We start from the raw sequence: 57,671 nt of genomic DNA, 5'->3' as shown, positions 1-57,671 counted from the left end.
CAGAAATATATTTTGAGTAAGGCAGTTGTTGCTCCTTTATACCAGGGAGCGTCAAGTTATTTGATAAACCCAAAGGTTAAAGGAATCGTTACTCACAACTTAGGTACTCCATTAGAGATTACCCATGCTTATATTGTTAAATAATATACCAATTAATTTTAGATTATCAGGTAAAGTCTATTTTAAAAATAGACTTTACCTAACTTTAGAAATATGAAATAACAACAAAAAGAAAGGTGCAGATAAATATGAGTAATTTTTTCAGATTTATTTTAAAAAGGGTAGTTTATATGCTGATAACACTTTTTCTTATTAGTTCGTGTACGTTTTTGCTGATGAATTTTTTGCCGGGAACTCCCTATAACAATGAAGCAAAGTTAACAAATAAGCAACGGGAAATTATGAATAAAAGATATGGATTAAATAAACCTTTGGTGAAACGTTATATAATTTATATGTCCGGTGCGGTTCGAGGAGATTTTGGCATTTCGCTACAGTTTGGCGACCAACCGGTCAAGTCCATATTGGCTAAACGCATTGGTCCGTCACTTCAATTAGGGGCACAAGCCATGATTTTGGGAACTACCGTAGGAATTATTTTAGGGACGGTTGCAGCTATGTTTCAAAACAGCTTTATAGATGGGATTGCATCTTTGTCGGCTATTATCGGACGATCTGTTCCCAATTTTGTATTTGCGGTTCTTCTGCAGCTTTTGTTTGCCGTATATTTAAAGTGGTTTCCCATTGCTTTATGGAACGAAGGATTTTTATCAACGGTTCTGCCGACTGTTGCTTTGTCCATTTCACCGATGGCAGATTCTGCTCGTTTTATTCGTACTGAAATGATTGAAGTATTGAATAGTGATTATATTGAGTTGGCAAGGGCGAAAGGGATGAGTGAATGGAGAGTTGCCTTCAAACATGGGTTAAGAAATGCCTTAATTCCATTGATTACAATATTGGGACCTATGTCTGTAAGTTTGATGACCGGGTCGTTGGTAGTTGAAAATATTTTTGCTATTCCGGGCATCGGAGAACAGTTTGTTAAGTCCATTATGACCAATGATTATTCTACAATTATGGCAGTAACCATGCTTTATTCCACATTGCTTGTTACTATAATTTTATTGGTGGATATTCTGTATGGAATTGTTGATCCTCGAATCAGAGTAGGAGGGGGAGAATACTAATGGATGAACTAATAGATAAAAAAGATGAAAATAAAAATTTATATTCCGAAATTCCGTCATCATATTTTACGCCGTTAGATGAAACTTATCACTTTGACAATGAGCGTATAGCTGCACCATCCTTGTCGTTTTATCAGGACGGATGGCGACGTCTGAGAAAAAATAAAGCGGCTGTGGTTTCAATGGTTATTTTATTGCTGATTATATCAATTGAAATTGTTTCTATATGGTATACCCCTCATGATCCCAATTTACAAAATGTTCCTCATGCTAATTTACCTCCCCGTATTCCTCACGTTAATATTAACGGGTTTAACGGGAAGGCCAAGATATCGGGAGAATGGGTTGATAAATATGAACTTGCCCATGTTCCTCATGATGTCAATTATTATTTCGGAACAGATGCTTTTGGCAGAGATTTATTATCCCGGGTATTGGCAGGAACACGGATTTCATTGCTTATCGCTTTAGCTGCGGCTTTTTTTGATTTGTTAATAGGAATAACATATGGATTGGTTTCGGGATGGAAAGGCGGCAGTGTGGATATAATCATGCAGCGTATTTTGGAAATAATCTCCGGAATTCCCACGTTGGTCGTGGTGATACTGATGCTTTTATTTATTAGACCGGGAGTGACTTCCATTATTGTTGCCATGGGTTTAACAGGCTGGATTACAATGGCTCGAGTTGTCCGTGCCGAAACATTGAAATTAAAAGATCAGGAGTTTGTGCTTGCTGCCAGGACCCTCGGGGAATCGTCTTTAAATATTGCAGTCAGTCATATTTTGCCGAATTTGAGTGGCATTATTATAGTTCAGACAATGTTTACTATTCCCAGTGCAATTTTTTTTGAAGCTTTTCTGAGCTTTATTGGGGTTGGAATGCGTGCTCCCAATGCATCATTGGGAACATTGCTAAATGAAGGATATAAGACATTTAGATTTTTGCCTCATCTTATGTGGTTTCCTGCTGCTGCTATTTGCATAATTATGATTACATTTAATTTGTTGGCGGACGGGCTCCGTGATGCATTTGATCCGAAGATGAAAGATTAGGAGGGTTAAGATGAGTGAAAAAATATTAGAAATCAATAATTTGCATGTTTCGTTTCAAACATATGCAGGGAAAGTACAGGCCGTAAGAGGGGTATCTTTAACATTGAATAAAGGAGAAACTTTGGCTCTTGTGGGAGAATCCGGTTCGGGAAAATCCGTGACATGCAGAAGCATTATGGGATTGCTTTCAAAAAATGGCAGTATTGATTGCGGGCAAATAATTTTTGACGGAAAGGATTTATTATCAAAGACCAATAGAGAGATGCAGAATATTCGCGGAAAAGAAATAGCAATGGTTTTTCAAGATCCGATGACTTCCTTAAATCCAACTATGACTGTTGGTAAACAGGTAGCAGAGCCTGTTATTTTACATCAAAAATTGAGTAAATCGGAAGCTATGAAAAAAGCATTGGAATTGTTTCGGTTAGTAGATATTCCTGAACCCGAAAAGCGTTTAAAATATTATCCTCATCAGTTCTCCGGAGGGCAACGACAACGTATTGTAATTGCTATCGCATTAGCTTGCAATCCTAAGATATTAATCGCAGATGAACCGACCACTGCTCTGGATGTGACTATTCAGGCTGAGATTTTAGACTTGATGAAGAGTATTCAAAAGAAAGTAGCGACTTCAATAATATTTGTTACTCATGATTTAGGGGTAGTTGCTAATATTGCAGACAGAGTTGCCGTAATGTATGGAGGTAAGATTGTGGAAATAGGAACTGTTGATGAAATATTTTATAACCCTCAACATCCGTATACTTGGGGATTGCTGCGTTCAATGCCGACATTGGATAACGAGGAGGATAGCTTGTATGCTATTCCCGGAAGTCCGCCGGATCTGCTGGATCCTCCCCAAGGAGATATTTTTGCGCAGCGAAATCAGTATGCTTTAACCGTTGATGAGTATTATGAACCGCCGATGTTTAAAATATCTCAAACTCATTATGCTTCAACGTGGCTTTTGGATTCACGGGCTCCTGAAATAAAGATTCCTCAATCTATTGTAGCTCGTCAGCAGTATTTTAAATTTAAAAAACAAAGTTTTAAAGATAAGAGGGGTTAACAAAATGAATACTAACAATGAAATTTTACGAGTTGAAAAATTGAAAGAGTATTTCAGGTCCAATGGTAATAATATTGTAAAAGCAGTGGATAATATTAGTTTTAATATATTTGAAGGTGAGACTTTTGGTTTAGTCGGGGAATCAGGGTGTGGAAAATCAACAACAGGCAGAACTATTATACAATTATATAGACCGACCTCCGGTAAGATTTATTTTAACGGTGTTGATCTTTCTACAATCCATAGCAAGAAAGATTGGCTTCAGTTTCGACGTGATGTACAAATGATATATCAGGACCCTTACGCATCTCTCAATCCACGAAAGAAGGTAAGGGATATTATTGCTGAAGGAATTAAAGTCCATGGATTATCAAAGAATAAAGATGACTGCGATGAACAAGTCAATGAATTACTTATGACTGTTGGCTTAAATTCTGATCATGCAAATAGATATCCTCATGAATTGTCGGGAGGACAACGACAGAGAATAGGAATTGCCAGAGCATTATCGGTACGGCCTAAATTTATTATATGTGACGAACCTATATCGGCTTTGGATGTATCAATACAGGCACAAATCGTAAATCTGCTGAAAAAATTGCAGAAAGAAAAACACTTGACTTATTTGTTTATAGCTCATGATTTATCTATGGTAAAATATATCAGTAATCGTATAGGTGTTATGTATCAAGGTAAACTTGTAGAGCTTGGAAATGCAAAGGAGATCTATCAATTTCCATTGCATCCGTATACGGAAAGCCTTCTGTCGGCTATACCGCTGCCGGATCCGGATTATGAACGGCAACGAAATCGTATTGTTTTTAACAATTTGGTACAAACAGAAACGAGCCAACTTCGTGAAATAATTCCCGGGCATTATGTCTATTGTGATATTGCTGATATCCCTGCTTATCAAAAAAAATACCAACTGTTGTTATCTGATTCAACTAAAGAGGGATAGTTGGAAGAGTCGCCAAAACTAAATGTTTTGACGACTTCCTATGGTTATTTTCTTCTGTTGTTAAGCAACTTCCCTTTTTCATAGTATCCCTTCATTATATTATCCGGAACAAGGCTTCCTCCCGTTGCCCAACATATATGAGTAGAGTTTTTCAGATATTCTTCTCCATATTCTTTTGATATAAGAGCAGGTCCCGGGAATCCGGCCAGGGCAGAAGGTTCCAGATATATTTTTTCTTCTTCTGCCAATGCTGCCAAAAATCTATATAATTGGTTGTCTTCAACGGTAAACTCACCGTCTAATATGGGATCCATTATCTTCCCTACAAGGCCTGAAGGTCTCCCTACAGCTAATCCGTCGGCTTCCGTTTTATTATCCAATCCGAAATCTTTAACGGAGATTTGGTTATGAAGTCCGGTAATAAGTCCTAAAAGCATTGCCGGAGAATGGGTTGGTTCTGCAAAGAAGAGATGAGCATTGTCCTTGTATATGAGCTTTAATCCGTAAGCTATTCCTCCCGGGCCCCCGCCTACGCCGCAAGGGAGATATACAAATAAAGGGTGATCTCTATCCACTGGAATATTCATCTTTTTTAGTTGTTCTCTTAGTCTGAAGGCTCCTACAGCATATCCTAAGAAAAGGTCCTTAGAATTTTCATCATCGATGAACATGCTTTTGGGATCTTCATTAGAAAGTTTTCTTCCTTCTTCTACGGCTTTTGAATAGTCGGAAGAATATTCCACTACATTTACTCCTTTGCTTCTCAATAATTCTTTTTTCCATTGTTTTGCATCGGCAGACATATGAACTTTTACCTTAAATCCTAATTGAGCACTCATTATGCCTATACTTAGGCCTAGATTTCCCGTACTTCCCACCTGTATGGTGTAGTCGGAAAAGAAATTTTTGAATTCATCGCTATAGAATTTGGAATAGTCATCATCTTTTTTTATTAACCCGTTTTTTAATGCCAAATCTTCTGCCCTTTTAAGTACTTCGTATATCCCGCCCCTTGCTTTTATGGAACCTGCGATGGGAAGCTGGTTGTCACATTTTATATACAATTTTCCGTATATTTTTTCTTTTATATCCTCTTTCGCTCTGCTTTTCATTTTAGGGATCTCAATTAATGGGGATTCAATGATTCCATTAGTTGATTTAGTTTCCGGAAATGCCTTAATTAAATAAGGAGCAAACCTTTTTAATCTTTCTTCCGCATCTTTTATTTCTTCCTCTTTTATCTCTAAAGCATCTGATATCTCACTGAAATTTTTTTTATGAGAATTGATCCAAAGTACCTTCTTAAGAGTTTTTATATTTTTAACGGTTTCCAGGTATTCCTTTGGAATCTCAATACTGTTTTCCATCACTACCACCCTTTCTTATCTATATAATTATATAATACCACAAAAATTATATAAATAATTGTATATCGGATTCCAAAGCATTTTTTAAATATTCTTCGGCAGTGATTATTTTTACCTCCTTCAAGAGTTCATCTTCCTTAAAGCCCATTATCTCTAAGGAAAGTTTACAACCGTATAGTTTGACACCCTTTTTTATGGCTCCATTTAAAAAATCGACGATAGAAGGTGTATCATTTTCTTCCATCATCTCCAACAACATTTTTTTCCCCACTCCGGCAAAATTCATCTTTGATAAAGGAGATTCTTCTATTCCTTTGGGAGTAAGATTGGCAAACATCTTTTCATAGGCACTTTTATCTTCATCGCTTATTTTTTTAGGATCTCTGACAAGGCATAAACCCCAGAATGTAAAAAACATGGTTACATCTATTCCCATTTGTTTTCCTGAGTTGGCAAGAATAAGAGCTGCTAATGCCTTATCATATTCACCACTGAACATAAGGATATTCATTTTTTTGTTCATAAAAAAGCCTCCTTTTTACTATTTTTAGTAATAAAGGAGGTTTTTATACTTGCCCTTGTAGTATTGTATATTAGAACTTATTTCAGTTAAAAAATCTATAAGAATATCTACTTCTTCATAAGTATTGTATAACCCAAAACTTATTCTTACTATTCCAGGTCGGGAAATATAGGAATTCGGTAAAATATTAAGAAGTCTTTGCACATAAGGTTGAGCACAAAAGCAGCCGTTTCTTACTGATATTCCCCTTTCTTCCGATAAAATTCTCGCAAGGATTTCATGAGGTATTCCTTCTATGTTAAATGGTATTATGGAAATTTTATTATTAAAATCTAAGTCACAATAAAGGATTATATGAGGAATATTTTTCATTTTCGTAATACAGTAGTAAGTAAGGTTTAATTCATAATTATCGATATTCTCCATTCCTAAAGATTCAAGGGTTTTTATACTGTTTGACAAGGCTACTGCTCCCATTACATTTGGAGTGCCTGCTTCTTCTTTTTCTGGAGGCTCTGTCCAGAATACAGAATCATCTGATACAAAAGAAATTGTTCCTCCCCCGGGGTATTCCGGACTGCCTTTTTCAAACAATTTTTTCGGACCAATAAGTACTCCTGTTCCAAAAGGAGCATACATTTTGTGGGCAGAAAAGGTCAGATAGTCAATGTGTTCTAAGGAATCAGAACTTTTCATGTCTATAGGGTGATGAGGCACAAGCTGTGCTCCGTCAACCAATATTTTTCCTCCTTGATCATGTACTAATCTTGCAATTTCATGGATAGGATTTGTATACCCTGTGACATTAGATGCTCCCGTTATTGCCATTAATTTTATTTTGCCCCTGTATCTTTTGAGCTTTTCATTTAAATCATATATGGAGAGTCTTCCGCATTTATCTGTTTCTACATATTCGGTAGGGTATTTTAACCTCCAAGGGAGAAGATTTGAATGATGTTCCATACGTGTTGTTAAGACTATTCCGCCTTCTATTTCTTCCTTAATTCTATAAGATAATTTGTTTATACATTCAGTAGTATTTTTTAAAAATATAACTGTATCATTATCCTTATCCCCATTAACAAAATTCAGCACATCATTTCTTGCTTGATCATAATATTCAGAAGAAATTTCGGATTTGTATCCCGTACCTCGATGAATTGAAGAATACCAAGGAGAAAAGCTATTGATTTCTTTCATCACAGAACGGAAAGGGGGAGTAGTGGCGGCATTGTCAAAATTGATGGGAGTAGTATAGATGTCATTATTTAAAGGAATTTTTACATTTAGCCCATGAACCAAATTTCTATACACAATATCACCTTCTTTTCTCTGTAATATTATATTTAATATAATATTAATTGTGATAAGGATAGAGTAAAATTATTTCTGTATATGTATAGAAATATTGAATATTTATGATAAAATAATATATATAAGGTTTACTTGGAGGAAAATATATGGAGAAAGTTAATAAAAAAAGTTTGTATGCGGATATTTCAATGATAGTTGTAGCACTAATCTGGGGAAGCAGTTTTGTAGTAACCAAAAATGTATTGGATCATATAACTCCTTTGTATATGCTTGCTTTTAGATTTATAATTGCCTCTGCTTTATTAATTTTAATTTTTTTCAAGAAAGTTAAAAAAACTAAGAGGGATGATTTAACGGCAGGATTTATAATAGGAATATTTCTTTTTTTGGCTTTTTTGGCTCAAACTGTCGGAATTGAATATACTACGGCAGGAAAAAATGCTTTCATTACTGCAAGCAATGTGGTAATAGTTCCATTTTTGTACTGGCTGACAAGCAGAAAGAAACCTAATATTTATGAAGTTATAGGAGCAATATTATGCTTTGTAGGCATAGGGGTACTGAGTCTCGATGCGAATTTAACTATGGGCTTGGGAGATTTGCTTACACTGATAGGTGGTTTTTTTTATGCCTGCCATATTGTATCGGTAGGATATTATTCTAAAAAACATGACCCTATACTTCTTACAATATTTCAATTTTCAGTTACGGCAATTTTATCTTTAATTTTTGCATTAATTTTTGAGCCGAAGGTTTCGTCGGTTACAGGAGAAATGATTTTTCCGATAGTTTATTTAGCATTATTTAGTACATTAATAGGTTTTTTGATTCAAAATGTGGCTCAGAAATATACGTCTTCTACTCATGCCGCTATTATACTTAGTATGGAATCGGTATTCGGAAATATATTCTCCATTATATTTTTAAAGGAAGCACTTTCTGTAAGACTTTTTATAGGATGTTTATTAATATTGATTTCCGTTATTACAACGGAAACTAAATGGAGTTTCTTGAGAAAAGAAATTGCGGAAAAATAGTGGCATTGCCACTATTTTTCTGTATTTTTACGATAATTTGCCATTATTTCCGCGAATATTTCGCCACAGGATGGTGGAGTATAGGTAATTGCATTGGCTCCGGCTTCTATGGTTTCTAAAATCGATTCTTCCGTCGGACCTCCCGTAGCAATTATGGGGAGTTCTCTTGAATAGTCATTTCTGATCTTTTTAACAATTTTAGCTGTTTCAGCACCGCCGGAAACATTTAATATTCTTGCTCCGGCTTCAATTTTTCTTTTATAATCATCATATTCCGATACTATGGTACATATTATTGGGATATCTATTGTATTGAACATCGCACTTATTACTTCAATACTTGTAGGAGCATTTACTACTACACCATAGGCACCCATCAGCTCTGCCTGCCATGCTATAGCAATGGATCTTTTTCCTGTGGTAATTCCACCTCCTACACCTACGAACACAGGTACCGGAGCAACCTCTAATAATGCCTGAGTGATAGAAAGCTGAGGAGTAAATGGATATACTGCTATTATGGAATTAGCATTGGTATTTTTGATTATAGCAATATCTGTTGAGAATAAAAGAGACTTTATTCTTGTGCCTAATACTTTAATTCCACTTGCCTTGTATATTACCGGAGGAACTTCAATAATTTTACTTCTAAGTTTTGATTTTACTTCTGGGATGAATTTTTCCATTTCTATACCTCCCATCTAAATGAATAAGTAAGTTTATCTAATTATAAATACCCTAAATTATATTTAGATAAACTTATTTATATATAAATTATTCTTCTGAAATTTTATTAAGTTCATAGGAATATCCTATTTCATCTTAATTATTTTCAATATAAAATGAGTTTTGAAAATGGCTTTCTTGATTTGTGCTGAAATAGCATAATCGAATTGAAATTTTCAAAGGAATATAATATTATATGATTATGAGGATATAACAAACAGACGGTTTATTTTAATTTATAAATGTAAGGGGTGATGAATTGGATTCATTTTATTTAAAAACTATTGCTATTATAACTATGCTTATTGATCACATAGGGGCAGTGCTTTTTCCCGATGTGATATGGCTTAGGATGGTAGGAAGATTAGCTTTTCCTATATTTGCTTATCTCATTTCAGAAGGCTATTTTAAGACGAAAGATGTGAAAAAATACATGTTGAGGCTTTTTATATTTGCACTTATTTCTCAGATTCCGTTTTATTTTGCTTTCAGAGAAGGATTTTATTTGAATGTTTTTTTCACTTTATTTTTAGGACTGTATGCTATTTACAAATATGATCAGACCAAAAATTACTGGGTAGTATTTGGAGTAGGAATGTTGGCTTATTTTTTAAATACTGATTATAATATATACGGAATAATCATGATTTTTTTGTTTTATAAGTTCCACGATAATTTTAAAAGGATGGCTGTCAGCCAGGTCTGGTTAAACCTTCTTTATTTAGGGATTCCTATTTTAGTGATGTTTTTAAGAGGCGGGAAGATGACACCTTCAATGATTGGATATCAGCTTATACAGGGATTATGTTTAATTTCCTTGATCTTTATAAATTATTATAATGGAGAAAAGGGATATAGTTTGAAATATGTGTTTTATTCATTTTACCCGGTACATTTAGGAGTGCTGGCATTGATAAGTTATTTAAAATAAGATAGATAAAAGATATTCTAAATAATATTTTGTAAATATAAAAAGAAATAAAGCATGTTTGTCGAAATATATAAGGGATAAAAATTTTTATGTTTAAATGCCCGGGGGTGAAGGTGTGACAAAAGATGAGCTGGAGTATATAATCCCTTTTAAAAATTTAGATGATTTGTTCAATTGTTACAGCAATATATTTAAAAAATCTTTTTTATTGGTAGATGAATCTGGGAATATATTAGTTAGATCAGGTGTAATCGAAGATTATAAAAAGGCCCTTTTATTTAATCTGAATAAAATAAATGAGGAAAAAGAAAAAAATGTAAGTATCTTGTTTAAGAACAAAGAAGACGCAATAATAGTTTTGCCTCTATTTGAAAATTACAAACATTTTGCCACTCTTATATCAGGAATTTTTGATGTAAAGGATTTAAAGAAGGAAATAAGAGCTCAGCTTAAGGGAAAAGAAAACTATTTTTGTTATGCTGATCATAAAGAAGCATTGTTTGAAAAAGAGAACGATAGGTTATTACTATGTATATTGGATAATATGAGTTCTATTATTATAGATATTTATAAGAACAGTACGAAGTTAAAAAAATTAGAAAAAATTGAAGACAAACTTTTTTCTTGGAGTTCAAGACCTAAGAGCTTTACGACTGCTGAAACATATAAAGAGGGAGACAGTTTTGAACTAAAAATTAAAGAAAACCTTGCAGATGCTATAAAAAATGAGGAATTTGTTCTTTTTTATCAGCCGGTAGTTGATATGAAAACAGGAAGAATATCTTCTTTGGAAGCATTAGTCAGATGGAACAGCCCGATCTTCGGATTCATGCCGCCGTTAGAATTTATTCCTATCTGTGAAAAAACAGGATTGATAAAACCTTTAGGGAATTGGATATTGAACCGGGCAATGGAAGATGGGAAAAAGATTTGTGAAAATTTAGAATATCCCATGGATATAGCGGTGAATGTTTCAGCCGTACAGTTTGAAGGTGAGGATTTTGTTTCCGTAGTAAAGAAGAATTTGGAAGAAACGAAATTTGATCCCACTCGTTTGTATATAGAGATAACGGAAAGTTCTCTTATACTTTCCCTGGATAATATATTAAATATCCTTAAGGAATTAAAGAATATGGGAATAAGAATTCTTCTTGATGATTTCGGAACGGGTTATTCATCTTTAAATTATCTTGAGAACTTGCCTATTGACGGAGTAAAAATAGATAAATCTTTTATAAGCAAAATTGAAGAGGTTAATTATAAAAAATCTATTTTAAGTTCAATTATATCCTTAGTTAAAAAGATGAATTTAGATGCCATTGTAGAAGGCGTAGAAGAAGAAAGCCAGCTTCGATATTTGGAAGAGTGCAGCTGTACAAAAGTTCAAGGATATCTATTCAGTAAGCCTATACCTATAACTGAATTGCATACCTTGTTTGATAAAAAAATTATTATATAAAAAATAGCTACCTTTGACATATGAAGTGCACCTTCAAATGTTAGACGAAAATCTAATGTTTGAAGGTGTATTTTTTATAACCCATAGGAAAATATTAAAAAAAATATACTTGAAAAAGTGTACCTATAGTTGTATTATGTATATAGATACAATAATAAAAATCTATATAATGTACCGGTACAGTACTGATAATAAAATGGGGAGATGGATGAGGTGAAGAATGACAGACTTATTTTAATTACAAGGTATGCAGTAATGCTTGCTATTACCGTTGTTATGACTATGATTATACATATTCCTATATTGGGAACCAAAGGATATTTAAATTTGGGAGATATGGTGGTGTTTTTGGCGGCTGTTATGTTTGGAAAAAAGGGAGGATTTGTAGTTGGCGGACTGGGATCGGCTCTCGCCGATATTCTGCTGGGATATAGCTATTATGCTCCTATTACTTTTGTGGTAAAGGGATTGGAGGGATTTTTCTGTGCGGCATTATTGGAAACAAAAACGGGAAAGAAATTACCTTTTCTGCCCATGATCATAGGTGGTGTATGGATGGCATTGGGATACTATATAGCAGAGATATTCATGTATGGAGCGAAAGCTGCTCTCATATCCATGCCTGCCAATTTGATTCAGGGAGTAGTAGGTGCAGTGTTGGCAATAGCACTTAAAACCGCTTTGAAAAAAACGAGGATATTTAATTTATAAAAAGGGCTTCTATCGAAGCAGTATAAATTAAGAAAACCTTTTTTGAAACCCATTTGATGAAAAATGTATACAACAGGATTTTCCTATGAGTTAATAAAGAATCGAGAGCTCAATAAATGCTCTCGATTCTTTATTAATCTTTAATTGCTTATTTCTTTTAGTTTGTTGTAAATATTTCCGTTATGAGTTTTGGAAGCTATTTTAAATCCTAAATTTCCTAATAGTGAAGCAATCCATAGTCCAAGTCTTCTCATACCTGCATCAAAACCGAAATATTTAAAAATCTTAAAAGAAGACGCAAAGGAATAAAAAGATTTTACTGCATGGAAAAATTCATTTTGAAGATCCCAAGGCGACATTTTTTTGGGAACAAAATTAACAACCATCATGTCAAATGATTCCCAGTCGTTATCCAGCATGCGGTTCTCTTTAACTAATTGTTCATATAGTGGAGTCTTAGGGTATGGAGTTAAAATTGCAGGCTGAAGTTGATAGGCATTTATATTTTTACAGAAATTAACGCTTCTTTTGATGTCTTCTTGATTGTCAGTATCAAGGCCTAACACTATACTTGCTATTAATTTAATTTTGTGTTTTAAAAGAGCCGCGGCACATTCTTCAATATCAGAAATCTTTTGTTTTTTGTTTATATAATCCAGAGATTCCTGGTTCAAGGATTCTATACCTACGAGAACTCTGTTTAAATGAGCGCGATGAAGCAAATCCAACAGTTCTTCATCATTTGCCATATCCGTTCTTCCGAAGAAAAATGTTTCTTTAAATACTAAATTGTTTTCAATCATTTTTCTCAATATTTCCTTGGCCCTGTCCTTATCTGCTGTAAAATTGTCGTCTTCAAAATTTACATATTTAAATCCCAGCTTCTTATATAGCCTCAGTTCTTCTATGACATTGTCCGGACTCCTCTTTCTATAGGGATGAAACATTCTCGATGTTGTACAAAATATACAGCTGAAAGGGCACCCTCTGGATGTCATTACGTTGGCAGCACTGCATGGTGTTTTCAAAAGAGTATAATCGGGAAACGGAATTTCGTCTAAATTTTCCACATAGGGAGAATAAACTATTTTGTCTGTTATTTTTCCCTCTGCAATATCGGAGATTACCTTTTCTGCTTCTCCGACCACAACTTGGTCGGCATGTTTAATAGCTTCTTCCGGTACGCCTGATGCGTGCATTCCTCCGATTACAACTTTTTTGTTTTTTGATTTAAAGTAATCGCCTATCTCATAAGCACGGGTAGAATTTGATGTCATTGTATAGAGCATAATAATATCCGCATCTAAAAATTTGTTGAAATCCAATGTGTTATAAAGCTCTTCATAAACTTCAACGTCATGACCTTTATCCTTTAAAATTTTGCCGAGTATTAAAGGGCCGGTAATTGAATTTGAATGTCCGTAAATTAGACTTCCGAATCTGTATATGGGATTTCTCCTTATAGCTGAAGTAGGCACAATAAATATTATTTTCGTATTGATCACTCTTTTCTTAAAATTATTTCTTAAAATGCCCATTCTCCATCCTTAAATATCTCCATGGATTTTCCATCCGAAGTCGTTCCCATTATATTTAAGTCACGGGAACCTATCATGAAATCCTCATGGATTAAAGAATCATTAGCTCCATGTTGTTCAAGTTCTTTCTCACTCATTTTGTCTCCACCTTTAAGACAAGGAGGGTAAGCTTTTCCGAGAGCCAAATGACAGGAGGCATTTTCATCAAATAAAGTATTTAAAAAGGTAATGTTAGACTTTGATATAGGCGAAGAAAATGGAACTAATGCAACTTCCCCTATATATTTTGCTCCATCATCTGTATTTAAAAGTTTTTTAAGAATTTCTTCTCCTTTTCTTGCATGGAAATCTACTACCCTTCCATCTTTGAATGTGAGGTTAAACCCATCAATTACATTTCCACTGTAGTTTAAAGGTTTTGTATTAAATACTATTCCATTTATGCCGGTTTTTAACGGAAGAGTAAATACTTCTTCTGTAGGCATATTCGGAACAAAAAAAGTATTGTCCTTGTTGTAATCACCGCCTCCGCACCACAAGTGATCTTCGTGAAACTCGATAGTTAAATCGGTACCGTTGGAGGAAGTATAATAAAATTTTCGAAGTTTATTTTTGTTCAAGAATTCCATTCTGTTATTTATATTTTTAATATGGTTTTCCCAAGCTTCTATGGGATCTTCTTTATCGACTCTTATCGTTTTAAATATGCTGTCCCATAATTTTTTATATGCTTCTTCCGGAGAGTTGTGAGGAAATACTTTACTTGCCCAGTTTATAGTGGGAATTGAAATTACACACCAAGTAATGAGATCGTTCATTGCATATTCCATATAGGTTTTCATTGCCATGGCGGCGGCTTTATTTCCGGTAGAAATTTTTTCAGGATCTACTCCCTTTAAAAGTTCAGGATCTGAAGAAGATATAGATAGAAATGCAGCTCCTTCTTTTGCTAAGCTTTCCATTGCATCGGCTTTCCATTTGGGAAAGTTTTCAAATACTTCCATAGGAGAATTTATGTATTTCATCCTTGTTAAAAAATCGTCATTCCAATCTACATAAACCTCCTTAGCTTTTTCTTCATAAGCAAATTTGGCTACCTGCCTTACAAAATCTACTCCTTCAATGGGAGCCTTAATAAAAAGGGTTTGTCCATGTTGCAAATTTAATCCTACCTTTACTACAACACGAGCATAATCGCTAAGCATTGTTTCAAAACTTTTCATATTATATTACCCCTCCTTTAACGTATATTTTATATTAAATTACCCTATTTGTAAATGTTTCTACATGTTTTTGGCTTCTGTTAATAAAAAAATATTTTGCGTAGAAAAAATTGAAAAATTAAAGGGAAATAATAAAATAGTGGAGAAATATCTATATAAATATTGCTTAAACAAAGAGCAAAATATAGATAAGATTGGTGAAGTATAAAAATGAAGGAAATAAAATTATCTGTAAGAAACTTAGTTGAGTTTGTATTGAGATCCGGAGATCTGAATTCTACGTTTATAGGCAACAGCAGAGCATTGGAAGGAACTAAAGCCCATAGAACCGTTCAGGGGTCCTATGGTTCGGAATATAATGCTGAAGTTTTTTTGAGATATTCTTTCTCATATAAAGGATTTGCCATAACGTTGGAGGGAAGAGCTGACGGCATATTTGCTGACGGAGAGGTAACGGTTATTGATGAAATAAAGAGTACCCTCAAATCTTTGAAGGATATAGAAGAGGACTATAACCCTCTTCATTGGGCACAGGGCAAGTGTTATGCCTATATGTATGCTATGGAGAATAATATAGATAATATAGATGTAAATCTTACATATTATGAGTTAAGCTCAGGAGAAACAAAGAAATTTAGAAAGAGTTTTACTTTAGAAGAACTAAAAGAGTTTTTTTATAAATTGATTGATGATTATATTATGTGGGCTGAACTAAGTTTGGATGTTGATAGAAGAAGGGACTTTTCGATTAAAAAGTTAGATTTTCCCTTTGGAGAATATAGAAAAGGACAGAGAGAAATGTCTGTAGCAGTATATAATGCCATTGTGGACAGAAAAAATTTGTTTGTTCAGGCCCCCACGGGAATAGGAAAGACCATATCCGTGCTTTTCCCCGGAATAAAAGCTGTTGGAGAGGGTTTGGTTAATAAGATATTTTATCTGACGGCCAAAACTATTACAAGAGAAGCTGCTTTAAATGCCGCAAAGAAAATGAGAAAAAAAGGACTTAATATGAAAACCTTAGTAATAACGGCTAAAGAAAAAATATGTTCTAACGAAGAAATCAAATGTAACCCTGAGGACTGCCCCTATGCAAAAGGTCATTTTAATAGGGTGAATCAAGCTATAATGGAGATTATAAAAAACGAAGACATTATCACCAGGGATATTATAGAGAAATATGCTGAGAAACACATGGTATGTCCTTTTGAATTTTCTTTAGACTTAAGCCTTTTTTGCGATTTAATAATATGTGACTATAATTATGTTTTTGACCCGAGAGTAGCCCTCAAAAGATTTTTTACTGAAATAAAGGAAGATTATTTGTTTCTTGTTGATGAAGCTCATAATCTTGTGGATAGAGGAAGAGAGATGTATTCAACGGAGTTGAAAAAATCTTCCTTTTTAAATCTGAAAAGGCTGTTTAAAGGTAAGGATGAGAAAATTTTCAAGGGGTTCGGTAAACTAAATAGTTTTATGCTGGATTTAAAGAAGCTATGTAATGATAAAGGGTATTATGTTCAGCAAGATGAAATAAGTGATATATATCCTTTAATCAGAGGAGTGATTAAATATCTGGAAAATTGGCTAATTGAAAACAAAGCGGAGGTTTTCTATGAGGAAGTACTTGATATGTATTTTGAGCTTTTAGGATATTTAAGAATAGCGGAATACTATGATGAAAAATTTGTGACCTATGCTGAAAGCAATGAGAAGGATGTGAGCATAAAGATATTTTGTTTGGACCCTTCTCATGTACTGAGTGAGACATTAAAATGGGGAAGAAGTGCCGTATTTTTTTCGGGAACTTTAACTCCTCTAAAATATTTTAAGGAGATTCTCGGAGGAAGAGAAGAGGATTATGCAATGAAGCTTCCTTCACCTTTTGACAGGCAAAACTTATGCTTGGTCATTGCAGGCAATATATCGACGAGATATAAAAACAGAAACAATTCCCTTATTGATATAGTAAAGTATATAGAGGAAGCTACTAAGAGAAAAAGAGGAAATTATTTTATATTTTTTCCTTCCTATGAGTATATGATGATGGTCTATGAGAAATTTATTGAGAGAAACGGTGATATATATGTTTTTATTCAAAAACCTTCTATGAACGAAAAAGAAAGAGAAGAATTTCTACAGGAATTTACTGACGTCGAAGAAACAAAGCTGGCTTTTGCAGTGACGGGAGGAATGTTTTCCGAAGGAATCGATCTGATAGGAAATAAGCTTATAGGAGCTATAAATGTAGGGGTCGGACTTCCTCAGATATGCTTGGAGAGAAATATTATAAAGGATTACTTTCAAGATAAAAATGGCTTGGGATTTGAATATGCATATATGTATCCCGGAATGAATAAGGTTCTTCAAGCGGCAGGAAGGGTTATAAGAACAGAAAAAGACAGAGGAATGGTACTTCTTATTGATGACAGATTCTTAACGCCTGAGTATATGGAGTTATTTCCCCATGAGTGGAAACATTTTAAAAGAGTAAGCAGCAAGGAGAAGTTGAAATTTGTTTTAAACGAGTTCTGGAATTCTGAGAAAATATGATTTATATTTTTCTTGACATGTGATGTGAAAAGTGGTAAAATTTTTTAGTGTTGGATAATAATATTTAAGAAAGGGGAAATGAATCAATGTTGAATTTAATAGATATGGCTTATTTAAGAAAATTTAATGTATTAAATATGATGAATGCCCCTGGGGTTATGTTTATGTAGCTTTTTAAATATTATTTAAAATATATATGTAAAAATGTCACAGTAGAGCTGTGACTTTTTTTGTGCCTAAAAACCGCAGGATTTTTCTGCGGTTTTTTATATATCAAGAAAGGAGGAAAAAAAGTGATAATTCTGAAGAGGATGAACAACATTATTTTTATGTATGGAGGTGTTATTAAATGGAAGTATTTTTTAAATACTTATTAGGAAAGTTAAAATTGGGTAATAAATATTGCCTAAATGAATATTTAAAAATAGAATACAAAAAATATTCAAATATTCCAGCTGAATTTATAAATGAATATTATAGATAGAAGCAAAAAGATTTCCGCATATAATTTTATATTCGGAAATCTTTTTTTAATAATATAATTAATTTTCCAATATAGTATAATATTATTAAAAGTAATAAGGGGATGGTATAATGTTTGAGAAAAAATTGAGAAGCCTGAATATTAGAACTAATGAGCTAAAAGATGATAAGAATTATATCTGTTATAAGTACAATGGAAAAGGGAAAAAGATAAGTGATGAAGAAATAAGGATTACCGGGAGAGAACTAAAGCTCTTATCAGAAATGCGCGGAGAATCAAGAGGAATGATTAAATACAGCAGGGAAATACGATATGATGTAATAGGCGAAGAAAAAATGCATAAGTAATTATAAAAATATACCTTACCCTACTAAAGAAGATAGACAAAGGAGATTTTTTATGTTTGATAAAAACAAATTGTATATAGAAAACAGAAGATATTTGGGGAACAAAAATAAATTGATTCCCTTTATAAATGAAGTTATATATGAAGAATGTGGAAATTTTAATACATTTGCCGATATTTTTGCAGGAACCGGAATAGTAGCTCATTCTTTAAATAAAGCCGATAACAAGATTATTATAAATGATATTCTCTATTCCAATTATCTTGCTTATGTTACCTGGTTGGGGAATGAAGCATATGATAGGAAAAAAATTGAAGGATTAATCAGAGAATTTAATCATATAAAATGCGAGAGAGATAATTATGTATCTCAAAATTTTGGAGGAAATTATTTCTCTGTTGAGGATGCCAAAAAGATAGGTACTATACGTGAAGAAATAGATAATATTTCTTCACGTATAAATTTTAGAGAAAAAGCGATATTGATAACTTCACTTCTGTATGGGATGGACAGGACGGCGAATACCTGCGGACATTATGATACATTCAGAAGGAGTAAATCTATCAATCCTCCGTTATCATTGAAGGTACCTGCTATAAATGATGAAAGAAATAAGAATAATGATATATTTAATATGGATGCAAATTTGTTGGTAAAAAATATAAAGAGCGATATTGTATATGTGGATACACCGTATAATTCCAGACAATATTCGGATACATACCATCTTCTTGAAAACATATCGAAGTGGGACAAGCCAAAGGTTGAAGGTGTGGCCAGAAAAGCTGTAAATAAATTTATGGGAAGAAGCAAATACTGTACTGCAGAAGCGCCGAAAGCTTTCAGAGAGTTAATAAAAGATATTCAAGCAAGATATATCATTGTATCTTATAATAATATGGGGAAGAAAGGTCACAGCAGATCTAATGCAAAAATTTCGGATGAAGAGATACTGGAGATATTAAATGAAAAAGGACAGGTTTCCATCAAAGAAAAGAATTTTAAATATTATACAAGCGGTAAAAGAAGAATAGAAAATCATAAGGAAAGACTTTTTATTGTTAAATGTAAGTGATATCATTTTTATAATGCTGTTAGGATTTCTTCACATGACTGATGACAATGTTTCTGATTTCATAATACCTGATAATAATGCCAAGTGATATGAGGGGGTAAATATTGTGAATTTAATAAAATATAAGGAACAATTACTTTCTTTTTTAGATGTACCAAAAGTAAAACGAATTAGAAAAAGTGAAGAGTTTTATTTTGAGAAGGCAATTGATAAATATAATGAATACATAAATCTTGAAATAAATAAGTCTATTTTGAATATATTAATAAATAAAACAAAAAGTAAACCTTTTTCTTATAAAAAATTATTGAAAGAATATAATATAGATTCAATAGAACACAAAGTATTATTAATAATTGGTGAGTTAATTAGTTATATTGATCAAAATGCTGCTATGAAAAACGAATTAAATCAATACGAGGATAAACGTACAATGGCATTAACCTTTGTTAGGCAAAATGTTTGGGTACAAAATTTATTAAGCCATAAATTGGATAACTCGTTAGAAAATTTACCGGAAATGATAAGAAATGCGTTCAAATATATTCAAAATCCTTTAAGAGAACTGACTACTTTTAAGGAAGCACACAGACAAGCTATTTCTCGAACATTTTTTGACGGTCAATATGAAAGCATTATTGATAGCATGAGAGATATTGGGATAAGGTGCAAGAACTCTATGAATGATGGATTCCTATATTCTGAAATTTTTTATCAAAAAGGCATCAGGGAAATTTGGGATTCAACTATAACTACAGAGAGAACAAGCGGACAAAAAATTTGGTCTTATACTCCTGGTAAAAATGGCTATAAATGGGATGAATTTAGAATACAAGGCATTATGGCTATTGGATGGGATGAAATGGGAGATTTACGAAAATACAAAACAAAAATCGACATTATCGATCAATTAAATAAATTATATGAACCTGATAATAGACCTACAAATGATGGCCTTGCATTATGGCAATTCTGCCATGAAATACAGGTAGGAGATAGGATATTTGCTAAAGCGGGAAGTAAAACGCTTTTAGGTGTTGGAGAAGTAATTTCAGATTATGAATATGATGATCGTGATGAATATAAACATATTAGAAAAGTAAAATGGATAAAAGCTGGGAAATGGATATTAGAAAATGAATTTGCAACCAAGACATTGACAAATATCACTGACTTTGATGATTTTTGTTATGAATTATATGAGATAATAAATGAAGACGGTTCTGTACCAGATGAAACAATCCGGGAATCTTATACAAAACAAGATTTTTTATCGGATGTATTTATTAGTGAAGAAAAATATGAAACAATAAAATCATTACTAATGAGAAAAAAGAATTTAATTTTACAAGGTCCCCCGGGGGTAGGTAAAACATATGCAGCCAAGAGATTAGCCTATTCTTTGATAGGAGAAAAAGATGAATCAAGAATAAAAATACTCCAGTTTCATCAAAGTTATGCATATGAAGATTTTATTATGGGATACAAGCCTAATGGTACAGGATTTGAACTAAAAAAGGGACCGTTCTATCAATTCTGTAAATTGGCATCAGAGAATCCGGATAATGATTATTATTTCATTATTGATGAGATTAACCGTGGTAATATGAGTAAAATTTTTGGAGAATTAATGATGTTAATAGAAAGCGATAAACGTGGAGAGGAGATAATACTCACCTATTCAAATGAGTCTTTTTATGTGCCGGAAAATATATATATTATTGGTACGATGAATACTGCTGATAGAAGCTTAGCAATAATAGATTATGCCTTAAGAAGGAGATTCTGTTTTGTTGAATTAGAACCTGCATTTGAAACAGAAGCATTTAAAAACTGTCTCCTGTCACAAGGAGCTAGTGAAGAATTAATAAATAAAATAAAGATGAGAATGGGAAGTCTTAATTTAGAGATTAAAAAGGATACCAATTTGGGTAAAGATTTTAAAATTGGGCATAGCTATTTCTGTGATTATATAGATACAGATAAATGGTATGAAGAGATAATAAAATATGAAATTGAACCACTTATTAAAGAATATTGGTTTGACGAAGAAGAAAAAACTAAAAACTATGTTAAAGAGCTATTAAGGTGATTGATATGAACGGTAGCCCTAAAATACCAATAAAAAACATATATTATATGCTATGTTATGCATGGAATGTGCTTGAACAATCAGATAATATTTTTTTAGGCAGTGAAAAATTTGATAATATATATAACTTATTTGCAAGAATCTATATTAATGGGACAAGCAGTTTGATTAAGAGAGGATTTAGTCGATACTATATACATGAAAACGAAGTAACATCAACACTTAAAGGGAAGATAAATATATCAGATTCGATAAAAACACATATTTTTTACAATGGAAGTATGATATGTCAGTTTGATGATTTTTCAGAGGATATTAAGTTAAATCAGATTATAAAAGCTACAATTAATATATTAATAAAATCACCCCAGTTAGACGTTAATTTAAGAAAAAAACTATTAAAAACAAGATTACATTTTTCGGATATTCGGGATATTAAACTTTCTAAGGCGCTCTTTTCTTCCCTTAGATATAATAGAAATAATTATCACTACCGAATGTTAATAAATATTAGTGAATTAATCTATTACGGTTTAATTACTAATGAGGATGATAATGAATTTTCATTTTCGGATTTTATAAGGGACAATCAGATGGCAAAACTTTATGAAAGATTTGTATTAAATTTTTATAGGGTTCATTTGGATGGAACAATTTATAATGTTCATTCTCCTAAATTAAAATGGAATTTAGACGAGAAAATTAATGAAAAAGATTTATCACTGCTTCCGGAAATGAGAACTGATATAGTAATTGAAAACAAGTTTAAAAACACCCAGTTAATAATTGATACCAAATATTATTCACAGACACTGGTTTCGAGTAACTGGACAGAGATTGAAAAGGTTCGCACTGCCCATTTGTTTCAAATATTAGCATATGTAAACAATAGCAATTTTACAGGTGATATAAAAGGAATGTTATTATATCCAACCATAGAGAAAGAGATTAATGCAAATTTTCCGATACTGGGAAAAAGGATAGAAATAAGAACACTAAATCTTAATACAGAATGGAAAGATATATCAGATAGATTACTATCGTTGGTATTATAAATTATGAAACTCTTTGCTAAAACAGTAATTTAAGATTTCAATAATTCCTACATAAGCTAATTTTATTATAAAAGGAGGATATCAAAATTATGAATAAGAATCCATATGAACAATTTCCTCATATTGTATCAAATGAAGTTACACTTAGGAAAATTGTCGAGTCTGACCTTGACAACCTTTATGCAATATACAGTAACGAAAAACTGTTTCAATATTCGCCTGTGATGTTGAAAAAGAATAAAAATACGGTTGCAAATATGATAGGGCATTTTGAAAGGGATTTTCTTAAAAGAAAAGCAATATTTCTTGGAATATGCTTAAATAGTAATCTTAATAATATTGTAGGCGTAGCTGAAATATTTGACTACCATCGGGATGTAAATATGATAACAATAGGATATAGATTAAACGATCAATTTTGGGGTAAAGGAATTGCTACAAAAACAGTTAGGGCTATGACTGAGTATCTATTTTCCGATATCGGTATTAACCGGATACAAGCTCTTGTTATGCCAGAAAACATCAAATCCCAAAATGTATTGATAAGAAATAACTATATAAAAGAAGGAACCATTCGGCAGGGTTATATTTGGAAAGGAAAAGGCCTTGTTGATTTAATCTTATTTTCGAGGTTAAGGTCGGACGTCGAAATTGCATAAGTATAATATGTTTGTGGTTATCTAAAATTTATTAATGTTTTAAGATAGGTTTCCGATTAATAATCGTATAAAGTGATTTTATAACTTAAAAATGGAGGAGGGGTTGTATGCTCGATAAAGCAATTTTAGTAGCTTCAACAGCACATCAAGGTCAGATAGATAAGGCAGGTGAACCATATATTTTGCATCCTCTTAGAGTAATGTTTACAAGAAGAACTGAAACAGAAAGAATCTGTGCAGTACTTCATGATGTAATTGAAGATACTAATATTACATTAGATTACTTAAAAAATGAAGGCTTTTCTGAAGATATATTATCTGCTTTGGATGCACTAACAAGGAGAGAGAATGAAACTTATGATGAATTTATTGATAGGATTTTGAGAAATAAGATAGCTTGTTATGTTAAGTTAGCTGATTTGTCCGATAATATGGATTTAACTAGAATTGCAAATCCTACTAAAAAGGATTATAAAAGAATAGAAAAATATCGTAAAGCGGCAGATAGGATACTTGAAACACTTGGATAAGAAGGAAATAATGAGTTTAATAATGTTAGAGAAATTGAAATAAATGGTTGTGTTTCTGTTATATTTTACATTGGCTCCATAAATACCAGCTAAATCTCCACGTTTAGATTGGCCTATATAAAGATTTTCACTTAATTTTAATAATGTCGTTTTGTAGATATTTTTTAAAAGTTTTTCACCCGCTGCAATAGTTATGTATATTGGTAACAGCCTTTTTTAATGTTCTTACTTTGTTATTACCTGAATATCCTTAAAAGACGAGATCTTTTAGTATTTCAGCAGAAAACTCAATAAAAAATATTATTTGATAGTATCAAGAGCTCCACTTATTTTTTTTTTAACTTGATATAAAATTTTTATGATTATATAATAATTTTATGACATAATAGACTTAAATACAGAAGAGTTTTATACTTTGGATGATTTATTTAAACCGGATTCTAATTATAAAGAAAGGCTTACGAAAATTATTAAGATCAGGATTCTACATTATGTTGGATACTTCATACTAAAAAGAATTATTAGAACGGGTGGTAAAGTGAAAAGAAAAAAAGAGATTATAGAAATAAGAATAGATAAAGTTATATTTTCCAATAAAGGAATAGGAAATTATAACGGGAGAAAAGTGATTGTTAAGGGTGGAATAAAAGGTCAGCAGGTAAGAGTACTGGTTAAACGAAAGAGAAAAAGTCATATTGATGGGAATATATTGGGGATAGTTGAAAGATCCCCAATTGAAAAGGAAGCCGAATGCCTTCATTTTAAGGAATGTGGAGGCTGCTACTATCAAACTCTAAGCTATGAGGATGAACTTAAGATAAAGACTGAAGGAGTCAAGGATTTGTTTGATTCTTCCAATATTGAAATGGGAGAATTTCTTGGAATAGAAGAAAGCCCTCAAATAAAGGGATATAAAAACAAAATGGAGTATACCTTTGGCGATGCTTTTAAAGATGGGGATTTGGTTTTGGGCCTCCATAAAAGAGGAAGGTTTTATGAAATATCGGAAGTGGAGAATTGTACTATTGCCGATAAAGATTTCACTACAATTCTTCAAGAAACATCGAAATATTTCAGAGAAATGAATATTCCCCATTATAAGAAGAAAAACCATATTGGAGTATTAAGACATCTTGCAATCAGAAAAGCTCTTTCTACAGGAGAGATATTGGTGAACTTGGTGACCAGTTCTCAACAGGAATTGGAATTGAACGGCTTTGCAGAAAAATTGAAAAATATAAAGCTGGATGGCCATATAGTGGGATTTCTTCACACGACTAATGACCGTGTTTCTGATTCCATAATTCCGGAGAAGGTAGAAATCATATATGGAAGAGATTATATAACAGAAGAACTTTTAGGATATAAATTTAAAATATCTCCTTTTTCTTTTTTTCAGACCAATACTTTTGGTGCAGAAAGGCTTTATACAACGGCAAGAGAATTTGCGGGAGACTTAAGAGATAAGACAATATTTGATCTATATTGTGGAACAGGAACTATTTCCATCATTATGTCTTCTTCAGCAAAAAAGGTTATAGGAATTGAAATAGAAGAAGAATCTGTAGAAATGGCAAAAGAAAATTTGATGCTAAATGAAATAAATAATACGGAATTTATTTGTGGGGACGTATTGAATCAGGTAGATAATCTTAATGAGAGGCCGAATTTAATAATAATAGACCCTCCGAGACAGGGAATACACCCTAAGACTATTAACAAGATAATAGACTTTAATCCCGAAGAATTTATATATATATCCTGTAATCCCGTGACTTTAGTAAGAGATTTGAGGATATTTGAAGACAGGGACTATAGGGTAAAGAAAGTTAAGATTATAGACATGTTCCCGAGAGCAGGGCATGTAGAGACTATAGTTTCGCTACAAAGAAAACATATGTAGAAATCCTTGATTTTAGGCACTTCGTCAACTATTTTGTTTTTACGAGTGAGGGGATAAAATTCGCAATAAACAGTTAAAAAAATATATTAACGTTTTTGTAGTTATTGATATGGAGTGCGGGAACACAAAAGAATAGAATTAGAAAAAAGAGATATTGTAAAAAATATCACTGAAAATCACTTGCCTTTTTATGTAAAAAAACAAGTGATTTTTTGATTTAATATTAGAAATACACTTGTCTATTAATTAACTCAATAAAATAGTAATTTGTTAACATTAAAATGATTGAAATCTACAAACTAATTTGATTGTGGATTTTTTTGTTTTTAGTTAAAAAGTATGCCAATTTAAAGGAAATTATTATAATTTGTAGAATAATGGTATAAGAGGGTGTAATATATAATATAGTTATTATGTTTATAATGTGAAGTCAGTGAACACAGGTAATCAAGTGAGACAGATTATATTAGGTAAAGGGAGTAGGTTATGCTTCCATTCAATTGTGATAAGTTTAAAACTTTATATATCCTATTATGTGGGGGATACAATATGGTGTGCGTTGAAAGTATTGTTGAGGTAAAAGTTATAGGTATAAGGATTGATGAGGATTTTACAATTGATGAAAAGATATATGATGATACTGTAAATTGTAGCAAAGCAACAGAATCATATGGATAATTTATGTGTTAAGAATACGAGCTTTATGGAAGGGAGGAAGATTATAATGGAGAATATTTTTATTCATGACGCGATACCAACATGGAGTGGTTTTATATATCAAGGTGAGATTGCAATATATTTGGCAGTAAAAAAAATTTGTGAATTAAGAGATGCAGATGGATTAGAAATTAATGAGATAGGTTCAAATTATCAAATCGAAGTGGAAAACTGTGAGGATATTGCAATTGTACATACGGATGAGAATGGTAAACGCTACCTTTCAATTCATCAGGTAAAAAACCAAAAGGATACTAGTGTTGGAGCTTATCGAAACCCATTAGTGCAACTTATGCTAGAAAAAGGTTTCCATACTAAGGAACAATTAGGGAATCCGTATGCTTATTTGCATGTCAGTAATAAAATATGTGAAAGAAGTGAGAAGGAGATTAATCAAAGTATTGAGGAATGGAAAGAGAGTATACAAAATTTTTATAATAATCTTAAAAAATTTATTGAAAGAATTGATATAGATGATAAAGAAACAACAATTTTACAAGAAATAAAGAGGGTAGTACATGAAGAGCCAATAAAGTTTAATCGCTCAGAATATAATAAGAAAATGATTAAAAAAATAGAGGAGATTTGTAATAAGGAAAATAGTAATATTGCAGAACTAAAGAAGATACTTCAAAAACTAATTGATTTTTTAGAACAAAAATTAGCCATTAATTTCATTGATAAAGATGTACAAGTGTATAAATATGAGGATGGAAATAAGTTCTGTAATGGAACTGATATTTTTCTGAAAATAGTAAATCAAGTAAAAAAATACAAACGATATGACAATAGTATTACATCAGAGCAATATGAGTATATAGCCGATAAATTGATTCATCACATGAGAGAGTATGTGATTGAAAGACATCAAAAAAGACAAGCTGGAAATACATTTGAGAAGTCGATAGAATTTCGCGAAATAATAAATATTTTAAATGATAAGCTTTCAAATGATGAAAAGAAAGCCAATATTTTAGCATTAAGGAGATTGTATGATGAGTATTTGGTTCAATATTGTGCATTAGAATGTAAAAATACATGTTTAATTCCATTCAATGAAGATAAAGAATGTAAATTGAAACAAGATGAGTACAGAAGAATCAATTTATGCGATGAGGATTTCATAAAATTATGTTATAGTTTTAAGCCAGATTGTTATAATACAATTTTTGATCGAATATGCATAAATAGACTATTAAATGAAGATGGTTTGAATGAGTCTGTCTTCAAGATATTAAAAAAAGTTCCAGAGAAGTTTTTTATGGAAAAAAATGATAAGACAAAATTTGTAATAGATAATCAATCTAATAACGCTTTTTTAACTGCAATTTCAAGTAATAATAGTAATACAGTAGTACAGAATATAGTAAAGGGAATAGAAAACAATGCAGAATTGATTAGTCCTATTTTTGATGCTGACCAGTTGATTACGACTAGATTGGAAAGTGACGAATCTGTTTGGTGTAATAATTATAGTGAAATTCAAGAGAAATATAGAAATAGTAAAACTGAGACAAGCGAAGAAATTAATAAAAATAGTATTTGTATGCCTAAAAAGCCAAAATTTATAAAAGCAGAAGAGATTATTAGTGATTTTTCTAATCTTTAATCTGGAGGTAATGAAATGCGAGAGTTCATAAAATCAATATTTGATAGTGAGAAGCAAATTAAGCTAAATTATCAGGATTATGATACCTTATTTGTAAGAGAAAAGTATAATACATTTTATCTTTTCTTTTTCCTGAACAATGAAAATGAATTGTTGGAATTGAAAGATAACACAGGAGAATTATATCAAACCATAAAAAATAGTAAAGACATATATGAAGTTGATATGGATAAAAATGTAACATGTATATATTGTCTGTGTGTAGAGGATAAAAAATATTATGAAACAGAAACAACAGGTACAATTAGTGAATTGAGCAAAAAGATTTGTCTTGTGGAAGAGGATTTAAATTACTTTAAAAAAAATGTTTTGTTATATACAGATGCTATGAATGAATTTGCAAGAGAGAATATAGGAAAATTTGATTCACTCTGTCAGGAACGAATTACAGAAAATAATTTTCAAGCCTATAAGAAATTTAATAAAGAAAATTATGAATACGATTTTCTCATAAATTTATTTGTTAAACTACCATTTTTAAATTTTGAAAAATATCAAATAAACAGCAGAGAAGAGTATAGGTCAGTTAGTAGTTTAATCTCTGAGGAATGTAATAAAAGTAATATTAATATAGAGCACATAAGTAACGAAATGATTCAGTTGGAAGGAGTACTTGATGACGAAAAGATGTTAAAAGCATGGATAGACGAGTTAATAGAAAAGAAAGCAGATGCTGAAAAACTATCTGATAAGGAGCTAAAAGATGAAGATTAAAAGTCTGGAGGTCAAAAATTTTAAACTTTTTGATAGAAAGTTCGATAAGATAAGTGATATATCAGAAGCAGTTCTTATTTTATTGAATGGACCAAATGGGTATGGTAAGACCAGTATATATGATGCTATAGAGTTTGCATTAACAGGAGAAATAAAACGAATCAATAAGTATAGTGATGAACTTGGTGTAAAAAAAACTGAAGCATATGATAAGAAGATACTAATTGCAGATGAAACGAAGGAAGCTTATATAAAATTATGTTTAGAAGGAGTAAAAGGCAAGATAGAATTGCAACGTATCTATAATCCACAAAAAATAAATAGAAAGAAAGCATCCAAAGAAAATAACCCATATAAAATTTTTGACAAATTTGAAAGAAAGCTAATTGTTGATGATCAGGAAATTGTAGATTCGGATGAAGAGAACAGAAAACTTAAAGAGTATCATTTAGATCAGATAAAAGATTTTTATGATACATGCTGTTTTCTTTCGCAAGATGAACATTTAGGTTTTTTAAAGGAGGCAAATACAGACAAGGCAACATCATTGGAATTTTTATTTGAAATTCCATCTGAACAACAAAAAGAAGCAGACAGGGTGGATAATTTAATTGAACAACTAAAAAATAAAAATACAAAAAAGGATTTGGGTTACATAACAAAATTTGAAAATGAAAAAGTAGAATTAAAAAGTGAAATAGGATCATTAAACGAAGCTGTTGAAAAGGTTACTACATATAAAGAAGCAAAAATGAGCTACCAACATCTTTTTCCTAAAAAATCTGTGTATTGGGATGCTGAGAGCATGATATTAAATGGAAAAAAGTATGATGAAGCAATTGGGGAAATTGAAAAGTTAATGTATTTTTCTGAACATCAAGAAGCGTGTCTAAATTATTTATTTAATAAACCATTTAAAGATATAACAAAACCTTTTAATGGAAGTGAAAATATTAATTATGAAAATAATTTGCTTGAATACTCATATAGATATTATTCATTAGTGAAAGATGAAGAAATAATAGAAGAAAAATATTCGGCACAGCAAAAATATGAAATATTGAAGGGAAATATAAAGAAGAGAGAATTACAGAAAATTAATTGGAAGTTTATTTCTGATGAAAAATTGCTAGATGAAGATATGATTACAATCATAAAAGAAAAGTTAGAACAAGTGGATAGATTAGAAAAAATTCAGGGAGTTGTATCTAAAGTTGTCACTAGTATTACTGAAACAAGAACTACTTTAATGAAATATGTGGATGATGCAGTCAATAAATCAATTATAAATGATAAAATATGTCCACTTTGTGGTGCACCATATTCTGAAAAACAAGAGTTAGATCAAAAAATCAAGGCAGAAACAGATATATTACAATCTTTGTGTGATGATTCATCCAATGAAATTAATAAAATTAAGGATAGCTTATATAAGAAGTATTTTGATGTTTTATTAAAGGATGTTGAGAATAAACTAAAAGATGTGATTTCAGAAAGTGTTTATAAAGAATTACAAAAAGTAAAGAAAAATAAATCTAATATAAATGAAATTAAAAACTTATTGCAGAAATTATCTATTAAATTGCCAGAAAAATATCAAGAAGATATTTCGAAAGTTGATAAAGGATATCAGGATCTAGTTCGAAATATTACTGAAAAACTAAGTAAAGTTCCTAAACAAATTGAATTGCAGTTAATTTCTAAAGATTTTATTCATGAATATGAAAAATATTATGATAAAAAGGAAGAAAAATTTAAAAGCGTTACAAATGAATTACTTTGTTCAAAGAGAAATTATATAAAATCGTCGTTCTATGATTTCAATATGAAATTATTAAGTAAAAAGAATAATGAACTTAAGAAAACAACGGATAGGTTAAACAAATTAACTAGAATTTATAATGAATTATGCAGTTATCAATCTGCTATTCAAGATGGAATTAAGAAATATAAGAGAAAAATAATACATAATATAGAACCACTATTATATGTTTATACTGCAAAGATATTACAGCAAAAATTTAATGGAAAGAGTATTTACATCTCAACTGATAATGATATGAAAAATATCAAATTTATTAACTCTGTAGATGATAATCAGGACATCTTATATAATATGAGTTCAGGACAACTTGCAGCTGTTTCCTTATCGTTTTTACTTTGTATGAATCAAGTATATGCGGAACGAGTTTTACCTATCATGTTGATTGATGACCCGATTCAAACAATAGATGATGTGAATATGGTTGGATTAGTTGATATCTTACGACATGAATTTGATAATAGGCAGATATTTATTTCTACACATGAACAGAAATTGGAATGGTACTTAAAATATAAGTATGAAAAAACAGGGAAAAAAATAAAATCATTTAATATGAAGAATTTATTATTACAAAATAATAAATAATAAATACTTTATTAGAATACGTAATTGGGTGTAGCGCAAATGATAAGGATAGTTGCATACTGGCTTACAAAAGATTGGCTGCTCGCCAGTTTTTTTGTTTACTAATTATTTTAACTTTATATATCCTTTATTGTTGGCGGCAGAAACGGAGGATATATGTCTAAGTTTTTTACTTACGAAGAGAGACTAGATTTACAAAAGTATTTAAAGGAAAGCCCTCATTTAAAGAAATTGCTTGCCGTATGGGAAAAGATCCAGCTACGATTTCAAGAGAAGTTCATAAATACAGTTCTGAAGTAGCAACAGGCCATCCTGGTTTTCCATTTAATGCTTGTAAGAACCGTTTTAACTGTAGAAAGAAAAATATCTGTAGTAATAACTGCTCCAGAAAATCAGCATACTATTGTAAGCTATGTGCTCGATGCAATAACAACTGTAATGATTTTATAGAAGAGATCTGTACTGCTAGATTTCGTGTTCCATATGTTTGTAACGGCTGTGAAAGTATTGGAAACTGCACATTACTTAAGAGTGTTTATGATGCAGAACATGCACATATCAAAGCTTCACAAGCAATATCTGAATCCAGAAGCGGTTTATGTGTTTCTGAAGATGAAATAGCAAGGTTGAATGCAATAATTTCACCACTGGTTAAAAATGGCCAGTCCATTCATCATATATACGTTACGCATGAAGATGAACTTATGTGCAGTAAGAAAACCATTTACAACTATATAGATGCATGTCTGCTGGATATACGCAATATTGATCTTCCCCGAAAAGTTAAATTTCGTGAACGTTATAAAAAACCAGAATTCAAGGTAGACAAAGGATGCCGTGTTGGACGTAATTACGAAGACTTTCAAGTGTTTCTGAACAAAAATCCAGATACATCGGTTGTACAGATGGATTCTGTGATTGGAATCAGGTGTGGAAAATGTATCCTCACTATTCACTTTGTGGAAAGCAGCTTAATGCTGGCATTCCTACGTGATGCAAATACCTCCAAATCCGTGATTGATATATTCAACATGCTTGAAAAAGATCTTGGTGAGGAGCTTTTTCAAAAATTGTTTCCTGTTATTCTTACAGATAACGGGAGTGAGTTTTCCAATCCAAGGGCTATCGAATTCCGTCCTAAGCCACGATTTGGTTTAAGAACTAATGTGTTTTACTGTAATGCAGGAAGTCCGTTCCAAAAAGGAGCTATTGAGGTCAACCATGAATTGATACGGAGGGTTCTTCCAAAAGGAACTAGTTTTAATAACCTGACGCAGAAAGATATCAGTATGATGAACCATATCAATTCATACAAAAGAAAAAAGCTGAACAACCGTAGCCCATACGAAACGTTCAGTTTTTACCACGGAGAAGAAGTTCTGAAAACACTCATGTGTACACCGGTTCCAGCCAGTGACATCATGTTAAAACCAGCTCTTCTGAAAAAATAAAATTATAAAACTGCGCTGCCAACAATCTATATAAAACCCAAATAGTGGTGGATTCTCCGATTACAAAAAAATTGAGAGGGAGTCGACCTCCTTTTGACTTGTAGTTTTCTATCATGATACAGCATAAAAAAGGGAAAATCAAACTGCATTTAGGTTACAAAAACTGCATCTTATTTACAAATGTGGCTTTTCGAGTGCAAAAACTGCATTTCATTTACAAATATTAAGTTGTTGATTACAAATATTGCATTTAATTTTACAAAGTAGCTTCTCGTATTGCTATTGAGGTAAGATGATTTATTATTGTTATATATAAAGAATTTTTCAATATATCCTGATAAATAATCGAACGAACGCAATGATAAATCATTGATTTTTGAATCTTAATATGATATATATAGTTTATATCTAATCATAACCGCCATATTGAAGAGGTGATTGCAATGGTTATTAGCTATAAAAAGCTCTGGAAATTATTGATTGATAAGGATATGAAGAAAAAGGACCTTCAAAGGGTAGCTGGCATCAGTTCTGCTTCTGTAACTAAACTTGGGAAAAACCAGAATGTGAATACAGAGATTTTGCAAAAAATATGTATGGCGCTGGAATGCGATATTAGTGACATTATGGAAATGGTGCCTAGAAGAAATGAGAAATAAAGATTCTAAACAAGACATTTTGAAGTTGTAGTAAACTAAAATAGTTACTTTAGGTCAATGAAAAAATTTAAAGGATAAAGGAATATAAAAATGCGATATTTGGGTTCCAAAGTTAAAGCACTTGAATTCATCAAACATACAGTTAGTAAAACATATGGGGATATTTCTGGATCTACTGTAGCTGATTTATTTTCAGGTACAGTTGTTGTGGCAGAAATGTTTAAATCACTTGGAGCGAAGCTAATTACAAATGATTATATGTCATTTTCATATGCTCTCCAATTAGCAAAAATAAAGTTAAATAAAGAACCTTGTTGCTCAATTAATTACTATGACGCAATTAATAAGCTCAATAATCTGCAAGGTGAGAAAGGGTTTATTTATTACGAGTACTGTTTAGAAGGAACGAAAGGAAAAGAGTTCCAAAGAAATTATTTTTCACCTGAAAATGCAATGAGGATAGATGCAATGAGGAAATGTATTGGGAGTTGGAAAAAAGAAGGAAAGATTAGTTCTGATATGTTTTATCTTTTGTGCTCTGATCTTGTAAATGCTGTGACATGTGTTTCAAATATATCTGGAACATATGGAGCTTTCTTGAAAATTGATGACCAACGGAAGTATAAACCTATTAAACTCATCCCAACAATTTTTATAGATAACGGACTAAATAATGATTGCTTCAATAAAGACATATTTGAAATAATTGACGATGTAAGTGGTGATATATTGTACCTTGATCCGCCTTATAACAGTAGGCAATACCCTCCATATTATCATATTCTTGAAACAATAACTGATTATGATAATCCCGCAATTTATGGTTTAACTGGAAGACGACCATATCAAGACAAGTTGTCTCCATTTTGTATGAAAGATAAAGCATTACCGGCATTACTTAATATAGTTGAGCGTGCAAGGTTTAAGAATATTTACATTAGCTATAATACAGATGGAATTATTAATTATCATGAACTTGGTGATCAACTGAAAAAGATAGCTGATGTAAACTACTTTTTTATGCCATTTCGTAGATACAAGTCAAATTCAAACGGAAATTATAAGGGAAAGCTAAAGGAGATTATTATATATGCAAAAAAAAGAGACTAAGAAAAAAAAACCTGGCGTTAACGGTATAGATATGGGTGAACGAGGTATTTATGATAAGCGTAACAAGCTTAATGATTTAACGGGTAAAGAATGGGTCTATTTTACTAACTCTGTATGGATCACAGGCTATAGCCCTACTGCTAAGGACAATGTGGGTCTTAAGATCAGGAAAATCCATCCATCTCCTAAGCCACCTGGTTTAATCAAAGATATTATTGAGTTCTTTACAAAATCAGATGGAAAAATACTTGATCCATTTGTTGGCGTGGGAGGAACTCTCCTTGGCGCAGCATTGGCTAATGGTAATCGTGTAGGTGTTGGAATTGAACTTGAAAAAAAATATATTGAAGCATATAAAAAAGTTTGTGAAACTGAAAACATGAGGGAAATGACAATTATCCATGATGATGCTCGCAATATGTTTAGTCATCCAGAAATTGAAAGTGATATGTTCGATCTAATTATTGCAGATCCTCCCTATTCGGACATGATGGCACGTGAAAGAACAGGAACTCATAAAAAACTATATAATGACGGTTCTGCTAAGCCATACACTAACAAAGCGACGGATTTAGGAAACGAATCATATGAAGAATTCCTTCCTGATTTGAAAGATATTATGGGAAAAGCATTTTCACGGTTAAAAGATGGTGGATACATGGTTGTTTTCTGCAAAGATTTTCAACCACAACCAGGAGAGCCAAATCTTTTGCATGCCGATATTATATATAAGCTTTGCGAAATCGATAATTGTATTTATCGTGGAATGCGAATTTGGCATGATCAAGCTATGTCACTATATCCATTTGGATATCCGTACTCATTTGTAATGAATCAGATTCATCAATATATATTGATATTTAGAAAGGAGAAGTGATTTTGATGCCTAATACATCAGAAGCTAACCGTTTATATGAAGGAGAAGGCAAATTATTAACCAACTATGGTTGGGTGCAAAATACATCTAACCTTTCTACTGTAAGGGATACTGTAGAACTTGTAGCGGAAGATGGCATGAATCATAATGCACTGATGCGGGCGATTAGAAAACAGCGAATTGAAAATGGCATGTCTTTAAATAAATGGACGTGGGATGCACGGTGTCGTTGTAAAGCTATTTGTGCAACAGGTATGGTTGTGTTGGATCGAAGAAATAATGGATATGTATTAACTGATTTAGGCAAAGAACTTATTTTATCACCAAAATCGGAAAGTATACAAAACGGGAAACGAGAACTTTCAAATGAGGAGATTGAAATCTTTAGAAAAGGAATACTTACCAATCCACCCGTTGTACGTGTATTAGCGCTGCTCAATGAGAATAGAAAAAGTGGTAGAGGGGCGATGACAAAATACGATGTTGGAGCAGAACTCGGATTTGTTGGAGATATTGGTTTTACACATTATGATGCAGAATTTGTTGTGGCCAGTAATAAGAGCTTTAATGATATGGAGGGTGACTCAGATAAATGGGCACGGACAATTATAAGTTGGCTCAAACAAGTTGGTTGGGTAATTGATGGGGAAAAATTTAATTGTTACGGTAAGCAGCTTCGATCATATACAACAAAAACTGATGTTGATAGAGTACTGCAATACACAGTGAAATCTACAATCAAATATATTCCGATTGAAATGCTCTGCTCAGATCACCACCCATTTACTCATCTTATTCAGTGCAGACGTGCAGCTATCCTTGAACAATTAGAAAAAGTACCATATATGAGGAAGTCAGAACTTGTTAGCAATATTGCTTTACAAGGGATTGAAATTGATAAGCAACAAGTTGATTTTGATATAATAAATCTTCAACAAGCTGGTATCGCTATTTTTAAGGAGCAATCATATTATCGGCTTGTTGATAAAATTATTTTGGATAAACCTATTGTGATTGAAGAAAATGAGGCCGAGCGTATTAATGAAATTGAGAAACAGATTGAAGAAAAAGTAACACATTATAATGGTTCAATACCTTCACGTATTGTTGCTGATTTGATTCGTTACGGTTATGATGGTAGAAACTCATCAACTCTGTTTGAAATGACAGTAAATACAATGTTTAAATTCTTGGGATATGAGTCCGAACATCTTGGCGAAGGAAAAGGCCGAGTAGCTGATGTTATTTCCAAATATAGAAGCCATCTTTATGCAAAATCATATGGAATAATTATTGATGCAAAGGCATACGAGAGATATAATTTCCCAGCTGGTGACGTAAGAAAGATGAAAGAGTATATTTCATTGCACGGGGAACAACTTCTTGAAGATAAAATTCCAAGGCATGTTTTTGCCTTCGTTAGTATGGACTTTACAAATGAAGAGTCAGCTTTAAATGAAATCGCAAGGGACACAGCCGTTAATGGTACTTCAATCACCGTTGACACTTTATTAAAACTTGGGGAAATGGTGACAAATCAAGAAGTAAACATAGCAGATATTTATGATTGGTATAACACAAATAAACGATTCACTATTGCATAATATGCTTAATTTATTACTCACATGAAATGCAGTTATTAATATCCCAGAGCAATTGGTTGCTCATGAATTTAAATATTGTATGCCAGCATGACGTATGAAGAGGTAGTTATATGAAAGCAGTCCTATGAGTATTTTTGAAGAGTGAATCTAAGTCCATAAAATAGACACAAAAATCAAATATTTAAGCAGATTTTTGCAGTTATCCTCACATTGTTGAGGGGTAATATATCCCATAGAACCATTTATGCGTATTTCGGTAATATAGTACAATTTAAACTGGTTATTTAGTGGCTGAATATGTTAAATGTAGAAATCGTTAAATTTTCAATTTAATGTTGAATATTATAAATTAGTGATTTATGAGTATGACAACAGTTAGAGAAAATCAGGATAATATAATTTTAGAGGTTGGTCGTAAAGTTTGTGGTAGGAGCATGAATTTTTGCAGTGATAAATTGCAGTGATAAATATGCAGTGATAAAGGGACGGGGGTATTGACACAAATAATTATATATTTTATTAAACTACCGAGGAGGTGATCTTTGTGCCAAGAGTGGCAAGGAGAAAAAGTAAGAGTGGAATATACCATATTATTATGAGGGGAATCAACCGTCAAATTCTGTTTGAAGAGAATGAAGATTGCATTAAGTTTATTCAAACATTGCAAAGATATAGGAATATTTGTAAATATAGATTATACGCTTATTGTTTGATGGGCAATCATCTCCACTTGCTGTTAATGGAAGACACAGAACCTCTAGGAAATGTGATGCGGAGGATATGTAGTAGTTACGTTTTATGGTATAACAAAAAATATGATAGGGCAGGGTATTTGTTTCAGGACCGATTTAAAAGTGAGCCTGTAGAAGATGATGCATATTTTCTAAGCGTACTTAGGTATATACTTCAGAATCCTGTAAAAGCTGGAATAGTAACTAAAATTGAAGATTATACCTGGACTAATTATATTGACTACATTGAAGGAAATAATAAAACCGATACCGACTTTGCTCTTGATATTTTTAGTACAAATAGAAAAGAAGCAGTAAGAAGTTTTATTGAATATATAAATAAAGCGAATGATGATAAATGTCTGGATATGCTGGAGAAACGGCAGTTAACGGATGAAGAAGCTAAAAAAATAATAAAGGATCATTGTCATATTGACCATGCACACGATTTGCAAAAGTTTACTGCAAATAAAAGAAATCTATATTTGAAAGACCTGAAAGAAAGTTATGGCTTGTCAATTAGACAAATTGAGAGGTTGACTGGGATTGGTAGAGGAATTATCCAAAGAGCATAATGCGTCAATACCCCCGTCCCCTTGTCACCACCCTTTTCCCTTGTCACCACCCTTGTCACCCCATAAAGCAGCGGGGGATCTTCATTTTAGTATCTTTCCTTTCGATTATCAGAAATGAATTTAAGAAAATAAATTCTTATAAAAGATTATTTTAAATTGTTGCATTTTTTTGTTTATTGTGATATCCTTTATAATAGATTAAGTAAGGATTGTTACTCTTCGGAGGCTTGACCTTATAATTAGTAAATACTGATTATAAAATCAAGACTTCGAAGAGTTTTTTTATTAGGAGTGACAGAAATATGCTTAATTTGATTAAAAAGAAAAATGAAGAGTTGTATTCGATAGCAAATGGAGAAGTTATTTCTATTACAAGAGTTAATGATAAACTATTTGCTAAAAAACTATTAGGAGACGGTGTTGCTTTTTTATTATCCGACGGGAAAATATATTCACCATGTGATGCAGAAGTAGTAATGGTAGCGGAAACAAAACATGCAATTGGACTAAAAACAAAAAATGGAAGCGAATTGTTAATTCATCTTGGCTTTGATACAGTTAATTTGAATGGTGAGGGATTTAGTGTTTTTGTTAAAGCTGGTGATAAAGTGAAGCGAGGCACAAAATTATTAGAAGTTAATTTAAAATTTATGAATTCGAAAAAAATTGATCTAACAACGCCCATGATTTTAACTAATGGTGATGAATATAGTTTAAATATATTGAAGTCAAATCAGAAAGTAAGCTTAAATGATATAATAATTAAATTAGAAAAAAAACAATAAAAATGGGGAGAAAATTTATGAAAATTGTTCGCAACATAAATAATAACGTTTCCCTTTGTAAAGACAGTAAAAATAGAGAGGTAGTAATCTTTGGAAAGGGAGTTGGCTTTCTAAAAGCTAATGAAGAAGTTCCCTTATCTAAGATAGAAAGGACATTCTATAATGTTAATAAGAATTATTTAGACGTAATTGCATCATTACCTGAAAATGTGCTAGAGGTGTCAAGTAAGATTATTGATATGGCAAATATTAAACTTAATACAAGCTATAAGTCTAACGTTGTCTTATCGTTGGCTGATCACATCAATTATGCAATACAAAGAAGGCAAAACAACATTAGTATTAAGTTGCCATTGATATATGAAATAAGGCACTTGTATCCAAAAGAAACAGAAATAGGTATAGATGCTGTTAAATTAATTTCAAACGAATTAAATGTTAATCTTCTGAGTGAGGAAGCAGTGAGCATTACACTACATTTAGTAAATTATGGAATTACAAATAATCCTATTGATGAAAAGAATGAAGAAAAGATTATTGCTAATTGTACTAAGCTAATTGAAGATGAGCTTAATATTAAGATAGATAGGTCGTCATTTAATTATTTTAGATTTGTATCACATTTGCATTATTTATTCTCAAGAACAAATGAACAGATGAAGAGTGATAACGAACAAATATACAAAATGTTAAAGAATAAATTTACAGATACAGATATATATGATTGTACGATAAGAATTCGAGATTATTTGTGCAAGATGCTAGATTTTAGATTAAATGATGAAGAATTACTATATTTGATGATACACATTAATAGATTATGTGTACGTGAGGATTGTTACCGACAGGGCTTGACCTCAACATAAAAAGGGATAATTTTCTTTTTGATGTTGAGGTTTTTATTTTAGCAAATACGATGTAATTGCGCGCAACATCGTTTGCATATAAAACTATAAGGTGGTCAGCCATGAAAAGTCAACTCTAATCGTAGTCTTTTTTAAATTTAGGCTCTGTTTAACAAAGGTGTTGAGTTTGGCAATACCATTTGGATTTATCATCATAGACTTGATTGGAATAAATGCTCATGAGCATAAGACCAGGCATATCCAGCTTATAAATGTCCACAGTATCTGAAATGCATTATAAATCACAAATCTAAAAAGAGAGGAGAGTATGATATTTAACTTCTATAAATATCATACGAGAGGAAATATGAAAAAGAAAGATTATTCAATAATGTCATCTGAAATCGTCAAAAGTATTGGAGGTAAAGATAACATTAGCTTTTTTACACATTGTGTAACTAGATTAAGATTTAATTTAAAAGACAAAGGATTAGTAAATAGTAATGAAATTGAAAAGATACCGGGTGTAATTGGATGCCAATGGGTTGGCGATCAATTACAAATTATAGTCGGGCAAGAAGTTGGCGATGTATATGAAACAATTTGCAAACTTGAGGGATTTAAAAAGGAAGATACAATTAAAGAAAATATTGATCCCGCTTTAAAAGAAAAGAAAAAGTTCTCATTCAAGTATCTTTTTAACACAGTTATTATAGGTACAATTTCGGAATGTGTATTTCCTATTTTTCCAATTTTTGTTGGCGCTGGAATTATAAAAATGCTTGCTACAATTTTAGGACCAAATTTATTGAATCTTTTTTCAGCAGAGAGTGACGTTTTAACTTTATTAAATTTTGTAGGAGATGCTGGGTTTTATTATTTCCCGGTTTTTGTCGCTTGGACAGCAGCAAAAAGATTTAATACAAGTATTCCAATTGCTTTATTTTTAAGCACCGTATTGGTTCATCCAACATTGGTTGGACTAGTTACAGAAGGTACTAAATTTACAGTTTTTGGTATACCAATGACTTTAGTTAAATATTCAAATCAATTATTACCTAGTATTTTAATGGTTTGGATTTTATCTTACGTGTATAAATATATAGATAAAATTTGTCCGAAGTCTGTTAAAATAGCTGTTGTTCCTTTATGTACAGTTCTTATTATGCTTCCCATAACACTATGTTTATTAGGTCCTATTGGAAGCTATTGTGGTATTCTGATTGCAATGTTTGCTAACTGGCTTGTTTCAACAGTTGGGCCGTTAGCAGTAGGATTAATTGGTGGATTATGGTATGTGCTTGTTGGTTTAGGAATGGATAAGGCTTTAGTACCGGTTATATTGAATCAGTTTGCAAATTATGGATATGACAACCTATTTTGGTTGAGTGCCATTGTTGCCACATATGCTTTAATAGGAGTAGCTATTGCCTACGCTATTCGATCAAAAAAGGAAGAAAGAGCAATGAATACATCTAATGCAATTACTTTAATTTTAGGAGGAGTCAGTGAGCCAACAATTTTCGGATGTATTTTCCGCTTCAAAAAAGCTATGGCATGGTTGTTCATTGGTGGTTTTATAGGTGGTATTATTGCTTCAATACTAAATGTAAAAGCATATACCATAGGAACAGGAAATTTTTTATTCTTTACGGTATGTGCAGGTGGAGATGGTTCAAGTTTAGTCCCTGCAATCATTGCTTGTGTTATAGCATTTTCAGTTAGTTTTATTTTAGGATTAGTATTTGGTTTTACAGAAAAGTCTGGAAAACAAGTGAAAGAAAATAAAGATACATTGTCTGTTTAATTAAGTGACGTTGCAGAATCAGATAAAGTAAATAAGCTACATTGAACCACAGGAAATAAATCTAAAAAGAAAGGAGAATATGATATTTAGCTTCTATAGATATCATACAAATAAATATGAAAGTATTAGTAGCACATATTACATCGGAATGTAATGAACATATCTCCCATGTCGTAGATTTAGATGAATTTTTGCTATTGTATGGAGACGATTGCATAAAAGCAATGCATATTAAAGATGTTTTTGAGAAAAAAAATATTGAGCTAGTTCCTGCAATTTTTGCAGGTCTTAATCCAAGTGGGATGATTAAGCGTGAAGCCTTTGATTTTATTGTAAATAAAATTATAAATACAATTAGGGATAATATTAATGAAATAGATGGAATGTATCTTCAACTTCATGGTGCAAGCGGGATAAAGAATCTTGATGAAGTTTCCGGAGAGCATTATCTTATTAAGAAAATCAGAGAGGTCGTGGGTAAATACATGCCAATTGCGGTAGTAATGGATCCGCATGGAAATATAACCGAAAAATTGGCGAGAAATGTTAATTTAGTTCGTTGTTATAGAGAATCTCCACATTCGGATCAGGTAGATACAGAAAGATTAGTTGCTGAAAAATTTATTAATCTTTTAGAAAATAGAAGAGAAATGAAGCCGATTATTCGAAAATTACCAATTATGGTTGGGGGAGAAAGAAGTGTTTCAGCACAGGAACCTATGCTGACTATAAATGCAATGTTGGATGAAGCTGAAAAAGATTCCAGAGTTTTCTCGGATTCCTATCATGTAGGATATATTCGTCATGATGACGATAAATTAGGCGCGGCGGTTGTAGTTGTACCGAATACGCCACAGGATATCCAATATTGCGAAAAAATTGCAGACAAGATTTCAGAATATGCCTGGGCACATAGACAAGAATTTAAATTTAGCGGAAATTTTGATGAACCTGTCGAATCTGTAAAAAGAGCAATCAATTTTGCAGGGAAAACAGCAGTTATTACTGATTCAGGAGATAACTGTGGAGCAGGTGGAGCCGGCCAGAATACAGTTATCTTAAGAGAATTATTAAAATCCGATTTATGTGGGAAAAAAATACTTGTTGCAGGAATTAATGATCCGATAGCATATAGTAAAATGAATCTATATAAAATAGGAGACCATGTTTCAATTGATTTAGGAGTAGGAGAAGATGAATTGTCAACTCCGGTTCATATTGAAGGAACGTTGAAACAAATAGGTGAAGAAATGTATGGGTTATGTAGTTCATATGTTGTAGGTAAAGCATATACAGTAAATATTGATAATTCCTTTATTGACGTAATAATTCTAAATAAGAATATACAATATGGTAATATGGATCAATTCCATAAAGCCGGATTAGAATTTCATGACTATGATATTGCAGTTGTTAAAATGGGATATCTTGATACGTATTTAGTGCCTGAGACTGCATATCATATTATGGCGTTGACTGATGGCCCAACAGTGCAAAGGTCGGAAAGGATTCCTTTCAAACGCATTTATAGACCAATGTGGCCTATGGACGAATTTGAAGATTTAAAATATATTGATTAATTTTCATTAAGGATATCCTTAAATATAATAAAGCTGGGATGTTTTATGAAGAAAATTGTTGAAGTATGTGCAGGTAGTTATCAAGACTGTTTATCGGCTTATAAAGGAGGGGCCAATCGCGTTGAGCTTAACAGTGCATTAAGTGTTGGAGGATTGACCCCGAGTTTGGCAACTTTAATTCATGTAAAGAGAGAGACAAAATTAAATGTGGTATGTATGGTTCGCCCACGTGCTGCTGGATTTTGTTATGACGATTCAGATGCAATGATTATGATGGAAGATGCAAAGATCTTTTTAGAGAATGGTGCGGATGGCATTGCATTTGGATTTTTAAAAGCCGATAATAATGTAGATCTTGAAAAGACAAAAATAATGGCTGATTTGATTCACGGATGTCAAAAGGAGGCTGTTTTTCATCGAGCTTTTGATGTCTGCCCGAATCCACTAAAGACTATGGAAGAATTGATTTCTTGCAATGTGGACCGCGTTTTAACCAGTGGGCAAGAGGCAAAAGCGATGGAAGGAACTGAACTGATTCGGTTATTACAGATGAAATTTGGAAAGCGGATTCAAATCTTAGCAGGAAGTGGAATCAATGCAGATAATGCCAAAGAAATAATAGCCAAAACAGGAATTTGTCAAGTTCACTCTTCATGCAAAAATTATCGCACTGATCCAACAACTATAAGGAATAATGTAAGTTATTCATATCTTTCAGATCCGCATACAATGGATTACGATGTGGTCGATATAAAACTTGTTAAAAAATTGGTAAACTCACTTTAGGAGCGGGGTATCGGAGAATATCACGGCATCCTATTTCTATTATTCATCTTCTCAAAGCGATAAGGTTGCCCAGAAACTATTGGAAGGATTTCATGGGTATCTAGGAACTAGGAACGAATGCTGAATTGGATATGGAAATATAGACGACATAAAGAGAATCTATGCTGAGCTCATGTTCGCCGTTACCTGATCGAAAGCAGCCCATTAGATAACCAGGGAAAAGAGATACCTGAGTAAATATTCTTGTGTGGTTCCACCGCAAACGAAATAAAAAACAGCTGGGATTAGCTATTAACAATTAGGGTACAAACTTAAGCAAAATACATGAGGAGGAGATAAAATATGAAAAGGTTTTTAGACTTGGCAGCCTCAGATTTTAAAAACATAAGTAAAAAGGACCTTCTTAATTCTATTGTTGCGAGTGAAGGCAGGGTTCTAATGAGTGAAATTATCCCTCATCTCAACCCAACTCTTTACCAAATCTCTGATGCAGAATTAGCTGCAGCTATGGGCGCAGATATTATATTATTAAACATGCTTGATGTAAATAAACCTTTAATTAAAGGCATCCCAATAGAACAGGGTCCAGAAGCAGTTGAAGAACTTAAACGTCTTGTAGGCAGACCATTAGGAATAAACTTAGAACCTGTATCTGAAAGCATTGGACTTGAATTGCCCGAATTAAAATTTAATAAAGGTAGAAAAGCTACTACAGAAAACGCTATAAAAGCAAGGGACCTAGGTATAAAGTTTATACTTATAACCGGTAACCCAGGGATCGGTGTTGGAAATGCACAGATTGCTAAAGCTTTAAAAGAAATTAGCGCTGTTGTTGGTGATGACATAGTCCTCTGTGCTGGTAAAATGCACGCTGCATGTATCCTCTCTGAAGCAGGAGATAACATTATAAGTAAAAATGATATTGAAGAATTCGTAAAGTCCGGTGCTGATGTAATCCTTATTCCTGCCCCTGGTACTGTACCAGGAATAACCCTTGATATTGCTAAAAAACTTATTGCTTATGCACATAAACTTGGTGTAGCAACCTTAACTTCCATAGGAACTTCACAGGAAGGTGCGGATCCAGAGACAATTAGGGAGATTGCTTTAATGTGCAAAATGGCAGGAACTGATATCCATCATATTGGAGACTCCGGTTACCTAGGTATGGCACTACCTGAAAATATCAAAACATATAGCACAGCTATTAGAGGGATTCGTCATACTTATTTAAGGATGGCATGGTCTATTAACAGATAATAATTATAATTATACTTAGGCATTCCTGCTTCAGGGATGCCTTTTTGTACCATGAAAACTTCATGATAGTCGCTATACAAGACACATAACTTAGAAATATAGAGAGCACAAGGGGACGGTTCTTTTGTGTTGTAATAACTTCTAGTGTGTGATAAACTTAGTTAGAGGTGATTTTTATGCCAAGAAAAGCAAGAAAAAAAGTAGTACAGAAATATATCATGCAATGCTTAGAGGAATAAATGGACAAATAATATTTCAAGATAATGAAGACTATGAAAAGTTAGTTCAAACGATTAGAGAATATAAAGAAGTATGTGGGTATGAAATATATGCTTATTGTCTTATGGACAACTATATACATCTGTTGATAAAGGAAGAAAAAGAGGAATTAGGAATAGTATTTCGAAGAATAGGTACTAAATATGTATATTGGTATAATTGTAAATATGAAAGAAGCGGACATTTATTTCAAGATAGATATAAAAGTGAAGTAGTAGAAAATGATAAATATTTTTTAACAGTATTGCGGTATATATATCAAAATCCAGTTAAAGTGGGGATTGAGAATGATATAGCAAAATACCCATGGAGTAGCTATAATGAGTACTTAGGAAAGAAAGGCATTTGTGATACGAAGTTTGCATTTTATATTGTCCAGAGTAGGCCAATTACTACTTTATACCTAATCCCTGAAACAAAAGATCAAGAAAATCACGTTTACATATCTGTCGGTCACCAACAAATGATGACCGACCCCATGAAACCGTTGGGATTGTCTTTTTTCCTGTTGACGACTCGTGCATCCATGCGTAAGGCTGGTGGAAGGTTGTTTGTTGATATCACACATAATCTGGCTTCACCTGACAGCAGAGAAACTTTATTGGATGCCATGGGACAGCATGATCCGCTGATGAAAGATGCACTCATGACCATAATTGAGCGGAATTTTATAAAACTGATGCCGAATTATAAGCAAAAAAAGAGTCTCAGCCAAGGTAATAACGGGATATCGTCTTCGGATATTCAATCACAAATCGAAAACGATCCGGCAATCGTTTCTGATTTGATTAAGAAAAGCCAAACATCCAAACGAAATCAGGATCGGATTTATTTGATTTTATTCTGGAAGATATTCAGGAGTTAAGGAAGATTTTATTTGACCCACAAAGTTCGCGTGTGTTTATGGCTGCTATAAATGCTTCATTATGGATCAATGAAAAAATAAATAAGTGGTTAGGTGAAGAAAATGCAGCAGATACGCTTTCTCAATCTGTATCAAACAATATTACTTCGGAAATGGGTCTGGCACTATTGGATGTCGCAGATGTGATTCGTCCTTATCCGGAAGTAATTGATTATTTGCGACATGTAAAAGATGATAACTTTTTGGCTAAACTGGTTAAGTTTGATGGCGGACAGAAAACCAAAGGTGAAAAACCAACTACACTTGTCCCAATGATTCTCAGTAATATCAAAAACTTTGAGCCTAATACCGGCAAACGGAAATTTGAGCAAGGGCAAAAGGAAGCTTTGAAAAAAGAACAAGAGTTATTAGATCGATTGAAGCAATTGCCGGATGGTGAAGAAAAAGCTAAGAAGACAAAACGAATGATCAGCCTAATCAGGAATTTCATCGGTTATCGTGAATATCCAAAATACGGCATGATTAGGCGTTATTTATAAAAGAGAAGATATATATTATCTTACTTTTGAAGAATTCCGCGAAGTCGTATGCACAAATAAACTGGATTACCGGATCATCACCAAACGAAAAGAAGAGTACAAATTATATAAAAAACTAACTCCCCCACGCGTTATCACGTCTGATGGTGAAATCATTGCCGGAGAGTACAAACGAGAAAATCTCCCGGCGGGCGCTATTGTAGGGCTACCTGTTCTTCCGGGGTAATAGAGGGACGAGCACGTGTCATTTTAAACCTGGAAGATGCTGATTTAGAGGATGGAGATATATTAGTCACCTCCTTTACTGACCCTAGTTGGACACCATTATTTGTATCCATAAAAGGCTTAGTTACCGAAGTTGGTGGACTGATGACTCATGGAGCAGTTATTGCACGTGAATATGGCTTACCAGCAGTTGTCGGAGTAGAAAATATTAATAAACTGATAAAAGATGGGCAACGAATTCGCGTGCATGGAACAGAAGGGTATGTAGAAATCCTATAATGGAGAAGATATTTTTTACTCCTTTTGTATAAAGAAGCTTTATTTTACTCTAATTGAAGATATATATTAACCATGTAGCATCTCTGCTAAGGATGGTCAATTAATGATAAACAAACTTTTTGTGAATATTCAAGATGATATGCGGACGGATACTTCTGTTTAAGATAAGCTGCCATATCAAATAATATAAGCAACTAAAAGCAACCGGAAAACGAAAAATATTTCCGGCTGCTTTTAAATATAAGTTTAATCACTGGTTACCATAAAATGATAAATTATACTTTTAAATCTCTTCTTCGATAGAAGAAATATGTTAAAGCAAAGAAAACGGCTACGAGCAAAATTGAAAGGATAACAGCGCTGGAGCTTAAGCCCTTTCCCTTTATGATGTCTTCATAGCTGAAATATTTAAAAGGTGACAGTACTTTCAGAGCGTTTAGACGATCCGTCAAATCCGTAATTATATATATGACATATCCACCGAGCATTATTCCCGTGGCAAGGGAACCTGAAGTCTTTGGATTTTTCATTAATGCTGAGAGCAAAGCCCCAAGGGACATAAAAATCAGTTGAACTATAAACATACTCAATAGAAACATTGTTACTTCACCGGAAATATCACTTCCCTTGTTGTAAGAACTAACCATAATTATCGATGAAAATAGTGCAACAAGGTTAAGAATTAAGACGTTCACTAAGGCTGCGAGGAGCTTTGAAGTAACGATAGTAGTTCGTGACACGGGTTTTACCATCAGAAACTCAGCAGTTTTATCGCGTTCTTCTTTTGCAATTATGCCGCTTCCTAAAAGTGCGGCATGGATGGCAGCCGTAAGCTCAATGTAAAGAAACATGAGAGCAAAGAAACCGCTTATGGTCGTAACATCAAATGATCCGATTCCGAGTATTGCTTTCATTGTATGCGGCATTTTGTTGAAGACTTCATTGTTAGTTCCGCTGGAGGAATAAGCCGTATACTTGCTCATGCCGCTTACAACCAGCAGAAACATACAGACACTCCATATGATAATAGCTTTTCGATTAGCTTTTAATTCCCTCAAGAAAATATTCGTAATAAAACCTCCCTTGATTCAATCCGGAAGCATCTTTAGCTTACGGCATTAATATCTTTTTTTGTATAAATGATATAGGATACAATTATTGCGACGATTATAATAGCTGTACCGGCAATAAGATATGGTACTTCATATTCTGAGTTTTTAATGATATAAGTACTGTCAAAGTATTTAAAGGGTGATATAAAACGTTCTATGTCGTTGCCTTTATCTGTAGCAATCAATGCGCCTACAATGTAAAATCCAAAAACAGTGCCAAGTGAAATCGGGAGTACGTTTTTAATCTTTTTAAAGAATACCGAAATAACCATACCGATGGACAGAAAAATAAGCTGGACAAAAAGCAATGTAAGGTTAACCATGAAGAACAGCTTTACACTGTAATTCACTATTTCAACAACATTGACCATGATGTACAATGCGGCATAAAATACGGCATCAGTGGCAAGCATTATTGTTAGAGCCGCAAGGAGCTTTGCACTTACGATAGCCGAACGTGAAACAGGTTTAACAAGCAGAAAGTCCGCTGTTCTTTCCCGTGACTCCTTTGAAAGTATGGAAACGCCGAGATTCATGGCCTGTATAGCTCCACAAAGCGTGATAAAGGAAAATACCATAGAGTAAAATCCTAAAAATGATGTAATGTAGTTGATGTCGATTCCAAGCATTGACCTGACGGTGGCCGGGTAACCGCTAAGCAGTTCCTTAAAATCTTCCGCATCATTTGCCATTTCAGGATAGATTGAAATATATAATGCCGCCAGCCCTATTAAGGCGCATGTCCATATAATAGCTGACTTTCTCATAGACTTAAGCTCGTGCAAATACATATTCATATTGTTCAATCCTCCTTTGCATAATAATGCATGAAAATTTCCTCTAAATCAGGCTCGTCAATAGATATGTTGCTAAGTTCAATCTGGCTAATGCTTTTAATAATGGAATTAATGTTTCCTCTGAATATAAAGCTGGCCGTATTATCTTTGATTTTTAAGTCGTTCACGCCGTTTATATTGAAAATTCCTTTGGGAATATTAGATTTAGCCTCTATACTAATCCTTTTATAACTGTTTTCTTGAAGAGTACTCATCTTTTCAAGCTTGATAATTTTGCCTTCTTTGATGAAAGCTACTCTATTGCACATTTTTTGAACTTCGCCTAAAATATGTGAGGAAAAAAATACGGTTGCACCTTTTTTGTTTTCCTGGTCTATGAGTTCGAAGAATCTTTGCTGCATCAGCGGATCAAGGCCGCTTGTGGGTTCATCGAGTATGATAAGCTTCGGTTCGTGCAGTAATCCCTGTACGATGCCTACTTTTTTCTTATTTCCGAAGGAAAGGTCGTCAATCTTCTTTTTTAAATCCAGGTTCATTATTTCTGCAAGTTCGTTTATACGCTTTGTACAGTCTTTTTTATAGAAACTGGCGGAATATTTGAGCAAGTCATAAACTTTCATATTGTCGTAATAAAAGACTTCCGAAGGTAGATATCCGATTTCTTTTCTGATTTCAGGGTGATCGATGCAGTTTTTTCCGAATATGGTTGCACTGCCGCTTGTAGGATATATAAGCCCAAGCAACGTGCGGATAGTTGTCGATTTTCCTGCTCCGTTAGGTCCGATGAACCCAAAAACCTCTCCATCTTCAATATTCAGATTTACATCGATGATGCCTCTTGATTTACCGTAACTTTTTGTAAGATTTTTAGTTTCGATAACACTCATATAAATGTCCTCCTGTATTTTCATTTAAAAAAATTCCTAATAAATTAATATTCAGATATTTTATTTGCATCGATCATAAATATTCTTTTTTGTATAAATTATTTTTAAGTAAATTAATGCATTCCTCAAATTCTTTGCATAATGAATCAAGATTTACGCTGACTTTGCTCGATGCCATATTTATACATCCATAACCAAACAACGTAAGCATTTTCATTACAAGTTTCGGGTCGACATCATCTTTAAATTTCGAAGCATCCATACCTTTGAAAGCAATCTTGCTTCTGAAATTTTTACCTTCACTGCTTGAAAAAATAGCATCTTTATCAACTTTTACTTCACTATCGCTTTCGAAATATGCACTGGTTAAAAATGAAAAAATTGCAGGATGTTTTTTCATAATTGAAATTTCAATACGAGTAGCGAGAACAATTCTGTCAAAGAAATCAGTAATACTATTATCGAACCTTTCATTCATTTCGTTCTTAAAAATATTGCCGCATAGATTAATTAAATAAAGATATAATGATTTTTTAGTTCCGAAGTAATGAAATATCATCGCCTTTGAAATTCCGGCGGCAGAGGCTATATCTCTTGCCGATGTTTTTTTATAGCCATTTGTGCCAAAGGATGTAAGGGCAGCGTCGATAATTGTATTCTGTTTTTCTACAGGCAGATTTAAGAATTTCTCCAAAAAATCACCTCACAAAACAAATGATATTAACCGAATCGGTTTATAAAAGTATAGCATGATAAACCGATTTGGTCAATATATATTTAAAAATATTTTTGTAACTATAATTTGTAACTATAATTTGTAACTATAAATTGCGAGTTTAATTGCTTATTATGTTCATTGCCATGGCAGTGAACAAATTTTGCCCATTGGTTATACTTTGTAATGTCGACACCTACTACTAAAGTTTTGAAAGTAACTGTTTCAAATTCTTGAAATGAATGTAAGATATTTGAAGACTCTTATATCCGGCTGACTTACGAGGTGATGAGCTAATTGAATAATATAACGTGGCGAAAAACGTGGCAAAACCTGTTTAAAAACAGGTGATTACCGTCAATAAGAAATGAGCAGTTAAGGTAATTATGTTAAAAAACAAACTATATGTAAATGGACAGAAGGTCTATGAATTAGTTGAAAATAAGCTGACTTATTATTTTAAGAATAGCAGGGTAAAAGCGGAAGGTGCTTATAAAAGTGGTCTGATAGAGGGACATAGAGCAACGCATTTTTTGCTGAAAACGCAAGTGGCGGCGGAATTATATCTCAGTTAAAAGCATACTAATGGCAAAAGCAATAACAGCAGTCACTCCTCCCCATGCTAAATCCTTTGGCATGTGCCTCTTCAATGTCAAGGATGCCCATATAATGAAAACAAATAGTACGGCACAAGGCAGAACGCTTTTCCATCCGATAAAGTAAACCATCAGAACCAGTGGTCCTGTAATACAGCAGGAATGACCGCTGGCACGGATTTTTATGAGTTTATTGAATATAATAAGGACAAAAACGGAGATGAAATAGGTGAGATAGATCAACATCATGTCCCGGGTTACGTGCGCTGCCAGTCCGTAAACCAGTGCTGCCAGATATCCGACAAAATTTAAAATAAAAGCAAGGCTTCGTTGCCCTTCACGGCCTTTTCTTTTCCAGGCTGGTATTAACATAGACAATGGATATGAGAGTAACGGAACGATTCCCAAAAGTAAAATAGATATTATCAATTCTGTATGTCCGGAGATGATCCCATCCTTTGTAAAATAAAGAATGATTAGAAGTAAGCAGACCATCACAGGCGGTACTGTAACGGTTCGTATGATTTTTGCTATTTTTTCTTTTTTAGTCATTTCTTTTATTCCTCCCCAAAATAGTGCCATATCATCTTTCAAATTTTTTATTTAGTTTGATATTTCCTGGCATAAATTTATTCGTTGGTATTCAGAGCTTTTTGCTTTACGATTTTTATAAATCGGAAAGCAATAGGAGAATTCCATGGTAACACATATACTGAAAATCAGGTACAGTATAATTCATGCCTGTCAGTTGAACTGCTCTAAGCTGCTTTTCTGATAAATATGTCATTGGGTGAAGTCCAAGGATATATGGAAAAAGCACAGATGTAAAAGTATCTTTTGCTTTTTTAGAGGCGTTTGGAAAGTATTTATTTACACTCTCATTGATCGTTCCAAAGATGCGAAATACTGTCTTTTTAAAGTCTGCTATTTTTTCAACCCTACTGTTCTTTTCTAAGAATATAAAAAGAATGGAGAGCAATTTTAACATCTTATCATGGGATTGTAAACTTTTGGTTATAGAAATACTGTACTGCTCCTTCGTCATGCTACTGGTTGAATTCATAATATCTAAAAAATCAGCCTGCCAATGCAGCATTTCCCGTTTAAGAAGATCCAATAGGATTTCATCTTTTGTCTGATAATAATTGTAAATTGATGGGCGGGTGAAAGATGTCATTTTGGAAATCGCCTTAAAGTTTACCCCGTCGTATCCGCTTTGACTGAACAGAACATCACATGCATGGATAATTTCTTCCTGCCTGTTAATAATTTGTTCTTGTGTTCTTGCCCTAATAAATTCCATACTTATAATCTCCTCATGCCTCTAATAATAATATATAACTGACACTGTGTCAATAATTATTTTACACAGTGTCAGTTATATTAAAAAAAGTCAAGAAAGAACAGCACAGAAATATATTGATGCTTAGAGAAATAAACAGACAGATAATATTTAAAGATAATGAAGATTATAAGAAATTAATTTAAATAATTAATAAATATAGGGGAATATACGAATATAAAATACATGTTTTTCATCTTATGAGTAATCAAATAAAATTGCTAATTAGAGAAGAAGAAAAAGATATTTGTTATACAAATTTTGATTTTAACCTTGTAAAGGGAATAAAAACACATGTATAGATAACAAAAAAATTTTGACTTTTATAGTTGATTTTCCGAATAACATATGTTAATATTAACATATGTTATTCGGAAAAGGGGGAATAAGATATGTCAATTAAATATGCAATTTTAGGAATTTTAAGTTATAATTCTTTTACTGGGTATGAATTAAAAAAAATTATAAGGGATTCATCATTTATGTATTGGTCCGGAAACAATAACCAAATATACAAATCATTAATAGAGCTTCTTGACGGAGGGCTTGTTACGAGTGAAGTTCGTTATCAGGAAAGCTCTCCTTCAAAAAAAATTTATACAATTACTGAAGAAGGATTGGATGAACTGAAAAAATGGCTGCTTTCTTCTCCAGAGCCTCCTGAATTTAAAAAAACTTTTTTGATTCAACTTGCTTGGGCGGATCAACTCAGTACAGATGAATTGAATACTTTGTTATCTCAATATGAAGATGAAATTAAAATGCAAGTTATATTACAACAGGAGATGAGACGCAGACAGGCCTTTTCTCCCAACAGAACTCCAAGAGAAGGATTTATATGGGATATGATTTATCAAAATATCATTTCTTCTTACGAGAATGAGTTGGAATGGATAAAAAGATTGCGCACTGAACTTTTTTGTAACCATAACGAGGAGGAGATAAACACGATGAATTATGCTGTTGTTAAAAGAAAGGATAAAAAATATATTGAATGTGCTTCAGCGAAAACACCAATCCACAATGAACAAAATGCATTGGATTTAATTGCTGCCTGCATTGAACACGATACTAATCTGTTAATGATCCATATGGAAGCTTTAGATGATGATTTTTTCAGGCTGAGTACAGGGTTGGCAGGAGATGTATTACAAAAGTTTATAAATTATAACATAAAAGTGACAATTGTTGTTACGGACGGTCAAAAAGTTAGGGGAAAGTTTAAGGAGTTTTTATCCGAATCTAATAAAGGAGATAACTTTAGGGCATTTAATGACAAAAATGAAGCTGAAAATTGGCTTTTAGATTTGTAATGAAAGGAATGAAAAAAATAAATATAATAAGAAGAATCGGTATTGTTTTTTTTGTTTTACTGGTTGGAGCATTAACCGCCGGATATATATATCAAATGATGAGCGTTAAAAAAGATGAAAAATTATATAAACCTCCGGGTACGCTTTATAAGGTCGGAAATAAAAAGATGCATCTGTATGAAGGAGGTAGTGGAGATGCAACTGTAGTATTTGCTGCAGGTTGGGGAACGGTGAATCCCTATGTTGATTTTTATCCTCTTTATGGAAACATATCGAAATTTGCAAAATTTATAGTTTATGATAAATTTGGATATGGATACAGTGATACTACGGACAAAAAACGAGAAATTGATGTAATAGTTGATGAAATCCATGAGATTCTGACTGTTTCAGGGCAAAAACCACCCTATATTTTTGTAGGCCATTCATTGGCTTCCCTTGAAATAATAAGGTATTCCCAATTGTATAAAAACGAAGTGAAAGGAATTGTTTTGATCGATGGGGGAAATCCTGAGCTTTATGCCAAAACAAAGCCGATTACCTTTATCAGTACTTTTCAAAGACAGCTGATAAATTTTGGCATAGCGAGAGTACTATATAAGACAAATGGTTTTGCGGATTATGTAAATTCCCAACGTAACGGGCTTAGGCTTTTGCCTTCGGAGCTGAAGAAATTGGATGAAACTGCTACCCTTCTTAAGGGAAATAACGAAAATATTATTGATGAAATGAAAAAAAGCCAGGAAAATGCTAAAAAGGTTGTCAACGCAGGGAAACTTCAAGATATACCGTTGACAATCATAACCAGTGGCGATTTTGGCAATGTAAGTAAAGAATGGTTGGACAGCCAGAAAAAAATGATGGAATGGTCGAATAACAGTAGGCAGTTTGTAGTAAAAGATTCAAAACATTATATTCATCAATACCATCCGGAAATTATTGCTGATGAAATAATTAATATAATAAATAAAAAATGATAAGTGAAGAATCGATTAATATAAATACTGTAAAATCAGGAGGTTTATTTATGCATACGAAATTAATAAAATTGAATTTGCAAAAATTTTATAATCACGAAGCGTCATTAAGAAATGCTAACTCAAAAGAGGACTGGAAGAAAAATCAAAGGGATTATTTTTATAATAATTATATAAAGGCTGAAAATAAACGGTCTTTGCTGGAAATCGGGGCAGGGACTGGTGAAGACAGTCAGTTTTTTATGAAATGTGGATTAAGAGTTACCGCCGTCGATCTGTCAAGCGAAATGGTTAATATCTGCCGTAAAAAATCTGTAGAAGCATATGAGTGGGATTTCTACGATATTGCCGCTTTAAACAGAAAATTTGATTGTATCTGGTCTATGAATAGTCTCCTGCACGTTCCGAAGCCGGATTTATCACATGTATTGAATGAAATTGATTCAGTTTTAAATGAAAACGGCTTGTTCTATATGGGTGTATATGGTGGTATTGATACAGAGATCAATTATATTAATGAAATTTCTGATGTTCCACGCTATTTCTCCTATTATTCCGAGTATAAATTGAAAGAGATATTAAGGGGTATATTTGAAATCATCGAATTTAAACAAATGGACGTTGGCAGAAATACTGACTTTCAGGCCGCGATTATGAGAACGAAAAAATAGTTTTTACTGCGGGAATTTTTGATTGCAAACCATTAAGTGAGCAATAGATTTGGGAGTGGGAAGATAATGATTAAGACAATTATAAAAGAAGTCGGTCTTCAATTTGATACAAGCGACAAGGTGTTTTCACCTTCCGCAATTGATAAAGGTACGTCAGCGATGCTTGCAGAGGTGGAATTTTTCCCGACTGATAAGGTTCTGGATTTGGGATGTGGATATGGTGTAGTAGGTATTTTAGCAGCAAAAATGATAGGTGAAGACAATGTAGTTATGTGTGATATATCGGAAGAAGCGATAAGGCTTGCTAAAAAGAATGCAGAATATAATTTGGTGGGAAAGGTAAATATAGTGCGAAGCAATGGATTTGAACATATAAGAGAAAATGATTTTACCATTATTTTGAGCAATCCACCTTATCATGCCGACTTTTCCGTAGCAAAAAACTTTATTGAGAATAGTTTCACCCGATTAATCTTGGGCGGCAAACTGCTTATGGTTACAAAACGTTTTGACTGGTATAAAAACAAAATTACATCTGTGTTTGGAGGGTGTAAAGTTATTGAAAAAGATGGCTATTTTGTTTTTGTTGCGGAGAAACGCTCCGATAAAAAACCTATTAAGAAAAAAATACAACAGCATTTATCGAAAAAATTAGAACGTAAAAAAAGGAAACAAACTTAAGCCACGTTTAAGGTATTATAGAGATATGATGGATTTTACCCTGCTATCTTTTTTATCTCCTCAAGACACGTTGATACGATGATGTATTGTGGTTTAGAAATCATAAAGGTTTTATTCAAGTACTTTAATTCCAGTCATAATCATCTGTTCAGCCAAGGAAGCCATGTGTTCTGGGGATTCCTTCAGCTCATTTTCCAGCCAATTCTGTAAAAGCCCAATGCAACCGGATACGATAAAGGAGTAAAAATACTCGAAGTTTTGAGATTTTCCCGTGTTGAATATCTCCATCCAATCGTTCAAGCATCGATGTTTTACCAAATCTTTTAGTCTATTGACAAATGCCATATCGCCATTTTTACTTGTAAGTACTCTGCACATATCAGAGTTTTCAGCGACAAAACGAAATACATCAATAAGCATCGGCAGTGGTTTTCCGTTTAAAGATTTTGATGGATGTCTGGCTAATACATTGTGAAAATCCTTGAACATTTCCTTTTCAATCTGTTCAATCATATCGAATATATCTTTATAGTGTAAATAGAAGGTTCCCCTGTTAATATCGACTCGCTCAGATAACTCTCTGACAGTAATATCTTTCGCACTTTTTTCTTCAAGCAGTTCCGTTAAACCTTGGCGGAGCAGCTTTTTTGTTTTTCGGACACGACGGTCTGTACTCTCGTTACCCATAATTTTTCTCCTTAATTAACATTTATTTTAAACAATGTTGATTAATTGACATTACAAAACTAATGTGATTATTGTTATTTATTACACTTCTTATTATAATAGACTTGTGTCAATTAATCAACTATAGTTTTGAATCGAGTTAAAAATTTATAAATCATTTTTGATTCTTTTGGCACTATAGAAATTTATTAATTAAGTAGAAGGAGACAATAATCATGCCATTTGTAGAATTCGAAAATGTCCGCAAAGTATACCAAAGCGGCGAAGTAAAAGTTGAAGCAATTAGAGGCGTTGACTTTACGATAAACAAAGGAGAGCTTGTTC

55 protein-coding genes and 1 pseudogene (1 of these 56 running past the window's edge) are annotated in these 57,671 nt (G+C 32.7%); 43 read left to right on the top strand and 13 right to left on the bottom strand.

Annotation, left to right across the window (positions count from 1 at the left end; all coding sequences use genetic code 11):
* The 5 genes from PP176A_RS04555 to PP176A_RS04535 form a co-directional block, all read left to right on the top strand.
* A protein-coding gene (locus PP176A_RS04555; protein WP_071139281.1) for a peptide ABC transporter substrate-binding protein crosses the window boundary here: on the top strand, positions 1-144 show its 3' end. Its footprint begins 1,530 nt before the window's first position; the window shows 144 of its 1,674 coding nt (coding positions 1,531-1,674); its start codon lies off the left edge, out of view; the stop codon is at positions 142-144.
* Between the two features lie 104 nt (positions 145-248).
* Positions 249-1,190 (top strand): oligopeptide ABC transporter permease, encoded by a 942-nt coding sequence (gene opp3b, locus PP176A_RS04550; RefSeq protein WP_071139275.1) that lies wholly within the window; start codon positions 249-251, stop codon positions 1,188-1,190.
* A complete protein-coding gene (gene opp3C / locus PP176A_RS04545; RefSeq protein WP_071139274.1) occupies positions 1,190-2,245 on the top strand; it encodes an oligopeptide ABC transporter permease in 1,056 nt (351 codons plus the stop codon). The genes opp3b and opp3C overlap by 1 nt, the downstream gene beginning before the upstream one ends.
* A gap of 10 nt (positions 2,246-2,255) precedes the next feature.
* Positions 2,256-3,314, top strand: a complete 1,059-nt coding sequence (locus PP176A_RS04540) for an ABC transporter ATP-binding protein (protein ID WP_071139273.1) — start codon at positions 2,256-2,258, stop codon at positions 3,312-3,314.
* A 4-nt stretch (positions 3,315-3,318) separates the two neighbouring features.
* Positions 3,319-4,275: an ABC transporter ATP-binding protein gene (locus PP176A_RS04535; protein ID WP_071139272.1), complete on the top strand. Its 957-nt coding sequence runs from the start codon at positions 3,319-3,321 to the stop codon at positions 4,273-4,275.
* A 44-nt stretch (positions 4,276-4,319) separates the two neighbouring features.
* On the opposite strand, the gene PP176A_RS04530 is transcribed toward PP176A_RS04535, so the two are convergent.
* Genes PP176A_RS04530 through PP176A_RS04520 form a run of 3 tightly spaced genes read right to left on the bottom strand, consistent with a single transcriptional unit; the run spans position 4,320 to position 7,479 of the window.
* Positions 4,320-5,642, bottom strand: coding sequence for a D-serine ammonia-lyase (locus PP176A_RS04530; protein ID WP_071139271.1), 1,323 nt, complete (start codon positions 5,640-5,642; stop codon positions 4,320-4,322).
* Positions 5,643-5,688: 46 nt separating this feature from the next.
* Positions 5,689-6,165, bottom strand: coding sequence for a DsrE/DsrF/DrsH-like family protein (locus PP176A_RS04525; protein WP_071139270.1), 477 nt, complete (start codon positions 6,163-6,165; stop codon positions 5,689-5,691).
* A gap of 24 nt (positions 6,166-6,189) precedes the next feature.
* The gene (locus PP176A_RS04520) at positions 6,190-7,479 is read right to left on the bottom strand and encodes an aminotransferase class V-fold PLP-dependent enzyme (protein ID WP_083381789.1); all 1,290 of its coding nucleotides are present in this window, start codon (positions 7,477-7,479) and stop codon (positions 6,190-6,192) included.
* 146 nt (positions 7,480-7,625) lie between these two features.
* Here PP176A_RS04520 and PP176A_RS04515 point away from each other — a divergent pair, with 146 nt between their 5' ends.
* A complete protein-coding gene (locus tag PP176A_RS04515) occupies positions 7,626-8,516 on the top strand; it encodes a DMT family transporter (RefSeq protein WP_071139268.1) in 891 nt (296 codons plus the stop codon).
* A gap of 11 nt (positions 8,517-8,527) precedes the next feature.
* On the opposite strand, the gene PP176A_RS04510 is transcribed toward PP176A_RS04515, so the two are convergent.
* Entirely contained in the window at positions 8,528-9,202 is a 675-nt protein-coding gene (locus tag PP176A_RS04510) for a hydrolase (protein ID WP_071139267.1), read from the bottom strand.
* Between the two features lie 299 nt (positions 9,203-9,501).
* On the opposite strand from PP176A_RS04510, the gene PP176A_RS04505 reads away from it, so the two are divergent.
* The 3 genes from PP176A_RS04505 (at position 9,502) to PP176A_RS04495 (ending at position 12,343) form a co-directional block, all read left to right on the top strand.
* Positions 9,502-10,173, top strand: a complete 672-nt coding sequence (locus PP176A_RS04505) for a TraX family protein (RefSeq protein ID WP_200796019.1) — start codon at positions 9,502-9,504, stop codon at positions 10,171-10,173.
* A gap of 115 nt (positions 10,174-10,288) precedes the next feature.
* Positions 10,289-11,632 (top strand): putative bifunctional diguanylate cyclase/phosphodiesterase, encoded by a 1,344-nt coding sequence (locus PP176A_RS04500; RefSeq protein ID WP_071139265.1) that lies wholly within the window; start codon positions 10,289-10,291, stop codon positions 11,630-11,632.
* 213 nt (positions 11,633-11,845) lie between these two features.
* Positions 11,846-12,343 (top strand): ECF transporter S component, encoded by a 498-nt coding sequence (locus PP176A_RS04495; protein ID WP_234958802.1) that lies wholly within the window; start codon positions 11,846-11,848, stop codon positions 12,341-12,343.
* Between the two features lie 140 nt (positions 12,344-12,483).
* Here the strand turns inward: PP176A_RS04495 and PP176A_RS04490 are convergent, their stop codons facing one another.
* Positions 12,484-13,881: a B12-binding domain-containing radical SAM protein gene (locus PP176A_RS04490; protein ID WP_083381787.1), complete on the bottom strand. Its 1,398-nt coding sequence runs from the start codon at positions 13,879-13,881 to the stop codon at positions 12,484-12,486.
* A complete protein-coding gene (locus PP176A_RS04485; protein ID WP_071139263.1) occupies positions 13,869-15,104 on the bottom strand; it encodes an aminopeptidase in 1,236 nt (411 codons plus the stop codon). Before PP176A_RS04485 ends, PP176A_RS04490 begins: the two co-directional genes overlap by 13 nt.
* A gap of 210 nt (positions 15,105-15,314) precedes the next feature.
* Here PP176A_RS04485 and PP176A_RS04480 point away from each other — a divergent pair, with 210 nt between their 5' ends.
* The 29 genes and pseudogenes from PP176A_RS04480 to PP176A_RS16720 all read left to right on the top strand — a co-directional run bounded on the left by PP176A_RS04480 (position 15,315) and on the right by PP176A_RS16720 (position 47,569).
* Positions 15,315-17,657 carry an ATP-dependent DNA helicase gene (locus PP176A_RS04480; RefSeq protein ID WP_071139262.1) on the top strand — a complete coding sequence of 781 codons (2,343 nt, stop codon included), beginning with the start codon at positions 15,315-15,317 and terminating at the stop codon, positions 17,655-17,657.
* A 349-nt stretch (positions 17,658-18,006) separates the two neighbouring features.
* Positions 18,007-18,141: a hypothetical protein gene (locus tag PP176A_RS16600; RefSeq protein WP_255401533.1), complete on the top strand. Its 135-nt coding sequence runs from the start codon at positions 18,007-18,009 to the stop codon at positions 18,139-18,141.
* A gap of 110 nt (positions 18,142-18,251) precedes the next feature.
* Positions 18,252-18,488 (top strand): hypothetical protein, encoded by a 237-nt coding sequence (locus PP176A_RS04475; RefSeq protein ID WP_071139261.1) that lies wholly within the window; start codon positions 18,252-18,254, stop codon positions 18,486-18,488.
* Positions 18,489-18,540: 52 nt separating this feature from the next.
* Positions 18,541-19,563 (top strand): DNA adenine methylase, encoded by a 1,023-nt coding sequence (locus PP176A_RS04470; protein WP_071139260.1) that lies wholly within the window; start codon positions 18,541-18,543, stop codon positions 19,561-19,563.
* Between the two features lie 106 nt (positions 19,564-19,669).
* Positions 19,670-21,655: an AAA family ATPase gene (locus PP176A_RS04465; RefSeq protein ID WP_071139259.1), complete on the top strand. Its 1,986-nt coding sequence runs from the start codon at positions 19,670-19,672 to the stop codon at positions 21,653-21,655.
* A gap of 5 nt (positions 21,656-21,660) precedes the next feature.
* Positions 21,661-22,710, top strand: coding sequence for a 5-methylcytosine restriction system specificity protein McrC (locus PP176A_RS04460; protein ID WP_071139258.1), 1,050 nt, complete (start codon positions 21,661-21,663; stop codon positions 22,708-22,710).
* An 89-nt stretch (positions 22,711-22,799) separates the two neighbouring features.
* Positions 22,800-23,369 (top strand): GNAT family N-acetyltransferase, encoded by a 570-nt coding sequence (locus tag PP176A_RS04455; RefSeq protein WP_071139257.1) that lies wholly within the window; start codon positions 22,800-22,802, stop codon positions 23,367-23,369.
* A 107-nt stretch (positions 23,370-23,476) separates the two neighbouring features.
* Positions 23,477-23,899 carry a GTP pyrophosphokinase gene (locus tag PP176A_RS04450; RefSeq protein WP_071139256.1) on the top strand — a complete coding sequence of 141 codons (423 nt, stop codon included), beginning with the start codon at positions 23,477-23,479 and terminating at the stop codon, positions 23,897-23,899.
* Between the two features lie 538 nt (positions 23,900-24,437).
* Positions 24,438-25,802: a 23S rRNA (uracil(1939)-C(5))-methyltransferase RlmD gene (gene rlmD, locus PP176A_RS04445; RefSeq protein WP_071139279.1), complete on the top strand. Its 1,365-nt coding sequence runs from the start codon at positions 24,438-24,440 to the stop codon at positions 25,800-25,802.
* Positions 25,803-26,351: 549 nt separating this feature from the next.
* A complete protein-coding gene (locus PP176A_RS16595) occupies positions 26,352-26,480 on the top strand; it encodes a hypothetical protein (protein ID WP_255401527.1) in 129 nt (42 codons plus the stop codon).
* 46 nt (positions 26,481-26,526) lie between these two features.
* Positions 26,527-28,128 (top strand): ABC-three component system protein, encoded by a 1,602-nt coding sequence (locus PP176A_RS04440; RefSeq protein ID WP_071139255.1) that lies wholly within the window; start codon positions 26,527-26,529, stop codon positions 28,126-28,128.
* A 15-nt stretch (positions 28,129-28,143) separates the two neighbouring features.
* Positions 28,144-28,902 (top strand): ABC-three component system middle component 1, encoded by a 759-nt coding sequence (locus tag PP176A_RS04435; protein ID WP_071139254.1) that lies wholly within the window; start codon positions 28,144-28,146, stop codon positions 28,900-28,902.
* Positions 28,892-31,312: an AAA family ATPase gene (locus tag PP176A_RS04430; protein WP_071139253.1), complete on the top strand. Its 2,421-nt coding sequence runs from the start codon at positions 28,892-28,894 to the stop codon at positions 31,310-31,312. The genes PP176A_RS04435 and PP176A_RS04430 overlap by 11 nt, the downstream gene beginning before the upstream one ends.
* Positions 31,313-31,536: 224 nt before the next feature.
* A pseudogene (locus PP176A_RS16725) lies at positions 31,537-31,590 on the top strand (helix-turn-helix domain-containing protein); the annotation flags it as partial.
* On the top strand, positions 31,576-32,763 hold the full coding sequence (locus PP176A_RS04425; protein ID WP_373419498.1) for an IS30 family transposase: 1,188 nt from the start codon (positions 31,576-31,578) through the stop codon (positions 32,761-32,763). The pseudogene PP176A_RS16725 and the gene PP176A_RS04425, both read left to right, overlap by 15 nt.
* 443 nt (positions 32,764-33,206) lie before the next feature.
* Positions 33,207-33,422 carry a helix-turn-helix domain-containing protein gene (locus PP176A_RS04420; RefSeq protein WP_071139251.1) on the top strand — a complete coding sequence of 72 codons (216 nt, stop codon included), beginning with the start codon at positions 33,207-33,209 and terminating at the stop codon, positions 33,420-33,422.
* 90 nt (positions 33,423-33,512) lie between these two features.
* Entirely contained in the window at positions 33,513-34,532 is a 1,020-nt protein-coding gene (locus tag PP176A_RS04415; protein ID WP_071139250.1) for a DNA adenine methylase, read from the top strand.
* Positions 34,513-35,409, top strand: a complete 897-nt coding sequence (locus tag PP176A_RS04410; protein ID WP_083381786.1) for a DNA methyltransferase — start codon at positions 34,513-34,515, stop codon at positions 35,407-35,409. Before PP176A_RS04415 ends, PP176A_RS04410 begins: the two co-directional genes overlap by 20 nt.
* 5 nt (positions 35,410-35,414) lie before the next feature.
* Positions 35,415-37,013, top strand: coding sequence for a restriction endonuclease FokI catalytic domain-containing protein (locus tag PP176A_RS04405; RefSeq protein WP_234958805.1), 1,599 nt, complete (start codon positions 35,415-35,417; stop codon positions 37,011-37,013).
* Positions 37,014-37,557: 544 nt separating this feature from the next.
* Complete coding sequence (locus PP176A_RS04400) at positions 37,558-38,319, top strand: transposase (RefSeq protein ID WP_071139248.1); 762 nt, start codon at positions 37,558-37,560, stop codon at positions 38,317-38,319.
* Between the two features lie 302 nt (positions 38,320-38,621).
* On the top strand, positions 38,622-39,104 hold the full coding sequence (locus PP176A_RS04395) for a PTS sugar transporter subunit IIA (protein WP_071139247.1): 483 nt from the start codon (positions 38,622-38,624) through the stop codon (positions 39,102-39,104).
* 17 nt (positions 39,105-39,121) lie between these two features.
* Positions 39,122-39,970 carry a PRD domain-containing protein gene (locus PP176A_RS04390; protein ID WP_071139246.1) on the top strand — a complete coding sequence of 283 codons (849 nt, stop codon included), beginning with the start codon at positions 39,122-39,124 and terminating at the stop codon, positions 39,968-39,970.
* Positions 39,971-40,316: 346 nt separating this feature from the next.
* Complete coding sequence (locus tag PP176A_RS04385) at positions 40,317-41,756, top strand: PTS transporter subunit EIIC (protein WP_071139277.1); 1,440 nt, start codon at positions 40,317-40,319, stop codon at positions 41,754-41,756.
* A gap of 116 nt (positions 41,757-41,872) precedes the next feature.
* Entirely contained in the window at positions 41,873-43,336 is a 1,464-nt protein-coding gene (locus PP176A_RS04380) for a M81 family metallopeptidase (RefSeq protein ID WP_071139245.1), read from the top strand.
* Between the two features lie 45 nt (positions 43,337-43,381).
* Positions 43,382-44,122: a copper homeostasis protein CutC gene (locus tag PP176A_RS04375; protein WP_071139244.1), complete on the top strand. Its 741-nt coding sequence runs from the start codon at positions 43,382-43,384 to the stop codon at positions 44,120-44,122.
* Between the two features lie 342 nt (positions 44,123-44,464).
* Entirely contained in the window at positions 44,465-45,382 is a 918-nt protein-coding gene (locus tag PP176A_RS04370) for a DUF7916 family protein (protein ID WP_071139243.1), read from the top strand.
* A 148-nt stretch (positions 45,383-45,530) separates the two neighbouring features.
* A complete protein-coding gene (locus tag PP176A_RS16505) occupies positions 45,531-46,526 on the top strand; it encodes a transposase (RefSeq protein WP_234958800.1) in 996 nt (331 codons plus the stop codon).
* A 38-nt stretch (positions 46,527-46,564) separates the two neighbouring features.
* Entirely contained in the window at positions 46,565-47,065 is a 501-nt protein-coding gene (locus PP176A_RS16500; RefSeq protein ID WP_234958796.1) for a hypothetical protein, read from the top strand.
* A 225-nt stretch (positions 47,066-47,290) separates the two neighbouring features.
* Positions 47,291-47,569, top strand: a complete 279-nt coding sequence (locus PP176A_RS16720; RefSeq protein ID WP_320054951.1) for a PEP-utilizing enzyme — start codon at positions 47,291-47,293, stop codon at positions 47,567-47,569.
* Between the two features lie 275 nt (positions 47,570-47,844).
* On the opposite strand, the gene PP176A_RS04360 is transcribed toward PP176A_RS16720, so the two are convergent.
* From PP176A_RS04360 to PP176A_RS04345, 4 genes are all read right to left on the bottom strand, one after another.
* Positions 47,845-48,627, bottom strand: coding sequence for an ABC transporter permease subunit (locus PP176A_RS04360; protein ID WP_200796017.1), 783 nt, complete (start codon positions 48,625-48,627; stop codon positions 47,845-47,847).
* A gap of 47 nt (positions 48,628-48,674) precedes the next feature.
* Positions 48,675-49,478, bottom strand: coding sequence for an ABC transporter permease subunit (locus PP176A_RS04355; protein ID WP_071139241.1), 804 nt, complete (start codon positions 49,476-49,478; stop codon positions 48,675-48,677).
* Between the two features lie 5 nt (positions 49,479-49,483).
* Positions 49,484-50,365: an ABC transporter ATP-binding protein gene (locus PP176A_RS04350; protein WP_071139240.1), complete on the bottom strand. Its 882-nt coding sequence runs from the start codon at positions 50,363-50,365 to the stop codon at positions 49,484-49,486.
* 73 nt (positions 50,366-50,438) lie between these two features.
* Positions 50,439-51,059: a TetR/AcrR family transcriptional regulator gene (locus tag PP176A_RS04345; protein ID WP_071139239.1), complete on the bottom strand. Its 621-nt coding sequence runs from the start codon at positions 51,057-51,059 to the stop codon at positions 50,439-50,441.
* Between the two features lie 407 nt (positions 51,060-51,466).
* Here PP176A_RS04345 and PP176A_RS04340 point away from each other — a divergent pair, with 407 nt between their 5' ends.
* Complete coding sequence (locus tag PP176A_RS04340; RefSeq protein WP_071139238.1) at positions 51,467-51,655, top strand: hypothetical protein; 189 nt, start codon at positions 51,467-51,469, stop codon at positions 51,653-51,655.
* Here the strand turns inward: PP176A_RS04340 and PP176A_RS04335 are convergent.
* Positions 51,641-52,258, bottom strand: coding sequence for a hypothetical protein (locus PP176A_RS04335; RefSeq protein ID WP_159429033.1), 618 nt, complete (start codon positions 52,256-52,258; stop codon positions 51,641-51,643). The genes PP176A_RS04340 and PP176A_RS04335 overlap by 15 nt on opposite strands.
* Positions 52,259-52,343: 85 nt before the next feature.
* Positions 52,344-52,979 carry a TetR family transcriptional regulator gene (locus PP176A_RS04330; protein ID WP_071139236.1) on the bottom strand — a complete coding sequence of 212 codons (636 nt, stop codon included), beginning with the start codon at positions 52,977-52,979 and terminating at the stop codon, positions 52,344-52,346.
* A gap of 431 nt (positions 52,980-53,410) precedes the next feature.
* Here PP176A_RS04330 and PP176A_RS04325 point away from each other — a divergent pair, with 431 nt between their 5' ends.
* The 4 genes from PP176A_RS04325 to PP176A_RS04310 all read left to right on the top strand — a co-directional run bounded on the left by PP176A_RS04325 (position 53,411) and on the right by PP176A_RS04310 (position 56,660).
* Complete coding sequence (locus PP176A_RS04325) at positions 53,411-54,331, top strand: DUF4180 domain-containing protein (protein ID WP_071139235.1); 921 nt, start codon at positions 53,411-53,413, stop codon at positions 54,329-54,331.
* On the top strand, positions 54,313-55,308 hold the full coding sequence (locus tag PP176A_RS04320; protein ID WP_200796015.1) for an alpha/beta fold hydrolase: 996 nt from the start codon (positions 54,313-54,315) through the stop codon (positions 55,306-55,308). The genes PP176A_RS04325 and PP176A_RS04320 overlap by 19 nt, the downstream gene beginning before the upstream one ends.
* 50 nt (positions 55,309-55,358) lie before the next feature.
* A complete protein-coding gene (locus PP176A_RS04315; protein WP_071139234.1) occupies positions 55,359-55,979 on the top strand; it encodes a class I SAM-dependent methyltransferase in 621 nt (206 codons plus the stop codon).
* A 66-nt stretch (positions 55,980-56,045) separates the two neighbouring features.
* A complete protein-coding gene (locus tag PP176A_RS04310; RefSeq protein WP_071139233.1) occupies positions 56,046-56,660 on the top strand; it encodes a class I SAM-dependent methyltransferase in 615 nt (204 codons plus the stop codon).
* A 111-nt stretch (positions 56,661-56,771) separates the two neighbouring features.
* Here PP176A_RS04310 and PP176A_RS04305 read toward each other — a convergent pair whose 3' ends face one another.
* Positions 56,772-57,347 (bottom strand): TetR/AcrR family transcriptional regulator, encoded by a 576-nt coding sequence (locus tag PP176A_RS04305; RefSeq protein ID WP_071139232.1) that lies wholly within the window; start codon positions 57,345-57,347, stop codon positions 56,772-56,774.
* Positions 57,348-57,671: the final 324 nt, after the last annotated feature.

This window comes from Sporanaerobacter sp. PP17-6a (genome assembly GCF_900095615.1).
Taxonomy (GTDB): Bacteria; Bacillota; Clostridia; order Tissierellales; family Acidilutibacteraceae; genus Acidilutibacter; species Acidilutibacter cellobiosedens.
The sequence above is the reverse complement of the archived record's forward strand: the minus strand, read 5'-3'. Positions and strand labels throughout refer to the sequence as shown.

What these genes read in the sequence shown, in the direction of transcription:
- opp3b (WP_071139275.1), top strand. Translation starts at nt 249, where the DNA reads ATGAGTAATTTTTTCAGATTTATTTTAAAAAGGGTAGTTTATATGCTG.
- opp3C (WP_071139274.1), top strand. Translation starts at nt 1,190, where the DNA reads ATGGATGAACTAATAGATAAAAAAGATGAAAATAAAAATTTATATTCC.
- PP176A_RS04540 (WP_071139273.1), top strand. Translation starts at nt 2,256, where the DNA reads ATGAGTGAAAAAATATTAGAAATCAATAATTTGCATGTTTCGTTTCAA.
- PP176A_RS04535 (WP_071139272.1), top strand. Translation starts at nt 3,319, where the DNA reads ATGAATACTAACAATGAAATTTTACGAGTTGAAAAATTGAAAGAGTAT.
- PP176A_RS04530 (WP_071139271.1), bottom strand. Translation starts at nt 5,642, where the DNA reads ATGGAAAACAGTATTGAGATTCCAAAGGAATACCTGGAAACCGTTAAA.
- PP176A_RS04525 (WP_071139270.1), bottom strand. Translation starts at nt 6,165, where the DNA reads ATGAACAAAAAAATGAATATCCTTATGTTCAGTGGTGAATATGATAAG.
- PP176A_RS04515 (WP_071139268.1), top strand. Translation starts at nt 7,626, where the DNA reads ATGGAGAAAGTTAATAAAAAAAGTTTGTATGCGGATATTTCAATGATA.
- PP176A_RS04510 (WP_071139267.1), bottom strand. Translation starts at nt 9,202, where the DNA reads ATGGAAAAATTCATCCCAGAAGTAAAATCAAAACTTAGAAGTAAAATT.
- PP176A_RS04490 (WP_083381787.1), bottom strand. Translation starts at nt 13,881, where the DNA reads ATGGGCATTTTAAGAAATAATTTTAAGAAAAGAGTGATCAATACGAAA.
- PP176A_RS04485 (WP_071139263.1), bottom strand. Translation starts at nt 15,104, where the DNA reads ATGAAAAGTTTTGAAACAATGCTTAGCGATTATGCTCGTGTTGTAGTA.
- PP176A_RS04480 (WP_071139262.1), top strand. Translation starts at nt 15,315, where the DNA reads ATGAAGGAAATAAAATTATCTGTAAGAAACTTAGTTGAGTTTGTATTG.
- PP176A_RS16600 (WP_255401533.1), top strand. Translation starts at nt 18,007, where the DNA reads ATGGAAGTATTTTTTAAATACTTATTAGGAAAGTTAAAATTGGGTAAT.
- PP176A_RS04475 (WP_071139261.1), top strand. Translation starts at nt 18,252, where the DNA reads ATGTTTGAGAAAAAATTGAGAAGCCTGAATATTAGAACTAATGAGCTA.
- PP176A_RS04470 (WP_071139260.1), top strand. Translation starts at nt 18,541, where the DNA reads ATGTTTGATAAAAACAAATTGTATATAGAAAACAGAAGATATTTGGGG.
- PP176A_RS04460 (WP_071139258.1), top strand. Translation starts at nt 21,661, where the DNA reads ATGAACGGTAGCCCTAAAATACCAATAAAAAACATATATTATATGCTA.
- PP176A_RS04455 (WP_071139257.1), top strand. Translation starts at nt 22,800, where the DNA reads ATGAATAAGAATCCATATGAACAATTTCCTCATATTGTATCAAATGAA.
- PP176A_RS04450 (WP_071139256.1), top strand. Translation starts at nt 23,477, where the DNA reads ATGCTCGATAAAGCAATTTTAGTAGCTTCAACAGCACATCAAGGTCAG.
- PP176A_RS16595 (WP_255401527.1), top strand. Translation starts at nt 26,352, where the DNA reads ATGGTGTGCGTTGAAAGTATTGTTGAGGTAAAAGTTATAGGTATAAGG.
- PP176A_RS04440 (WP_071139255.1), top strand. Translation starts at nt 26,527, where the DNA reads ATGGAGAATATTTTTATTCATGACGCGATACCAACATGGAGTGGTTTT.
- PP176A_RS04435 (WP_071139254.1), top strand. Translation starts at nt 28,144, where the DNA reads ATGCGAGAGTTCATAAAATCAATATTTGATAGTGAGAAGCAAATTAAG.
- PP176A_RS04430 (WP_071139253.1), top strand. Translation starts at nt 28,892, where the DNA reads ATGAAGATTAAAAGTCTGGAGGTCAAAAATTTTAAACTTTTTGATAGA.
- PP176A_RS04420 (WP_071139251.1), top strand. Translation starts at nt 33,207, where the DNA reads ATGGTTATTAGCTATAAAAAGCTCTGGAAATTATTGATTGATAAGGAT.
- PP176A_RS04415 (WP_071139250.1), top strand. Translation starts at nt 33,513, where the DNA reads ATGCGATATTTGGGTTCCAAAGTTAAAGCACTTGAATTCATCAAACAT.
- PP176A_RS04410 (WP_083381786.1), top strand. Translation starts at nt 34,513, where the DNA reads ATGCAAAAAAAAGAGACTAAGAAAAAAAAACCTGGCGTTAACGGTATA.
- PP176A_RS04405 (WP_234958805.1), top strand. Translation starts at nt 35,415, where the DNA reads ATGCCTAATACATCAGAAGCTAACCGTTTATATGAAGGAGAAGGCAAA.
- PP176A_RS04395 (WP_071139247.1), top strand. Translation starts at nt 38,622, where the DNA reads ATGCTTAATTTGATTAAAAAGAAAAATGAAGAGTTGTATTCGATAGCA.
- PP176A_RS04390 (WP_071139246.1), top strand. Translation starts at nt 39,122, where the DNA reads ATGAAAATTGTTCGCAACATAAATAATAACGTTTCCCTTTGTAAAGAC.
- PP176A_RS04385 (WP_071139277.1), top strand. Translation starts at nt 40,317, where the DNA reads ATGAAAAAGAAAGATTATTCAATAATGTCATCTGAAATCGTCAAAAGT.
- PP176A_RS04380 (WP_071139245.1), top strand. Translation starts at nt 41,873, where the DNA reads ATGAAAGTATTAGTAGCACATATTACATCGGAATGTAATGAACATATC.
- PP176A_RS04375 (WP_071139244.1), top strand. Translation starts at nt 43,382, where the DNA reads ATGAAGAAAATTGTTGAAGTATGTGCAGGTAGTTATCAAGACTGTTTA.
- PP176A_RS04370 (WP_071139243.1), top strand. Translation starts at nt 44,465, where the DNA reads ATGAAAAGGTTTTTAGACTTGGCAGCCTCAGATTTTAAAAACATAAGT.
- PP176A_RS16500 (WP_234958796.1), top strand. Translation starts at nt 46,565, where the DNA reads ATGGCTGCTATAAATGCTTCATTATGGATCAATGAAAAAATAAATAAG.
- PP176A_RS04355 (WP_071139241.1), bottom strand. Translation starts at nt 49,478, where the DNA reads ATGAATATGTATTTGCACGAGCTTAAGTCTATGAGAAAGTCAGCTATT.
- PP176A_RS04350 (WP_071139240.1), bottom strand. Translation starts at nt 50,365, where the DNA reads ATGAGTGTTATCGAAACTAAAAATCTTACAAAAAGTTACGGTAAATCA.
- PP176A_RS04340 (WP_071139238.1), top strand. Translation starts at nt 51,467, where the DNA reads ATGTTAAAAAACAAACTATATGTAAATGGACAGAAGGTCTATGAATTA.
- PP176A_RS04335 (WP_159429033.1), bottom strand. Translation starts at nt 52,258, where the DNA reads ATGGCACTATTTTGGGGAGGAATAAAAGAAATGACTAAAAAAGAAAAA.
- PP176A_RS04330 (WP_071139236.1), bottom strand. Translation starts at nt 52,979, where the DNA reads ATGGAATTTATTAGGGCAAGAACACAAGAACAAATTATTAACAGGCAG.
- PP176A_RS04325 (WP_071139235.1), top strand. Translation starts at nt 53,411, where the DNA reads ATGTCAATTAAATATGCAATTTTAGGAATTTTAAGTTATAATTCTTTT.
- PP176A_RS04315 (WP_071139234.1), top strand. Translation starts at nt 55,359, where the DNA reads ATGCATACGAAATTAATAAAATTGAATTTGCAAAAATTTTATAATCAC.
- PP176A_RS04310 (WP_071139233.1), top strand. Translation starts at nt 56,046, where the DNA reads ATGATTAAGACAATTATAAAAGAAGTCGGTCTTCAATTTGATACAAGC.
- PP176A_RS04305 (WP_071139232.1), bottom strand. Translation starts at nt 57,347, where the DNA reads ATGGGTAACGAGAGTACAGACCGTCGTGTCCGAAAAACAAAAAAGCTG.